The 56218-nt window shown below is 71.8% G+C and carries 52 protein-coding genes and 4 pseudogenes (1 of these 56 cut by a window edge); 30 read left to right on the top strand and 26 right to left on the bottom strand.

Features of this window, described 5'->3' with window-relative positions:
• The 6 genes in view from ACWC09_RS16695 to ACWC09_RS16670 are tightly spaced (at most 14 nt apart) and all read left to right on the top strand, a layout consistent with a single transcriptional unit that may run on beyond the window.
• Positions 1 to 585 carry the end of a condensation protein gene (locus ACWC09_RS16695; RefSeq protein WP_450851261.1) on the top strand. It extends 801 nt beyond the left edge of the window, so only the last 585 of its 1386 coding nucleotides appear in the window; the start codon falls outside the window, past its left edge; its stop codon occupies positions 583 to 585.
• Positions 582 to 1319 (top strand): class I SAM-dependent methyltransferase, encoded by a 738-nt coding sequence (locus ACWC09_RS16690; RefSeq protein WP_450851260.1) that lies wholly within the window; start codon positions 582 to 584, stop codon positions 1317 to 1319. Before ACWC09_RS16695 ends, ACWC09_RS16690 begins: the two co-directional genes overlap by 4 nt.
• 14 nt (positions 1320 to 1333) lie before the next feature.
• A complete protein-coding gene (locus ACWC09_RS16685) occupies positions 1334 to 2257 on the top strand; it encodes a hypothetical protein (RefSeq protein WP_450851276.1) in 924 nt (307 codons plus the stop codon).
• Positions 2254 to 2478 carry a Trm112 family protein gene (locus ACWC09_RS16680; protein WP_356342022.1) on the top strand — a complete coding sequence of 75 codons (225 nt, stop codon included), beginning with the start codon at positions 2254 to 2256 and terminating at the stop codon, positions 2476 to 2478. Before ACWC09_RS16685 ends, ACWC09_RS16680 begins: the two co-directional genes overlap by 4 nt.
• Entirely contained in the window at positions 2475 to 3323 is an 849-nt protein-coding gene (locus ACWC09_RS16675; RefSeq protein WP_450851259.1) for an FkbM family methyltransferase, read from the top strand. Before ACWC09_RS16680 ends, ACWC09_RS16675 begins: the two co-directional genes overlap by 4 nt.
• Positions 3289 to 3888, top strand: a complete 600-nt coding sequence (locus tag ACWC09_RS16670; protein WP_450851258.1) for a hypothetical protein — start codon at positions 3289 to 3291, stop codon at positions 3886 to 3888. The genes ACWC09_RS16675 and ACWC09_RS16670 overlap by 35 nt, the downstream gene beginning before the upstream one ends.
• 31 nt (positions 3889 to 3919) lie before the next feature.
• Here the strand turns inward: ACWC09_RS16670 and ACWC09_RS16665 are convergent, their stop codons facing one another.
• On the bottom strand, positions 3920 to 4792 hold the full coding sequence (locus ACWC09_RS16665; RefSeq protein WP_450851257.1) for an ATP-grasp domain-containing protein: 873 nt from the start codon (positions 4790 to 4792) through the stop codon (positions 3920 to 3922).
• Between the two features lie 179 nt (positions 4793 to 4971).
• Here ACWC09_RS16665 and ACWC09_RS16660 point away from each other — a divergent pair, with 179 nt between their 5' ends.
• Genes ACWC09_RS16660 through ACWC09_RS16645 form a run of 4 tightly spaced genes read left to right on the top strand, consistent with a single transcriptional unit; the run spans position 4972 to position 10231 of the window.
• Positions 4972 to 6033: a MerR family transcriptional regulator gene (locus tag ACWC09_RS16660; RefSeq protein ID WP_450851256.1), complete on the top strand. Its 1062-nt coding sequence runs from the start codon at positions 4972 to 4974 to the stop codon at positions 6031 to 6033.
• A gap of 33 nt (positions 6034 to 6066) precedes the next feature.
• On the top strand, positions 6067 to 7152 hold the full coding sequence (locus tag ACWC09_RS16655; protein WP_450851255.1) for a S1 RNA-binding domain-containing protein: 1086 nt from the start codon (positions 6067 to 6069) through the stop codon (positions 7150 to 7152).
• Between the two features lie 42 nt (positions 7153 to 7194).
• Positions 7195 to 8649, top strand: coding sequence for an acyl-CoA synthetase (locus tag ACWC09_RS16650; protein ID WP_450851254.1), 1455 nt, complete (start codon positions 7195 to 7197; stop codon positions 8647 to 8649).
• The gene (locus ACWC09_RS16645) at positions 8642 to 10231 is read left to right on the top strand and encodes a carboxyl transferase domain-containing protein (RefSeq protein WP_450851253.1); all 1590 of its coding nucleotides are present in this window, start codon (positions 8642 to 8644) and stop codon (positions 10229 to 10231) included. Before ACWC09_RS16650 ends, ACWC09_RS16645 begins: the two co-directional genes overlap by 8 nt.
• Positions 10232 to 10235: 4 nt before the next feature.
• On the opposite strand, the gene ACWC09_RS16640 is transcribed toward ACWC09_RS16645, so the two are convergent.
• Positions 10236 to 10394, bottom strand: a complete 159-nt coding sequence (locus ACWC09_RS16640) for a hypothetical protein (protein WP_450851252.1) — start codon at positions 10392 to 10394, stop codon at positions 10236 to 10238.
• Positions 10395 to 10651: 257 nt separating this feature from the next.
• Here ACWC09_RS16640 and ACWC09_RS16635 point away from each other — a divergent pair, with 257 nt between their 5' ends.
• The 3 genes from ACWC09_RS16635 (at position 10652) to ACWC09_RS16625 (ending at position 12606) form a co-directional block, all read left to right on the top strand.
• Positions 10652 to 11689: a rod shape-determining protein gene (locus ACWC09_RS16635; RefSeq protein WP_450851251.1), complete on the top strand. Its 1038-nt coding sequence runs from the start codon at positions 10652 to 10654 to the stop codon at positions 11687 to 11689.
• On the top strand, positions 11686 to 11991 hold the full coding sequence (locus ACWC09_RS16630; RefSeq protein ID WP_450851250.1) for a histidine kinase: 306 nt from the start codon (positions 11686 to 11688) through the stop codon (positions 11989 to 11991). Before ACWC09_RS16635 ends, ACWC09_RS16630 begins: the two co-directional genes overlap by 4 nt.
• 102 nt (positions 11992 to 12093) lie before the next feature.
• On the top strand, positions 12094 to 12606 hold the full coding sequence (locus tag ACWC09_RS16625) for a hypothetical protein (RefSeq protein WP_450851275.1): 513 nt from the start codon (positions 12094 to 12096) through the stop codon (positions 12604 to 12606).
• A 57-nt stretch (positions 12607 to 12663) separates the two neighbouring features.
• On the opposite strand, the gene ACWC09_RS16620 is transcribed toward ACWC09_RS16625, so the two are convergent.
• The 5 genes and pseudogenes from ACWC09_RS16620 to ACWC09_RS16600 all read right to left on the bottom strand — a co-directional run bounded on the left by ACWC09_RS16620 (position 12664) and on the right by ACWC09_RS16600 (position 17444).
• Entirely contained in the window at positions 12664 to 13578 is a 915-nt protein-coding gene (locus tag ACWC09_RS16620) for a DUF4231 domain-containing protein (protein ID WP_450851249.1), read from the bottom strand.
• Positions 13579 to 13615: 37 nt separating this feature from the next.
• The gene (locus tag ACWC09_RS16615; RefSeq protein WP_450851248.1) at positions 13616 to 14908 is read right to left on the bottom strand and encodes a hypothetical protein; all 1293 of its coding nucleotides are present in this window, start codon (positions 14906 to 14908) and stop codon (positions 13616 to 13618) included.
• 155 nt (positions 14909 to 15063) lie between these two features.
• Positions 15064 to 15282: pseudogene (locus tag ACWC09_RS16610) on the bottom strand (response regulator); the annotation flags it as partial.
• Between the two features lie 135 nt (positions 15283 to 15417).
• Positions 15418 to 16434, bottom strand: coding sequence for an anti-sigma factor RsbA family regulatory protein (locus ACWC09_RS16605; protein ID WP_450851247.1), 1017 nt, complete (start codon positions 16432 to 16434; stop codon positions 15418 to 15420).
• Positions 16431 to 17444: an STAS domain-containing protein gene (locus ACWC09_RS16600; RefSeq protein WP_450851246.1), complete on the bottom strand. Its 1014-nt coding sequence runs from the start codon at positions 17442 to 17444 to the stop codon at positions 16431 to 16433. The genes ACWC09_RS16605 and ACWC09_RS16600 overlap by 4 nt, the downstream gene beginning before the upstream one ends.
• Positions 17445 to 17600: 156 nt before the next feature.
• Here ACWC09_RS16600 and ACWC09_RS16595 point away from each other — a divergent pair, with 156 nt between their 5' ends.
• The 5 genes from ACWC09_RS16595 (at position 17601) to ACWC09_RS16575 (ending at position 22436) form a co-directional block, all read left to right on the top strand.
• Positions 17601 to 18275: an ANTAR domain-containing protein gene (locus ACWC09_RS16595; RefSeq protein ID WP_450851245.1), complete on the top strand. Its 675-nt coding sequence runs from the start codon at positions 17601 to 17603 to the stop codon at positions 18273 to 18275.
• 415 nt (positions 18276 to 18690) lie between these two features.
• Positions 18691 to 19296: a toxin gene (locus ACWC09_RS16590; RefSeq protein ID WP_450851244.1), complete on the top strand. Its 606-nt coding sequence runs from the start codon at positions 18691 to 18693 to the stop codon at positions 19294 to 19296.
• Complete coding sequence (locus ACWC09_RS16585; protein ID WP_450851243.1) at positions 19293 to 20483, top strand: MAB_1171c family putative transporter; 1191 nt, start codon at positions 19293 to 19295, stop codon at positions 20481 to 20483. The genes ACWC09_RS16590 and ACWC09_RS16585 overlap by 4 nt, the downstream gene beginning before the upstream one ends.
• Positions 20476 to 21879 carry an FAD-dependent monooxygenase gene (locus ACWC09_RS16580; protein WP_450851242.1) on the top strand — a complete coding sequence of 468 codons (1404 nt, stop codon included), beginning with the start codon at positions 20476 to 20478 and terminating at the stop codon, positions 21877 to 21879. The genes ACWC09_RS16585 and ACWC09_RS16580 overlap by 8 nt, the downstream gene beginning before the upstream one ends.
• A 101-nt stretch (positions 21880 to 21980) precedes the next feature.
• Positions 21981 to 22436, top strand: coding sequence for a hypothetical protein (locus tag ACWC09_RS16575; protein WP_450851241.1), 456 nt, complete (start codon positions 21981 to 21983; stop codon positions 22434 to 22436).
• Here ACWC09_RS16575 and ACWC09_RS16570 read toward each other — a convergent pair.
• The 3 genes from ACWC09_RS16570 to ACWC09_RS16560 all read right to left on the bottom strand — a co-directional run bounded on the left by ACWC09_RS16570 (position 22429) and on the right by ACWC09_RS16560 (position 25415).
• Positions 22429 to 22953: a hypothetical protein gene (locus ACWC09_RS16570; protein WP_450851240.1), complete on the bottom strand. Its 525-nt coding sequence runs from the start codon at positions 22951 to 22953 to the stop codon at positions 22429 to 22431. The genes ACWC09_RS16575 and ACWC09_RS16570 overlap by 8 nt on opposite strands.
• A 194-nt stretch (positions 22954 to 23147) precedes the next feature.
• Positions 23148 to 24044, bottom strand: a complete 897-nt coding sequence (locus tag ACWC09_RS16565; protein ID WP_450851239.1) for an expansin EXLX1 family cellulose-binding protein — start codon at positions 24042 to 24044, stop codon at positions 23148 to 23150.
• Between the two features lie 189 nt (positions 24045 to 24233).
• Positions 24234 to 25415 (bottom strand): L,D-transpeptidase, encoded by a 1182-nt coding sequence (locus tag ACWC09_RS16560; protein ID WP_450851238.1) that lies wholly within the window; start codon positions 25413 to 25415, stop codon positions 24234 to 24236.
• A gap of 129 nt (positions 25416 to 25544) precedes the next feature.
• Between ACWC09_RS16560 and ACWC09_RS16555 the strand changes: the two genes are divergently transcribed.
• From ACWC09_RS16555 to ACWC09_RS16540, 4 genes are all read left to right on the top strand, one after another.
• A complete protein-coding gene (locus tag ACWC09_RS16555; RefSeq protein WP_450851237.1) occupies positions 25545 to 25931 on the top strand; it encodes a hypothetical protein in 387 nt (128 codons plus the stop codon).
• 53 nt (positions 25932 to 25984) lie between these two features.
• Positions 25985 to 26641: a DUF3105 domain-containing protein gene (locus ACWC09_RS16550; protein ID WP_450851236.1), complete on the top strand. Its 657-nt coding sequence runs from the start codon at positions 25985 to 25987 to the stop codon at positions 26639 to 26641.
• Between the two features lie 53 nt (positions 26642 to 26694).
• Complete coding sequence (locus tag ACWC09_RS16545) at positions 26695 to 29592, top strand: AAA family ATPase (protein ID WP_450851235.1); 2898 nt, start codon at positions 26695 to 26697, stop codon at positions 29590 to 29592.
• 122 nt (positions 29593 to 29714) lie between these two features.
• The gene (locus ACWC09_RS16540) at positions 29715 to 31346 is read left to right on the top strand and encodes a S53 family peptidase (RefSeq protein WP_450851234.1); all 1632 of its coding nucleotides are present in this window, start codon (positions 29715 to 29717) and stop codon (positions 31344 to 31346) included.
• Between the two features lie 118 nt (positions 31347 to 31464).
• Here the strand turns inward: ACWC09_RS16540 and ACWC09_RS16535 are convergent, their stop codons facing one another.
• The 9 genes from ACWC09_RS16535 to ACWC09_RS16495 all read right to left on the bottom strand — a co-directional run bounded on the left by ACWC09_RS16535 (position 31465) and on the right by ACWC09_RS16495 (position 38841).
• A complete protein-coding gene (locus tag ACWC09_RS16535; protein WP_450851274.1) occupies positions 31465 to 33231 on the bottom strand; it encodes a WD40 repeat domain-containing protein in 1767 nt (588 codons plus the stop codon).
• A gap of 2 nt (positions 33232 to 33233) precedes the next feature.
• On the bottom strand, positions 33234 to 34037 hold the full coding sequence (locus ACWC09_RS16530; protein WP_450851233.1) for a nucleic acid/nucleotide deaminase domain-containing protein: 804 nt from the start codon (positions 34035 to 34037) through the stop codon (positions 33234 to 33236).
• 17 nt (positions 34038 to 34054) lie between these two features.
• Positions 34055 to 34564 carry an SUKH-4 family immunity protein gene (locus ACWC09_RS16525; protein ID WP_450851232.1) on the bottom strand — a complete coding sequence of 170 codons (510 nt, stop codon included), beginning with the start codon at positions 34562 to 34564 and terminating at the stop codon, positions 34055 to 34057.
• Between the two features lie 61 nt (positions 34565 to 34625).
• Positions 34626 to 35456: a nucleic acid/nucleotide deaminase domain-containing protein gene (locus tag ACWC09_RS16520; RefSeq protein ID WP_450851231.1), complete on the bottom strand. Its 831-nt coding sequence runs from the start codon at positions 35454 to 35456 to the stop codon at positions 34626 to 34628.
• Positions 35453 to 36181: a WXG100-like domain-containing protein gene (locus ACWC09_RS16515; protein ID WP_450851230.1), complete on the bottom strand. Its 729-nt coding sequence runs from the start codon at positions 36179 to 36181 to the stop codon at positions 35453 to 35455. Before ACWC09_RS16515 ends, ACWC09_RS16520 begins: the two co-directional genes overlap by 4 nt.
• 88 nt (positions 36182 to 36269) lie before the next feature.
• Positions 36270 to 36599, bottom strand: a complete 330-nt coding sequence (locus tag ACWC09_RS16510; protein ID WP_450851229.1) for a hypothetical protein — start codon at positions 36597 to 36599, stop codon at positions 36270 to 36272.
• Positions 36596 to 36928 carry a hypothetical protein gene (locus tag ACWC09_RS16505; RefSeq protein WP_450851228.1) on the bottom strand — a complete coding sequence of 111 codons (333 nt, stop codon included), beginning with the start codon at positions 36926 to 36928 and terminating at the stop codon, positions 36596 to 36598. Before ACWC09_RS16505 ends, ACWC09_RS16510 begins: the two co-directional genes overlap by 4 nt.
• Positions 36929 to 36951: 23 nt before the next feature.
• Positions 36952 to 37245, bottom strand: a complete 294-nt coding sequence (locus ACWC09_RS16500; protein WP_450851227.1) for a hypothetical protein — start codon at positions 37243 to 37245, stop codon at positions 36952 to 36954.
• A 132-nt stretch (positions 37246 to 37377) separates the two neighbouring features.
• Positions 37378 to 38841: a benzaldehyde dehydrogenase gene (locus tag ACWC09_RS16495; protein ID WP_450851226.1), complete on the bottom strand. Its 1464-nt coding sequence runs from the start codon at positions 38839 to 38841 to the stop codon at positions 37378 to 37380.
• Positions 38842 to 38974: 133 nt separating this feature from the next.
• Here ACWC09_RS16495 and ACWC09_RS16490 point away from each other — a divergent pair, with 133 nt between their 5' ends.
• Positions 38975 to 41443: a SpoIIE family protein phosphatase gene (locus ACWC09_RS16490; protein WP_450851225.1), complete on the top strand. Its 2469-nt coding sequence runs from the start codon at positions 38975 to 38977 to the stop codon at positions 41441 to 41443.
• A gap of 100 nt (positions 41444 to 41543) precedes the next feature.
• On the opposite strand, the gene ACWC09_RS16485 is transcribed toward ACWC09_RS16490, so the two are convergent.
• Entirely contained in the window at positions 41544 to 43478 is a 1935-nt protein-coding gene (locus ACWC09_RS16485; RefSeq protein ID WP_450851224.1) for a glycoside hydrolase family 97 catalytic domain-containing protein, read from the bottom strand.
• A 382-nt stretch (positions 43479 to 43860) separates the two neighbouring features.
• Here ACWC09_RS16485 and ACWC09_RS16480 point away from each other — a divergent pair, with 382 nt between their 5' ends.
• Positions 43861 to 45357 carry an RICIN domain-containing protein gene (locus ACWC09_RS16480; RefSeq protein ID WP_450851223.1) on the top strand — a complete coding sequence of 499 codons (1497 nt, stop codon included), beginning with the start codon at positions 43861 to 43863 and terminating at the stop codon, positions 45355 to 45357.
• Positions 45358 to 45396: 39 nt separating this feature from the next.
• On the opposite strand, the gene ACWC09_RS16475 is transcribed toward ACWC09_RS16480, so the two are convergent.
• Both ACWC09_RS16475 and ACWC09_RS16470 read right to left on the bottom strand, forming a co-directional pair.
• A complete protein-coding gene (locus tag ACWC09_RS16475; RefSeq protein WP_450851222.1) occupies positions 45397 to 45615 on the bottom strand; it encodes a hypothetical protein in 219 nt (72 codons plus the stop codon).
• Between the two features lie 81 nt (positions 45616 to 45696).
• Positions 45697 to 46107 (bottom strand): MmyB family transcriptional regulator, encoded by a 411-nt coding sequence (locus tag ACWC09_RS16470; RefSeq protein ID WP_450851221.1) that lies wholly within the window; start codon positions 46105 to 46107, stop codon positions 45697 to 45699.
• Here ACWC09_RS16470 and ACWC09_RS16465 point away from each other — a divergent pair.
• The 3 genes and pseudogenes from ACWC09_RS16465 to ACWC09_RS16455 all read left to right on the top strand — a co-directional run.
• Positions 46063 to 46455, top strand: a pseudogene (locus ACWC09_RS16465) (aldo/keto reductase); the annotation flags it as partial. The gene ACWC09_RS16470 and the pseudogene ACWC09_RS16465 overlap by 45 nt on opposite strands.
• 18 nt (positions 46456 to 46473) lie before the next feature.
• A pseudogene (locus ACWC09_RS16460) lies at positions 46474 to 46773 on the top strand (nuclear transport factor 2 family protein); the annotation flags it as partial.
• 22 nt (positions 46774 to 46795) lie between these two features.
• Positions 46796 to 47857 carry an NAD(+)/NADH kinase gene (locus ACWC09_RS16455; protein WP_450851220.1) on the top strand — a complete coding sequence of 354 codons (1062 nt, stop codon included), beginning with the start codon at positions 46796 to 46798 and terminating at the stop codon, positions 47855 to 47857.
• Positions 47858 to 48035: 178 nt separating this feature from the next.
• Here ACWC09_RS16455 and ACWC09_RS16450 read toward each other — a convergent pair whose 3' ends face one another.
• The 4 genes from ACWC09_RS16450 to ACWC09_RS16435 form a co-directional block, all read right to left on the bottom strand.
• Positions 48036 to 49289: an MFS transporter gene (locus ACWC09_RS16450; RefSeq protein WP_450851219.1), complete on the bottom strand. Its 1254-nt coding sequence runs from the start codon at positions 49287 to 49289 to the stop codon at positions 48036 to 48038.
• Entirely contained in the window at positions 49286 to 50443 is a 1158-nt protein-coding gene (locus tag ACWC09_RS16445; protein WP_450851218.1) for a PLP-dependent cysteine synthase family protein, read from the bottom strand. Before ACWC09_RS16445 ends, ACWC09_RS16450 begins: the two co-directional genes overlap by 4 nt.
• Positions 50444 to 51261: 818 nt before the next feature.
• Positions 51262 to 54072 carry a tetratricopeptide repeat protein gene (locus tag ACWC09_RS16440; protein WP_450851217.1) on the bottom strand — a complete coding sequence of 937 codons (2811 nt, stop codon included), beginning with the start codon at positions 54070 to 54072 and terminating at the stop codon, positions 51262 to 51264.
• Positions 54069 to 54521: a hypothetical protein gene (locus ACWC09_RS16435; protein WP_450851216.1), complete on the bottom strand. Its 453-nt coding sequence runs from the start codon at positions 54519 to 54521 to the stop codon at positions 54069 to 54071. Before ACWC09_RS16435 ends, ACWC09_RS16440 begins: the two co-directional genes overlap by 4 nt.
• Before the next feature lie 357 nt (positions 54522 to 54878).
• Between ACWC09_RS16435 and ACWC09_RS16430 the strand changes: the two are divergent.
• From ACWC09_RS16430 to ACWC09_RS16420, 3 genes and pseudogenes are all read left to right on the top strand, one after another.
• Positions 54879 to 55079 (top strand): annotated as a pseudogene (locus ACWC09_RS16430) (WD40/YVTN/BNR-like repeat-containing protein); the annotation flags it as partial.
• A gap of 53 nt (positions 55080 to 55132) precedes the next feature.
• Positions 55133 to 55333 (top strand): YCF48-related protein, encoded by a 201-nt coding sequence (locus ACWC09_RS16425; RefSeq protein WP_450851215.1) that lies wholly within the window; start codon positions 55133 to 55135, stop codon positions 55331 to 55333.
• A 14-nt stretch (positions 55334 to 55347) separates the two neighbouring features.
• Positions 55348 to 55986 (top strand): RraA family protein, encoded by a 639-nt coding sequence (locus ACWC09_RS16420; protein WP_450851214.1) that lies wholly within the window; start codon positions 55348 to 55350, stop codon positions 55984 to 55986.
• The last annotated feature ends 232 nt before the right edge of the window (positions 55987 to 56218 follow it).

Below are 56218 nucleotides of genomic sequence, written 5' to 3'. Positions count from 1 at the left end.
CTCATCCACTGGAACAGAGAACACGGCGCCCACCCCCGCCCCCTCCGCATCACCATGCCCGTGGACGACCGCCCCCGAGACGCCACCATGCCGATGGGCAACGGCACCCGGCTGGTCGAAGTTCCCTTCGCGCCAGAGGAGTTGGAGGCGCATGGACCCTCCGACATGCCCGCCCTCCTGCACCGCACGGCCACCCGCACCCGCGCCCTCAAGTCCCTCCCCCGCCCCCAACTCGGCCACGGCGCCGCTCTCCTGACCGCCCCGGTCACCCCGGTCGCCTGGCGGGCCGCCCTCACCCGAGGCCTGCGCAGAGCCGCCGCGCCCTGGACCTCCACCACCCTCCTCAGCAACATCGGCCGCATCCCCTACCCGCTGGACTTCGGCGAGGGGGCCGGCCGCGCCCACGCCGTCTGGTTCTCGGCGCCTGCCCGGATGCCCCGTGGCCTCACCGTCACCACCGCCTCCACCGCCGGCCGCCTCCACCTCGCCCTGCGCTGGTCCCGCGCCCTGCTCAGCCACGGCGACGGTGCCCACCTCAGGGACCTGTTCGAGCACTATCTGCACTCCACGGAGGTGACCCCGTGACGACGGCCCCCGTGAAACCTCCCGAACTGCGCGACTTCTACGAGGACCCGTCCGTCCCCGTCGCCTCCGGCACCCCCCGCAGCCTCCGCCAGGCCCGCATGCTGGCCGCCGCACTGGACGCCGACGACCAGAAGGCGCCCCAGGTCATCCTCGACATCGGCTGCGGCGACGGCTCGGCCGCCGCGACCGCCCGCCCCCTCCTCCCCGGCCATCGCGTCATCGGCGTCGACTGGTCCCAGGACGCCCTCAAACGCGCCCGCGCCCGTCTGACGTACACGATCCGCGGCGAACTCACCGGCGGCGGGCTCCCGTTCAGGTCCGGCTCCGCGGACGCCGTGCTGTTCAGCGAGGTCGTCGAGCACCTCGTCGACCCGGACGCCGCCCTCGACGAGATCCGCCGCGTGTTGCGCCCGGGAGGCCATCTGATGCTCTCCACACCGAACCTGGCCGCCTGGTACAACCGCGGGCTGCTGCTGGCCGGGGTACAGCCGGTGTTCTCGGAGGTGAGCCTGCGCGCCATCCACGGCCGCCCCGGCAAGGAGGTCGTAGGGCATCTGCGGCTCTACACCGCGCGTGCGCTGCGGGAGTTCGTCGCCGCGTCCGGATTCGAGGTCGTACGGCTGGCCGGGGCCCCCTTCCACGGCGTACCGCGCCCCCTCCGCCCACTCGACCGGCTGGCCTGTGCCAGACCGTCCCTCGCGTCGATCCTGCTGCTGCACGCGCGAAGGACCTAGCCATGGGGTGGGGAGTGGCCGCGGCCCTGTTGGCGAACACCCTGTACAGCCTCGGTTTCGTCCTGGAGAAACGGGCGCTCACCTCGCTGCCGGAGGTGACGATCCGCAAGCCCGCCCGTCTGCTGCGGCTGGTGCTCGGCAGCCCCCTGTGGATCGGTGGCTCCCTCGCCCTGGCCTCCGGGTTCGGCGCCCAGCTCGTCGTCTACCGCACCCTGCCGATCGCCGCCGCCCAGGGCATCTTCGTCTCCGGCCTGGTGCTGCTCGTGCTGCTCTCCGCCCGGCTGCTGGGCGAGGAGACGACCGGCCGGGAGCGGTACGCGCTGGGGGCGATCCTCGCCGCGCTGCTGATGGTCGTCCTGTCGCTGAAGGAGGCCGGCACGAACGCGGACACCGTCAGCCGCGGCGCCCCCTACCAGCTGATCCTCCTGGTGTGCGTGCCCTCGCTGGCGGCCGGTGTATGGCTCTACGGCGCCGCCGAACGCCGCTCCCGACACCGGCACCGGGCGCCGACCACCGGCGTGGAGTACGGCGTGGCGGTGGGCCTGCTGTACGGCGTCAGCTCGCTGGCGATCAAGGGGGTTTCGAGCTACCTGACCACAAGTGGGCTGGCCCACGCGGTGGTTGACGTACTGAAGTCGCCGTACCCCTATCTCCTGCTCTTCACCGGCGCGTTCGGCCTCGTCATGTCGCAGGCCGCGCTGCAGCGGTGCCGGGCCTCGCTGATCGTGCCGGTGTGCACGACGGTGACCTGTCTGTACACGGCGGTGATCGGCACGCTCTCGTTCGGCGAGGCGCTGCCGCACGACCCGCTGCGCCTCGCGCTGCGTCTCGCCGGCACCGCGCTCGCCGTCTCCGTGCTGCTGGCCATGCCCAAGCACGACCCCGCCCCCGCACCACCACAACCCCCCATCGGTGCCAAGGAGTTGACGCCGCCATGAACCCCGACGACCCACTGCTGCAGATCCTCGCGTGCCCCCTCGACAAGGGTCCGCTGCACCTCGTCAAGCCGGACGGACCCAAGGCACCGGAGGCCCTGTACAACCCGCGCCTGCACCGCCGTTACCCGATCGTCGACGGCATCCCGCAGCTGCTGCCGTCCTCCGGGGAGCAGGTGTCGGACGACGAACACGAGGCGCTGCTGAAGCGGATGGCCCAGTGAGGTCCACGACTCCGCCCCGCACCCTCGCCGCCCGCCTCGCGCCACTCCTCCCCACCCGTCTGGTCGCCGCCGTCGCCCGGGCCGTCTACCCGCGCTTCGAACCGGAGTTGGCGCGGCTGGCGGAGCTGTGTCCGGACGAGTGCGGGACGGCGGTGGACGTCGGCGGCTGGTACGGCCCGTGGACGCGGCGGCTGTCGAAGCGGGCGCGCCAAGTGGTGACCGTGGAACCGGTCCCGCACCTCGCCCGCCTCCTGACCGCCGCCGCCCCGCCGAACGTCCGTGTCGTCCAGGCCGCCGCCGCGGACCACCCGGGCATCGCCCGCCTCTGGCTGCCGCCGGACGACGCGGGCGACCGGGGCGTGTCCTCGCTGGTCCGCCGGGACATCCACGGACAGGCGCTGGACGTCCGATGCGTCACCCTCGACGAACTCGGGCTGCGGGACGTCGGTTTCCTCAAGATTGACGTGGACGGCAGCGAGCTGGCCGTGCTGCGCGGCGCGACCTGCCTGCTGGCGCGCGACCGCCCCGCGCTCTTCGTCGAACTGGAGTCCCGTATCCAGCCGATCGCGCCGGTCGTCACCTACCTCGCGCTCCTCGGCTACGACGGCTGGGTGCTGCCCGGCCGCTCCTGGGTGCCGCTGGCGAAGTTCCCGCTGGAGGAGCACCAGGCCGCCGCCGAGCACGTGGTCTCCCAGGGCCTGCTGGGCCGGATCCTGCCCTTCCGCGACCACCCGCGCTACGTCAACTCGGTCCTCTTCCTGCCCGACGGCCGCCGACCCGGCAATGCCGGCCGGCGGAGCCGGAGGGACCATGGGAGCCATGTCCTCCGTCAAGCGCCCCGGTAGCCCGTTCACCCCGCTCGACTTCCAGCTCGTCCTGCTGCGCCGTATGGCCGACCACAACCCGGACCTGGTGGAGGACGCCCGGCACGCACTGGGCGTCTCCATCGCCGACATGAGAGAGGCCAACAAGCGGTGGCAGGGGATGCTGCACTCACCGCGCGCGCGTGCGGCCGCCTCCCGCTACCGCTCGATCCTCGGCGAGCCCGAGTCGGTCGTCACCCGCAGGGTCGGCGACCTGGACTGCGAGGCCCGGCTCTGGCCCGTCCCCCTCTGGCCGGACCTGCGCTTCGAGGTACTGCTCGCGCCGAACGGCGCCGTCTGGAACGAGTGGCTGGTCCGCGCCCCGGGCGTCGCGGGCCCCGACCTCAAGACCCTCGACGACCTCACCCCTTGGTCCTGCACGGTCGACGAGGCGGCCCACGCCTTCGCCCCCGCCCGCCCCCTGGAGGGCACCGCTCCGACCCGCTGGGGTCTGGCGTTCACGGCGCCGGACGGGGAGGGCGTGCGCAGGGATGTGGCGGCGGAGTTCACGTGGGGGCTGCTGCAGCGGGTCGCGGTGGGCGGCTGAAGGAGGTCGGCGGAGCGGGCGAGGTGGTCCGTCAGCGCCCCGCCGCCGCCAGGATCGCGTCCCGCACCCCCGCCACCGACTCCGCGTGCAGGAACAGGAACAGATTCGGCTCGACCAGCTCCAGCTCCATGACCACCGGCCGACCGTCCTCCCCGTCGACGAGGTCCACGCGTGCGTACAGCAGCTCGGGTGCGTCCGGTACGGCGGCCAGGGCGCGCTCGGCGACGGCGAGCTCGGCCGGGGTCGGGGTCCAGGGCTCCAGGTCCGGGTGGGCGACCTTGTCCGCGTCGAAGGCCGTACCGGGGGCGAGGACGGCCCGCTTGCGGCTGGCGTGCAGCAGGCGCCCGCCGAAGAACTGCAGCGCCCGCTCGCCGGCCGCGTCGATGCCGCGCATGTACGGCTGCACCATCGCGGTCAGCCCCTCGTCATGCATGCGCGCGAGATGCCGTACGGCCGCTTCCCGCTCGTCCGCCCGATAGCGCGCGGCGTACCGCGCTCCGGCTCCGGAGGTCGGCTTGACGACGTACTCGCCTTCGTCCGGAAGGTCGGGCGCGTCGCCGGGCACGAGATACCGGGTGGGCACGACGGGCACACCGGCCGCCGCCAGCTCCCCCAGATACCGCTTGTCGGTGTTCCACCGCACGACCTCCACCGGGTTCGCCAGCCGCGTCCGCGTGGCGCACTTGTGCGCCCAGGCCAGGAACTCGGCCGTCCGCCAGCTGTAGTCCCAGGTCGACCGGATGACGGCGAGGTCGTACGCACCCCAGTCGGCCTCGGCGTCGTCCCAGCACACGGCGTCCGCCTCGGCCCCGGCCGCGCGCAGGGCGTCCAGCAGGACGGGCAGGTCGCGGTCCTTGCTGGGCCGGGGCCGGGGGTCGTAGGTGACGAGGGCGACGCGGGGCACGGCGGGGCTCCGTTCTGCTGATCGGCGATCTGCCGGGTGAGGTCTGCCGAGGGTGAACCGACCGCAGGCTAACCAGCCGACCCGCAACCGTCGCAACTCGATTGACCTTCCCCTTCGGTGAAGCCCCAGCATCGACGGCAGGAACCGGAAGAGGTGCACACGCCCATGGAGGCACGGACATGCGCATGCTGACGATCGGCGCCTTCGCCAAGGCCTCCCGGCTGTCCCCGAAGGCCCTGCGGCTCTACGACGAGCTGGACCTGCTGCGTCCCGCCCGCGTCGACCCGGACACCGGCTACCGCTACTACGCGCTCGCCCAGCTGGAGCGGGCGCGGCTGGTGGCGTGGCTGCGGCGGCTGGGGATGCCGCTGGCCCGTATCCGCGAGGTGTGCGCTCTGGACTCGGCGGCCGCGGCCGCGGAGATCCGCGCGTACTGGGCGGGGGTCGAGGCGGAGACGGCGGTACGGCGGGACCTCGCCGGGTTCCTGATCGAGCACCTGTCGAGCGAGTCCCGCCCCACCCGGAAGGACACCACGATGCTGGAACTGCGTTACTTCGCCCACTCGGACCGCGGCCTGGTCCGCCCCGCCAATCAGGACACGGCGTACGCGGGCACCCGGCTGCTCGCGGTCGCCGACGGCTTCGGACCGGCGGGCGCGCCGGCGAGCAGCGCGGCGGTGGAGGCCCTGCGCTTCCTGGACAGCGACGAGCTGCCGGCCGGAGACGTCCTCAACCTCCTCCAGGACGCGGTGCAGGGCGCCACGGACGCGGTCCGCGACGCGACGGACGGCACCGACGAGAACGGCACGACGCTGACGGCCCTGCTGTGGACGGGCTCCCGTCTGGCCCTGGTCCATGTGGGCGACTCCCGTGCCTACCTGCTCCGGAACGGCGGCCTCTTCCGTATCACCCACGACCACACCGTGGTCCAGTCGATGATCGACGAGGGTCGGCTGACCCCGGAGGAGGCGACGTCCCACCCCCAGCGCACCCTGCTCCTGAAGTGCCTCGGCACCACCGCCCCCGACCTGCGCCTGCATGACGCGTCCCCCGGCGACCGCTACCTCGTCTGCTCCGACGGCCTGTCCTCCGTGGTCCCTGAGGCCCGCATCCGGGACCTCCTGGGCACGCCGGGCAGCCCCGACGAGACGGTCCTCGCCCTGGTCGCGGAGGCGAACACGGCGGGCGGGCCGGACAACGTGAGCTGTGTGGTGGCGGACGTGGTGGAGGCCGCGGCCTGACCAACTCCCTTGTCCGTACGGCAGGATCGCCCCATGTCGATCTCCGGAACGGACGCGTACGCCGACGAACCCGACCTCCCCCCGCTGGTCGAGCAAGCCCTCACCGCCGCCCGCACCCACGGATTCCCCTACTCGTGCCGCCCGGAACAGGGCCGCCTGCTGCGGGCCCTGGCGGGCGGCGCGCGGGAGACGATCGGGGAGACGGGGACGGGCTGCGGGGTGGGCCTGGCGTGGCTGGCTTCCGGGGCCCGGGAGGGGGTACGCCTGCTCAGCGTCGAGCGGGATCCGGAGCGCGCCCGGATCGCCGCCGAGGTCTTCGCCGACCGTCCCGAGGTGCGGGTCCTCACCGGCGACTGGCACCGGATCGCAGCCCACGCCCCGTACGACCTCCTCGTCCTGGACGGCGGCGGCACGGGCAAGACCCCGGACGACACCCCCGCCGACCCGGCCCGCCTCCTCACCCCGGGCGGCAGAATCGTCATCGACGACTTCACCCCGTCCACCGACGATCCGCCCCTGCACGAGGGCGCAGTGGACCGGCCCCGCCTGCACTGGCTCCGCCACCCCGCCCTGAACACCGTCGAGATCCCCATCGCCGCCGACCTCGCCACCCTCGTCGGCACGCGGCGCCGGACGGCGGGGACCGGGACCACCTGGCGAGGGTTCACGTACGGCCAGGTCGTACGGGGCGTCGTCACCGCCATCGAGTCCTTCGGCGTGTTCGTGGACATCGACGGCACCGAGGGCTTCATCACCGCTCCCGAGCTCGCCCGGCGCCCGTACGGCTCCTTCCACGACGTGGTGGCGGTCGGCCAGGAGATCACCGCCGAGGTGCTCGCCTTCGAACTGCCCCGGCAGCAGGTCCGACTGTCCATGGCGGCCCTGGCACCCGACCCGTTGGTGGAGTTCGCCCGGCAGGGCCCGGGCCGCGTGGTGCGGGGGACCGTCACCAAGGTGGTCCCCTTCGGCGTGTTCGTCCGCGTCTCCGACGACGTCGAGGGCCTCGTCCACCGGGACCTGCTCAGCGGCGAGGTCCTGCCGGAGGTCGGCACACCGCTGGCTGTCAGGGTGACGGAGATCAATCTGCAGCAGCGGCGTGTTTGGCTCGTTCCGGTGTAGGAACGATGGTGTCGTCGTCCCCGGCCGCAAGGAGTGCGTCGCGTGTCCTCTCTGTTTCCCGCCCTGTCGGACGAGCCGAACGAGCGAGTCGCCCTGCGCTTCGGTGCGCGATCGTTGACGTACGGGCAGCTCGCGGCGGTGGCCGGTGCGCTCGGGGAGCGCGTCCGGGGGGCCGGCCGGGTCGCCGTATGGGCCACTCCCGCGCTGGAGACCGCCGTCGCCGTGGTCGCGGCACTGGAGGCGGGCGTGCCCGCGGTGCCGCTGAACCCGAAGTCGGGCGAGAAGGAGCTCGGGCACATCCTGTCCGACAGTGCGCCCACGGTGGTGCTGGCCGCACCGGGGGATGAACTTCCCCTGTCCGTGGGGGACTTGGAGCGCGTCGATGTGGAGGTGAGCGGCACCGGAAGTCCCGCACCCGCCCCTGCCCCCTCCGTCACCGACGAGGACCCCGCCCTCGTCGTCTACACCTCCGGCACCACCGGCCCGCCCAAGGGCGCCGTCATCCCCCGCCGGGCCATCGCCGCCACCCTCGACGCCCTCGCCGACGCCTGGCAGTGGACCGGCGACGACGTGCTCGTGCACGGGCTGCCGCTGTTCCATGTGCACGGACTGGTGCTGGGCATGCTCGGCCCGCTCCGGCGCGGCGGCTCCGTCCGGCACCTGGGCAGGTTCAGCACCGAGGGCGTGGCGCGCGAGCTGAGCAGCGGCGCGACCATGCTGTTCGGCGTGCCGACGATGTACCACCGCATCGCCCAATCGCTCCCCGAGGACCCGGAGTTGGCGAAGGCGCTGGGCCGGGCGCGGCTGCTGGTCTCCGGTTCCGCCGCCCTCCCCGTCCACGACCACGAGCGCATCACGGCCGCGACCGGACAGCGCGTCATCGAGCGGTACGGCATGACGGAGACGCTGATGAACACCAGTGTGCGGGCCGACGGCGAGCCACGGGCCGGGACGGTGGGCGTGCCGCTGCCCGGGGTGGAGCTGCGGCTGGTAGAGGAGGACGGGTCGCCCCTCGCCTCGTACGACTCCGAGACCGTCGGCGAGATCCAGGTGCGCGGACCGAATCTCTTCACCGGTTACCTGAACCGCCCCGACGCGACCGAGGCCGCCTTCACGGCCGACGGCTGGTTCCGCACCGGTGACATGGCGGTGCGGGAGGCCGACGGGTATGTGCGGATCGTCGGCCGCAAGGCCACCGACCTGATCAAGAGCGGGGGTTACAAGATCGGAGCCGGTGAGATCGAGAACGCCCTGCTGGAGCATCCGGGGGTACGGGAGGCGGCGGTCACCGGCGAGCCGGACCCGGACCTCGGCGAGCGGATCGTGGCGTGGGTGGTGCCGGCCGACCCCCAATCCCCGCCGTCCGCACAGGAGTTGGCGGACCATGTGGCGGCCCGTCTCGCCCCGCACAAGCGCCCCCGCGTCGTCCACCACCTGGACGCCCTGCCCCGCAACGACATGGGGAAGATCATGAAGCGGGCCCTGAACCGTGACTGAACGCCTCTCCGCGCGCGAGTTCCTGAGCCTGGTCACGGACACCGACTCCTTCGCCGAACTCCCGTGCCCCTCGCGGGACTCCGAGCCCGACGGCCCCCTCGCCTGGCAGGGTTACGACGCCTCGCGCGCCCGCGCCGCCGAACGCACCGGCGAGCGGGAGTCCGTGATCTGCGGCACCGCGACCGTGACGGGCACGCAAGCCGTCCTGCTCGCCTTCGAGTTCGGCTTCCTGGGCGGTTCCCTCGGCGAACGCACCGGCGACCGCCTGGAGTCGGCGTACTCATACGCCCGTGAACACCGGCTCCCGATCGTCCCGTTGGTCGCGACGGGCGGCAGCCGTATGCAGGAGGGCATGCTCGCCCTGACCCAACTCCAGCGCGTGGCCCACCAGTCGACGCTCACGAGGGAGGCGGGCCTCCCCCAGATCGCGGTCCTGCGGGACCCGACGACGGGCGGCGGCTGGGCCACGCTGGGCGCGGGCGCCGACGTGATCCTCGCGCTGCCGGGTGCCCAGGTGGGCTTCGCGGGGTCGCGGGTGCGGCCGGCGGACGCCGACCCGACGGCGTACACGGCGGAAGCGCAGGTGGCGGCGGGGGCGGCGGACGCGGTGGTGCCGGAGGGGGAGCTGCGGGATGTGCTGGGGCTGTGGCTGCGTCTGCTGGCGGGCGGGGCGGGGACGGCCCAGCCCGCGGACAGCCGCGCGGACGCGGCCGCGGATCGTCGACCCGACGCGACCGCGGGCAGTCGACCCGACACGACCGCGGGCAGTCGACCCGACACGACCGCGGGCAGTCGTCCCAACGTGGCTGCGAGCAGCCATGCCAACGTAGCCGCGGGCAGTCGTGCCACTGGGGCGGCTGACGACCCAACGAGAGCGGCACCCCGTCGGCGTGGGCAAGCGACGCCTCCCCCGGGCCCCGACGCCGTTCAGCCCGCTCCCGTCCCGCCTGCCTTGGGCACCCCCGACCTCCCCTCCACCGGCTGGCAAGCCGTCCGTCAGGCCCGCTCCCCCGAACGCCCCCGCGCCCACGCCTACCTGGACGCCTACTTCACCCACCGCGTCCCCCTCAGCGGCGACCGCTGCGGCGGCACCGACCCCGGCATGCTGTGCGGGTTCGGCGACCATCACGGCCGTACCGTCGCGTACGCCGCCCAGACCGGCACCGCCACCCGCCCCGCCGGCTACCGCACCGCCGCCCGGTTGATCCGGCTCGCGGAGCGGCTCGGCATCCCCGTGCTGACCTTGGTGGACACCCCGGGCGCCGCCAATGACGCGGAGGCCGAGCGGCAGGGCGCGGGGGCCGCGATCGCGGAGCTGTTCGGCGCGGTGGCCGGCGCTCGTACACCGGTCACGACTCTGGTGATCGGCGAGGGCGGCTCCGGCGGCGCGCTCGCGCTGGCCGCACCCGGCCGCACCTGGGCGACCCCGGACAGCTACTTCTCGGTGATCGCCCCGGAACTCGCGGCCGCGATCCTCAAACGCCCGCCCGACCAGGTGGAGACGACCGCCGACCACCTGCGCATCCGTCCCCAGGACTTGGTGGAGCTGGGGGTGATCCGGGGAGTCGTCGGCCGCGGGTGAGACGTCACGGAGGTGGCCGCACACCGACCGCCCGGATGATCTCCTGCTCCACCGAGCCACCCCGGTCGTCGCTCGCCGAGGCCCGCGGGGAGAGGTACGAGGCGTCACGTGGCGCCTTCAGCGCACCGATGCCGTCACCGAGCCGTACGTCCTGCCAGGACACCCCGTCGTGAGCCTCTCCTCGAAGCCGCCCGCTCACTCTGACGCTCTTACAAGTTACCTACATGGGGGAATAAGTCGCAAAAACCCCCATTCAGCGGCACCCCGCCCGGCCCCCCACAAGCGGCGGCTCCTCCCCCACCCCCGCACGATGCCAGTGAGGCCCGCCACCCGGCGAGCCGCCACGCACCAAGGAACAGAGCACGAGGCCCGCCACTCCACCGGCGGCCCCCACGGTCTGCGCTCTCGGGAGGACCTGCCATGACCGCCAGTCTGGAGCAGTTGCGCCGCTGCCATTTCGCCGTCGACCTGGGGGCGGCCCGGACCCGCGTCTATGTGAAGGGCGCCGGACTCGTCGTCGACCAGCCCTCCGTCGCCGCCGTGAACACCCGCACCGGCGCGCTCATCGCCGTAGGAGAGTTCGCGGAGAAGATGACGGGCCGCACCCCGCACTACATCCGCGTCATGCGGCCCGTCTCCGGCGGTACCGTCGTCGACATCGAGATGGCGCAGCGCATGCTCCGGCACCTGCTCGGCGACAAGATCCGCCGCACCCTGCGGCGGAAGCCACGGCTCAGGGCGGCCGCCTGCACCCCCCACGACGCCGATCCGCTCGCCCAGCGCGCCGCCATCGAGACGCTCGTCGGGCTGGGCGCCCGGCGCGTCGAACTCGTCGACACCCTCATCGCCGCCGGCGTGGGGTGCGGGCTGCCCGTGGAGCGGCCCGAGGCGACCATGATCATGGTGTGCGGGGCCGCGGCCACCCAGGTCGCGGTGCTGTCGCTGGGCTCGATCGTGACCGCCGAGCGGATTCCCGTCGGCGGCGAGGCGGTCGACCACGCGATCGTCCAACACCTGCGGCACGAGCACGAGTTGATGCTGCCGAGTCAGTCCGTACGACCCCTGCAGCTCGCCCTCTCCGGCAACGGACTCACCCTTGAGGGCCCCGCCTCCACCGAGATCCACGGACGCGACGTCGCCACCGGCCTCGCCCGCAGCGTCCAGGTCGACACGGCCGCCGTACGGGACGCCATCGAGACACCGCTGACCGCCGTGCTCGACGGCATCGGACGGGTGCTGCGCGACTGCCCGCCCGACCTGGTGGCCGACCTCGCCGACCGCGGCATCATGATGGTCGGCGGCTCCGCCCTGCTCCCCGGGCTCGACCAGATGCTGCGCGCGGCCACCGGCATGCCCGTGCACATCGCGGAACGGCCGGACGTCTGCGCCGTACAGGGGCTGGGCTACATGCTGGAAGGCAAGATCGAGCCGCTCGTCCTCGACCCGCTGGCTTCGTGACAGACCGCCGTCCGCCCCTCCTGGAAGCCGTCGACCTGCACGACCTCGTCGTCCAACGGCTGTTCGCCACCGTGATGATGCTTGAGTCCACCCAGCACAGAAGCCCCGCCGAGGACGTCCAGGAGATCCTCGGGAAGGCCGTCGACGAACTCCGGTCGACCATCCAGGAGGTCCGTACGACCATCTTCGCCCTGCAACAGCTGCCGGACGGGTGGGACGGCGTGCGGCTGACGGTCCATGACGACGGCCGAGGGGAAGGCGGGGGCGCGGGGACGACGGTGTCGCGGAAGTCACCGATGTGAACCGATGCGCCCCCCTGCGCTCCCTCGCCGCACGGCGTTAGGGTGTACTCGCCGATGGTGACGGGGAGAGGACGTTCCGTGACGACCGATTCCGCCGAATTCCTGTACGAGGCTGCAGCGGTCCCCCATCTCGCGGTCCTCCGCGTCGGCGTGACCGGGCATCGCTCGATCCCCTCGACCGTCCTCCCCTACGTCCGCTCCGCCCTGCGGGGCCAGTTCAGCCGCACAGACGTCGAGTTGGAGGCCTTCAGCAGCCTCGCGGCCGGCGCCGACCAGTTGTTCGCCGACATCGCCCTGGAGCACGGCGTCCCGGTGACGGCCGTGATCCCCGGCATGGACTACGAGGCCCATCTGGGCGACGACGACGCCCGGACCACGTACCGAAGAATTCTCGACTCCTGTACGGCCCGCGTCGACCTGCCCCTCCAACCGACGCACGAGAAGGCCTACTTCGCGGCCGGCCGCTGGATCGTGGACCACGCCGACCATCTGATCGCCGTCTGGGACGGCCGACCTGCCCGCGGCCCGGGCGGCACCGGTGACGTGGTGGCGTACGCGCGACGCACCGGGGTCCCGGTGACGGTGCTGTGGCAGCCAGGGGTACTCCGGGACTGACCGGAATCCCGCACCCGGCGGTCAACTCACCGACAACACACAACAAATGACATTGAATCAGGCTCCGAACCGCACCAACCACTCCGTGTGCGCCGGTGACATCAGACGCTCCGCCTCCCCCACCGCCTCGGCCCAGCCCGCCTCGGTCACCGTGGTGGACATGGCGATCCGGGCCGTTTCCAGATCCTGCTCGATGAGGGAGTGGGCGTGCGTCAGCGGCCCGTGCCGCCGGACCTCCTGCCAGGCGACGCCCGCCGCCGCGGCCGCGCTCAACAGCCCCGCCAGGTCCGCGCCGCCGAGGAGATCCATGGTGCGCAGCATGGCGGCCGCCAGGGCGAGCAGGGTGAGGGCGGCGGTGAGGGCCGACCACCGCGCGGCGGCACGGTGCGCGCGCGAGGCCCGGTTCTTGTACCAGACCGCCTGCTCCAGGAGCCGGTCCCGCAGATAGATGTCGCGGCGAGCGGCGTAGGACTTGGCCCGCACCGCCCGCATCCGCGGGGTGATCTGTCCCTTCCCCCGCTCGATCCCGCCCCGGGTGTCCTCCCAGCCGCACTTCCGTAACTCCCGCAGCCTCTCCTCGAGCCGCTCCGCGAACACCGCGTCCGCGTCCGCCACCCGCGAGTGGAACGGACCGCCATGCACCATGTACTGCCAGGCCAACGTCTTCACCACTTCCGCGGCCGCCCGGTGCGCCTGCCAGTGGGCCCGGGAACGACGCCGCGAGGTCCGCAGCCCGAGGAGGATCGTCAGCCCGTACAGCACGGCGGCACACACCCCCATGAGCCGCCCGGACGCCTGCTCGATCAGCATCGCGGTGGTGGTGGCCAGGAGCAGCACGAGCAGGTGAGTACGGACCGCGCGGAACGAATCACCCTGATGGCGTAACGCCCATTGGTCACTCGACCGGAACAGCGGTGGCAGGTCCTCATGGTTCAGTGTGGTGCTCGGTGCAGGAGTGGAAACGGTTCCCATGAACCCTCCCGAAGTGACCGGGCGCCCCCGAAATACTTCACACGCCCCCGAAGACCAGCGTACGCGCCAACCGCCCCGCCTCCCCCATGTCCTTGCGGTCCGCCGCATCCCTCGCCCTCTTCAACTCGGCATCGAAAGCGGCCGACTTGGGGGTGTCTCCCCGCTGTCGGATCAGTTCCATGACCGTCACGTCTCCGGCCACGGTCCCCGTGTCCCCCGCCCGCGCGTCGATCCCCAACTGCCGTGCCCACATGTCCGGTCGAGCCCGGTCGACGGTGCCCACCGCCTCGTAGCGAAGGCACAGGTCCGTCGTGTTCTGCTCGACTCGGAGCGCCGCCGCGCGGTCCTGCGGCGTCCGAGTCCAGGCGGCCAGGTCTCGTGTCATCTGGCGTCGCAGCAGCGGCGGTACGGGGTCGGAGGCACGGTAGGTGTCCCAAGTGGCCTGTGCCGTGTGGACCGTTGTGGGGATCGGGCTCTCGTGGGCCGTTCGCACCGCCTTGTCGAGGGCCGCGAGCCTCGCCGGCAGCGGGGCCCGTCGGGTGTCCGTCGGTGCGGCGAGGGAGACCGCTTCCAGGTCGCCGGTCGCGGAACCGGTGGAGAACTCGCCGTAGCCGGGGGCGTAGACCTTGTCCTCGGTCGTGCCGTCCATGTGCAGTTCATGGACCGTCAGCGCGCCGCTGATGTGGCCGTACGGTCCGGCGACGGTCCGGCCGGCCGCCCTGACCGTGACCTGTTCGAAGACGACGCCGGGGAGGTTCTCGGTGCGGTAGACGTCGCCCCGGTGCGGATGCGCGGGCATGATCATGGCGCCGGGGGCGTGGGCGCGGCCCGCCTGCCAGGTGCCCTCCATGTCGGCGACGACCCCGTTGTCGTAGTTGAAGACGTCCTCGCCCAGGTACCAGACGGAGCCGTCGTCGGCCTGGGCGTACCAGTCGTCGGCGACCTCCTCGACGCGGCCGGCCGAGAAGGCGACGTACTGCGAGGTCAGGGCGTGGATGGTGCGGTCGCCCCAGGTGATGGTCTTCGTGCCGGGGAGGAGGGTGACCTCGGTGCGGAAGGGTTTGCCGGACTCCTGGCCGCCGTAGACGGTCTGGGTGACCGTGGAGGTGGGGTGCAGGGGGTTGGTGATGCGGTCCGGGTGGGTGAAGTGCGGCTTCGCGAGGTCGACTCGGGCGCTCCTCGGTGCCAGCGGCAGACAGGACGCGGCGGTCCGGCCGGTGTTCTCGTCGACGACGTGCACACAGTCGCCGTGGTGTGTTCCGTTCCCGGAGCAGGCGCCGGCCAGCAGCACGACGGCTCCGAGAACGGGCCAGATCTTCTTGTTCCTCATGCCGGGCAGCGTCCCGCCGCACCGCTGAACAGAGGCTGAACGGACCTGACGGAGCGTTCAGTTCCGCCTTTTCCGCTCGCCCGGGGGGCAATGGCTCTCCCGAAGGCAACGTCACCACGAACCGCGCCCCGTCCTCCACCCGCACCTCCCCGCCGTGTGCAGTCGCCCGCGCCGCGCAGGGCCCGGCAGACCCGGTAGCCGTTGAGGCGGGGCAGCATGATGTCGAGGACGATGGCGTCGTACGCGTTCTCGCGGGCCAGCCACAGCCCGTCGACCCCGTCGAGCGCCACGTCGACGGCGAAGCCCTCGGCCTCCAGCCCGTCCCTCAGCCCGGCCGCGAACCGCTCCTCGTCCTCGACGACCAGCACGCGCATGCCTTCACGCTAGGGCCTTTCCGGCGGATCGGGCCGACATCGGAAGACGGCGCAGGTCAACACACGTGCCAGGCACCGCGACGCCGGTCTGGTCCGCCGGACGGGCCCCGGGCCCGGGGCGTGTGCGCCGCGGCTTCAGCGGGAGAACCAGCAGCGGACCGTCGTCCCGCCCGGCTCCGTGTACAGGCGTACGAGGTCGGCGACCAGGTTGACCAGGAGGAGGCCGCGGCCGCCGCGCTGGGCGCGGGGGGCGGGGCGGCGGCCGGCGAGGGGGTCGGTGAGGTGGCCCTTGTCGCGGACCTCGACCACCACGTGCCCGCCCCGCACGTCATCGGCTCTCCCCTGCCCGTCCTCCGCGGACGTCCGCCCGTCCCCCGTCGGCGTCCGTCCGGCCTCGGCCCACACCCGCACGCTGCCCCAACCTCCGCCGTGCACCACGCTGTTGGTGGCCAGCTCGGCGGTGACGAGGGCCAGGTCCTCGACGCGGGCGGGAGCGAGGCCGAGGCGGACGCCCTCGGCGGTGGCGAGGTGGCGGGCCTCGGGGAGGGTGTCGGCCTCGAAACGGAACGCGGGGACGTCGGGGGCGGGTGGGAGGGGTTCGTTGTAGCGGGCGACCACGGCCTCGGGGGCGTAGGCGCCGCTGTGCCGCAGCCGTGCGGAGCCGGCCAGCAGCAGCGTGGGGTGGGTGGCCTGCGCGTCGGCGATGACCTGCGCGGGCAGGTGCCGGGTGTCGTACGGGCACAGGATGGTCACCGTACGGCCCCGGAAGGCGGCGTTGATCAGCGCCTCGTGCTGGACGCAGGCGGGGTACTCGGCAGGGCTGCGGCCGGCCCAGATCGGTTCGCCGATGATGCGCACCGGGACGCCGGCCGGCTGGGCGTCGGCGAAGGCCCGCAGCACGCCGGGGATGATCCGACCGGGGTTGCGCCCGGCCTGCCGCATGTCGAGGAACCGTACGGCGTCGGCCTCGGCACCCAGCCCGTCCTGGATGAGCCGGAGATTCTCCGCGGGCACGGCGACGGCGACCGGCTCCCCGGCCGCGAGCGCGGCACGGACGAAGGGCACGGTCCCGGCGAGATAGTCCTGCTCGTCACCGTAGAAGAGGGCGGGATGGACGAAGGGGTCCTGGGGGACAGCGTCCGCGGCGATCATGACCACGAACCCCCGATCCCCGACGCCCCTCCGACAGACGGCGGCTCTCCGGCCCGCGGCGTCCCACCGGAAGCCGACGCCCCTCCGCCCGACGACGACTCGCCGGTCGACGACGGTCCCCCGGCAGGCCGCGATCCACCGATGCACGGTGACCAGCCACTCGACGCCCCCAGTGCCATAGACGGCGACACCCCGCTCACCGACCCGCCACCGGCAGCCAGTGATCCACCATCCCCCGACACCCCTCCGACAGACGGCGGCTCTCCGGCCCGCGGCGTCCCACCGGAAGCCGACGCCCCTCCGCCCGACGACGACTCGCCGGTCGACGACGGTCCCCCGGCAGGCCGCGATCCGCCGATGGACGGTGACCAGCCACTCGACGCCCCCGGTGCCGTAGACGGCGGCACCCCGGTCGCCGACGGGCCACCGGCAGCCAGTGATCCACCATCCCCCGACACCCCTCCGGCACACGGCGTCCCACCGGAAGCCGACGCCCCTCCGGCAGACGGTGGCCCACCAGTCGACGGCGGTCCTCCGCTCGGTGGCTTTCCCCCGCCCGACGGTGACATCTCGATCGTCGGGATGCCGGGCCAGAACAGGTCCAGTAGACGGCGCAGGGTCTGGGGCGGTTGTTGCAGCACGATCCTCCTGCCTTCGTCCAGCGACCGGGCGGCGGCCACGAGCGCGTCGGCGCCCGCGACGTCGACGAAGGTCACGGCGGACAGCTCCAGCCGGTACGCGGCCAGCTGCAGCCGGTACACCCGGTCAGCCTCGTGCACGGCCCGTGCCAGCGCCCGCTCCCACACCGCGAGCGTCGCGAATCCGACCTCACCGCCCACCCGCAGGCCCCTCTCGCCCGGCAGCGGGAACACTGTCAGGCGCGGTGCTCCGGCCGGTCCGGACGGTGTCCGGTACGGGATGCCCACACCGGCTCCCTTCTGGTCGGCGGATTCGATCAGCGTGTGTGTTCGGTGGACGAAAACCCGTCTACCCCCGTGCGAGTCGGTCATTCCGCACCACGGACGGTGTGTACTCCGCGGTACCGCGGGCAGGCGAAGTCCAGCACCGCCAGGCCCCCGCGGAGCCGTTCGGCGCCCCCCGGACGCGGCCCGGCGGCGACCGGTCACTCAACGTCGTGACGACAGTCGGGAGCAGCGAGGCGGAACATGACCGCAGCGGCACACACCCCTTTCGCAGGGCACCTCGACACGCTGGTCATCGAGAACCGTGTGGAGGAGGGCCGAGCCGTGCTCACTCCGCGCGGGGAGCTCGTCCACGGGTGCACGGAGACCCTGGCCAGGACGCTGGACGGCCTCCCGGACCACACCTGCCGCGTCGAACTGGACATGGCCGGCGTGGAGTTCATGGACACGGCGGGCCTGCAGTTCCTGGACGTGCTGAACGCCTACGGCCGACGCCACCACGTCCCCGTACGGGCCACGCACTGGAGCGGCCAGCCGCGCCGCATCCTGGAGCTGGCCGGACTGGACACCGACGACCCCCTGCACCACACGGCCCACCCGCCGGCTGCCCCCGCCGCCTCCGCGGTCGCCCTGGAGCGCGCCGAGCAGCTGCACGAGCTGCGGGCCGAGGTCGAGCAGCTGCGGCGGGCGATCGTCTCCCGCCCGGCCATCGACCAGGCACGCGGTGTCCTGATGGCCACCCACGCCTGCACCTCGGACCAGGCCTGGGACATCCTGCGGGAGGCCTCCCAGCGCTCCAACACCAAGCTGCGCGAGGTCGCCGCGGCGGTCACGGCCGGTGTGAGGACGGACGGCCCGGCGCCTCCGGAGGAGCTGCGCAGGGCCCTGCGTACGGCGATCTCGCACCGTCTGCGCTGATGCCGCTCATGGCGTCAGTACGGCAGGATCCGCCCGGACGGTGTCCTGCGGTCGATGGTGGTGTCCCGGGGCGTGCTGGGCCGGCGGTTGACGCGGACGCGTATCTGGCGGTTCATGACGCCCTCCTCGGGTCTCTCAAATCCCTCTGGCTGACGTGAACCAGCCTGGTCCGCACACCGCCCCGGCACATCGTGCCGACGGAGGCACCTGCCCTGCCTCCCCAGCAGGACCCGGCCGGGTGCCCGCTACTCCCCAGGGAGGAGCGTGACCCCAAGATCCCCCTGCCCTCGCACCGATAAACGATCGTTTTTGGCCGATAACCGCTCGCGGAGGGCCACGGGTGCCGACATAGGCTGCGAGGCACAACACCACAGCTGTCCGCCATCGCGGCCCACCAGGGGAGGGACACCGCCCGATGACCACCAAGGCGATGAGGTCCCTGCTCGCCGACCTGGGCGCGAGGGCCTCGCAGTCGCTGGGTCGGCCCGCGGAGCCGAGGGCCGTGATGGAGGGGTTCTGCCGGGCGATGAGCCTGCGCACCGGCCGGCCGATCGATCTGGTGTTCCGTGCCTTCCCGCCCGACGTCCCGGTGTCCGGTCTGCGTCTGGACTTTGGCGACCGGTCGGTGATCGTGGTGGAGGAGGGGACCGTACCGGAGGCCCAACTGGTCATCCTGGGTCATGAGTTGTGGCACGAGGAGCAGGGCTCCTGCGGTCACTCCCCCGGCCCGGCGGCCGCCCGTGCCCTCACCCCCGGTCAGACGCCGGAGCTGCTGCGGCGGGCGGCGGAGCAGATCCTCACCGCGGCGGAGGTCTCCCGCGAGGCGTATCTGACGGTGGCGGCCCGCTCCGGCTCGGCCGACGACCACGAGATGGACGCGGAGACGTTCGGCCTGCTCTTCGGCCGCGAGGTGCGGACGTGGATGACGGGGCGGTACGCGCAGGGCCCGGTCACCCCGGCCACCGTGGAGGGCCGGATCAACCTGTCGATGGGCAACCGCGGCGGGCGCTTCCTGCGATGAGCCCGCACATACCGTACGCGGTCCCCACCGCCCTGCTGGCGACCGCGCTCGTCGCCAAGCTCCCGACGTTCGTCCGCGCCTGGCGCGACCCCGACGTCCGCGCCACGACCGTGCTGCTGGCCTCGGCGACAGCCGTCCTGGTCGTCATCACCCCGGCCAACATCGAGCGCCTCAACAAGCTGACCGGCGTGCCCAACATCGCCTCCCCGTGGGCCTATTCGTTCCTCACCGCGTTCTGCGCCACCGGCCTGACGATGATCATCCGCTGGCGGGAGGAGCCCTCCGAGCGCCGCGCGCGCCGGATGCGCCGCATCTACTGGGCGTACGCGGGCGTGGTGGCCGCCCTGTGGGGCACCTTCCTCCTCGCCGACGCGCCCGAGCCGCGCATCTACGACCTCGACACCTACTACGCGAACACCCCGTGGATGCGCGAGCACATCCTTCTCTACCTGACCGCGCACATGGTGTCGTGCCTGGTCGCCGCCTGGATGCTGTGGAAGTGGTTCCCGCAGATCGCCGACCGCTGGCTGAAGGCGGGCGTCGTCTTCCTCCAACTCGGCTACGTCACCGGCCTGTTGTTCGACGCGGCGAAGTACACGGCGATCGGCGCCCGCTGGTCGGGCACCGACTGGGACGGCCTGAGCACCCACGCCGCCCCGCCCTTCGCGCTGCTGGAAGCCGCCCTGGTGGCGCTCGGGTTCCTGGTGCCGCAACTGGGCCCGTTCCTGCAGCGCTGGATACGCGACCGACGCGAACACCACCGGCTACGGCCGCTCGCGCGGACGGTACGCGTTCTCGGAGCCTCGGCCGCACCGGCCCGCCTCGGCTTCTGGTCGCCGCTGGACCTGCGTCTGATGCAGCGCCGGCAGCACATCCACGACGGGCTGCGCATGCTGGGCCCGTACGTCGACCAGGGCCTGTACGACAGGGCGTACGAGGCCGCGCTGACCGCGCACGGCGAGGCGGGCGCCCATGGAGCGGCCGGGGCCGTCGCGGTCCGTGCCGCCCTGGACGCACACCGCGCGGGCACTCCCTACGCTCCTCCGGCGGGCCGTGTCACGCCCGGTACGGGCAGCCCGGTCGCCCATGACATCGAGGCCGTCTCCCGGGCACTCGCCCACCCCCGCACCGTCGACACCCTCCACCGACGGGTGACCAGCACAGAAAGCCGGAGCGCACATGTCTGACCGACGCCCCACCCGCAGACCCGCCGCCGTCGTCGTCGGCGGCAGCGTCACCGGCCTGCTCGCCGCGGCGGCCCTCACCGAGTTCGCCGACGTCACGGTCGTGGAGCGGGACACGCTCCCCGAGGGCCCCGAGCCACGCCGGGGCGTCCCGCAGTCCCGGCACGCGCACATGGTGTGGAGCGGCGGCGTGCGGGCCTTCGACGAACTGCTGCCGGGTCTGGTGCCGGAGCTCGTCGCGGAGGGCGCCCGACTGATGCGCATCATGGGCGACCTGGTGTCCCGGGCTCCCAACGAGATCTGGTTCCGCCGCTTCACGTCCACCCCGCACCGCAACCTGATCTGCACACGCGACCTGCTGGACGCGGTGATACGACGCCGGGTGCTGGCCCACACCTGTATAACGCTCCGTCAGAATGCCACGGTCCACGGCCTGTTGGGCGACCCCGACCGGGTGACCGGTGTCCGGATCCGTACCGGCGACGACGAGCTCACCCTCCCCGCCGACCTGGTGGTCGACGCCTCCGGCCGCGGCTCCCACGCCCCGCGCTGGCTGACGGAGCTCGGCCTGCCCGAGGTCACCGAGCGTGAGGTGAACGCGGGCATCGCCTACGCCACCCGCCTCTACCGGGCCCCGGACACGGCGACGGGCGGCACCTTCCCCATCGTCAACGTCCAGGCGACCCCGGGGAACACCCCCGGCCGGGGCGGCATCATCGTGCCGGTCGAGAACGACCGCTGGGTCGTCACCCTCTCCGGCACCCGGGGCGCCGAACCGACCGCCGACGCCGACGAGTTCACCGCCTTCGCGCTCTCCCTCGGCGACCCGGTGATCGGCGACCTGATCAGGAACGCGGAACCCCTGACGGACGTGGTGACCACCCGCTCGACGGCCAACCGCCGCCGCTACTACGAGAAACTCCCGCACTGGCCCGAAGGCTTCACGGTCCTCGGCGACGCGGTCGCGGGCTACAACCCGGTCTACGGCCACGGCATCACGGTGGCCGCGCAGTCGGCCGTCGCCCTTCGCACGCTCCTGCGCACGACCCCCCTCACCACCCCCGGCACGGCCCGCCGCCTGCAGCGCGCCGCGGCCGGCCCGGTATCCGCGGCCTGGGACCTGGCGGTCGGCCAGGACGCCTACTACCCCGGCGCCACCGACACCCCGCCCCCGGCCGTGGAACGCCTCCTGCGCCGCTTCGTGGACCAGGCGGTCGCCACAGCCGCCCGCAACCCCCGCGCCCTCAACGCCCTCCTGGACGTCATGAGCCTGGAGAAGCCGGCCACCCGCCTCTTCAGCCCGGACATCCTGCTCCCGATGCTGTTCGGCCCGAGGAGAACCCACCTCGACGGTCCTCCGCTGACGGAATCCGAGCGCAAGGCGCTCGGCTCGGACTGAGGTCCGCCCTGCGGCCCGCCAGGGCAGGGGCAGGCCGGGGAGGACGCCGGGCACCTTTCGCGGCCGGTGAGGCGCACACTGGGGGAGGACCAGGAGGAGTCATGCGCATTCCCCTACGCCGCCGGCGCCGCCCCGCGCCCGCCCGCCCGACGCGCTCCGACCAGCTGCCGGCCCTCGTCGCGGTCCTGGACGAGGTGGTGGCCGCGCAGACACCGGCCGACGAGGCGGTGGCCGCCTGCGGCGAGCCGGGACCCCTGTCCCGGCAGACGGCTCGCGCATGCGGGCAACAGAGCATCGCCCTGCACCGTCTGTGCGCCCGGCTGCAGGACCTCGACCTCACGGACCCGGACCTGGTGTCGGCCCGGGCCCGTGCGGCCCGGCTGCTCGCCTACGACCTGTGGATGCTGCGCGAGTCACTGGACCTGGCCTTCACGGTCCACCGCGACTCCCGCACCGAGGCCGCCCGGCTGCGCCTCAACGGCCTGGGCCGGCCCGCCGACGACCTGCGCCGCCTGCGTGACGGCCTGCGCGGCCGCAGTCAGGTCGAGATCAGCTGAGCCCGAGCGAGTCCAGGGCGGTGGTCCAGTCGGACGCGATGGCGCTCCGCGCGTCATCGAGGCTGACCGTGCCGTTGCAGACGTACTTCTTGAGCTTGTTCTCCACGGTGTCCTTGTTGGAGGCGGTCGTGTCGCCGTAACGGGGCTCCGGCCACAGGTTCAGCGCGCTCTTGGGCGCACCACCCAGCTCCAGCGGCACGAGGTGGTCCTCCTCGTAGTCGGCCGTGCTGGTGTCGTCGTAGCCGTACTCGGCGATCTGCTTGATCTTGAGCGCGGTGGTGTACGAGCTCGACGGCCGGACGGTGGACGTCCACCCGGACACGCATATCGTCGAGTCGATCGTGGACTGGGTGACGTCGGGGTTGTACGCACCCGGCTGGCAGGTCGGGTCCGGCAGCGGCAGGTAGTCCTGCGAGCAGCTGGCGGCGTGTGCGGCCGAGCCGGTGCCGATGATCAGACCGGCGACGGCGAGGGCCAGGGACGTGGTGGTGGCGGTGAGACGGCGCGAGACACGCATGGGGGGACTCCCACGGTCGGCCCGGGAATTCCGGGCAGTCGTGGGCATGACAGCACCGCGAGGGTCTATGCGGGTAGAAGCATTGGCCTAAGAATCGGTGAACTCACCGAAGCCTTACCGCCCCATGACGGGCGGTTTCCCAACCCCTGGTCCGCCCTTGGGAGTTGGGAAACCCGCCGGAAACAGGGCCAAGGTCAGTGAGCGGCGAACTGCACCCGGGTCCCCTGTACGACATTCGGCCGCACCGCGATCCCGTCGACGGTCAGCCGCTCCCCGTAGATGTCGGTGATCCTGATCGCCCCACCGCACCCGCTCCCCTTCTCGGAGAGGAAGTAGTTGTACCCGGTACGCGGCAGATCCAGCCAGCCGCTCCCGGCCCGCACCTCCAGCCGCGCCACCGGATTCCGGTGGCCGAGCACCTGGACGCCGCACCAGTACTGGGAAGACCCGGTCTTGTACCGCACCGACAACGTGCCGACGTCGCTCGGACTCACCAGACTCCAGCTGATCGAGATCCGCCCGGCCGACAACGCGGCCAGCTTGGCGAAGGCCTGCTCGCTGAGGTCGATCTGCCCGACGGCACAGTCCCCGGGGCACTCGTTGACGATCCGCACGGTCACGGAGGCCCCGCCCGCCGCCCGCACCCGCACAGAGGCCCCACACGCCTTCGACGTCTCGTAGTCGGCGGTGTTCATCGCGGCGACCATCATGTCGGCACTCGGCCCGAACGAGCAGGCACCGTCGCCGTTCCCGGCGTCGTAGTGGGTGGCGACGCCCTGGTAGGTGACGCCGGGCTTGATCCGTCCCGCGAGCGATGCCGTGCCGGAGGCGGCCCGTGGGGTGCTCCTGGCCGACGGACGGACCGAGGCCTTGGTCGCGGTGGCCGACGGGGTGGCCGCGCGTGCCGTCCGGCTCGGGGACGCGGCGGGCGACGTCCGGGCGGACGGCGTGGAGGACGGGCTCGGCGACCGGGTGGCGGCAACGGCGTCGGCCGCCGTACGCCGCTCACCGCCGCCCTCATGGTCGGGCCGGAAGGCCACGGCCAGCGAGACGACGAGCACTACGGCGGCCACGGCGGCGGAGACGAGCATCGCACGCCGACTGCCGGGCCGACCACCGAGAACAGGGCGCCGCCGATCGCGGGGCCGGCGGTGCGGAGAATGGGACGCCACGAATGGTCCTTACGGGGATCGGGGAACGCGCGTTCAGGTACGAGGCTCCGAGAGCGGAGTCTCCCGTCCCTCAGTGGCCGCCGGCGGCGAAAAGGTTGCCGCCCGTTCTCAGGAAAGCGCGCTCCCGGCCCGCCACGTCGCCCACCCCACGTTCCAGTCCCCGAACCCGTTGTTCTCGGCGACCGTGTCCTTGGAGTGGACGACGGTGACCGGATCGCCGAGTCGGACATGCCCGAAGAACCACCGCGCATCACCGGTACTCATGCCGATGCATCCGTGACTGGCGTTGATCCGCCCGAACTTGCCCTCGTTCCACGGCGCGGCGTGCACGAAGGTGCCCGAAGGGGTCAGCCGGACCGCCCACTTCACCGAGCCCAGGTTGTAGGCCTCGGGCCCGAAGATGCCGACCGTGCGGGAGTTCATCCGGATACTGGGGACCTTTTCGAGGACGACCATGGTGCCGTTCCAGGTCTCGTAGCCGGGCTTGCCGCTGGAGACCGGCAGGGTGCGCAGCACCTTCCCGTCCTCCTTCAGCGTCATCGTCCTACGGCTCGCGTCGACCGTGCCGACGACCGCCCTGCCGATCCGGAACCGGACGATCCGCTGCTGGGTGCCGTACACCCCGCCTCCCGCGTCGACACCGCTCAGCGACATCCGCAGCGTCACCTCGGTGCCGGGCGTCCAGAACTTCCGCGGCCGGTAGTCGATCCGGTCCTTGCCGTTGCGGTCCTTAAGCCAGCTCCAGGCGCCGTCGACATGCGGGCTGGTGGTGACCGCGAGCCTGCGCTCGACGGCCGCCCTGTCCTGGATCGGCTTGTTGAAGGTGATCGACAGCGGCATGCCGACCCCGACGGTCGAGCCCTTCTCCGGCGTGTACTCGCCGACGAAGGTCCCCTTGGCCTGCGCCGTGCGCAGGGCGGTCCGCTTGGTCACCGTCCTGCCGCCCGAGTCCTTGGCGTGCGCGACCACGCTGTACCTGGTCCCGGGTGCCAGCAGCGCGGACGAGGTCCAGGTGTGCCCGTCCGCCGACAGCGCTCCGGCGAAGTCGTCCGTGTCCGGGGCGCTCACCCGTACGTCCAGCAGCCGCCCATCGGTGGAGTGCACCGTCACCTTCTCCCCGGCCGAGGCGGCCGCACTGCCTGAGCCCGGTTTCACCGTGATGGCGTCGGCCGGGCTCCTGCCCGCCTCCTTGCCGTCGCTCTTCCCGCCCCCTCCGCCGTCGCAGGCGGTCAGCAACAGGGCGGCGCACGCCGCGACCACCGTCCATCGTCGTGCCCCGCACACCGGCATGGGTCCCTCCTCCTCGGCTCTCGTTCCACGCCACGAGGACCGAGTGCCACGCCGGAGCCGAGAAATGTGTCGTAGCGCGGTCCGCCCCGGCCGAAAGCGCTCCCACAGCCACCGCCTAGCATCACCGGCATGAGCAGCCGGCCGCGGAACAGCCCCCGGAGCGCGTGGTGGACCACGCGTGTCGCGGTGCTCCTCCCTGCCCTGGCCGCGCTGCTCGCCACGCTGGTGGTCTGTTTCGGGTCCCCCGCGGGGGCGACCGAGGGCGCGTCCCCGGTCACGGTCACCCGGGCCGCGGACACGGTGACAGCGCCCGCCGGCTGCCCCCACGACCACCCGTGTTGCACCCATGCCGAGCACGGCGTACGGGCCGTACCGCGCACGGCGCCCCATCCGCTCCCGGCACCACTCCCCCGTACACCGCCCGTCCCCGCCCCGGACGTCCGCACCGGCCCCCGCGCCGTGCCGCCCGCCCGCGCCGCCCCCGATCTCCACGTCCTCCAGGTGCTACGGACCTGAGCCGCTGCCCGCGCACCGGCAGCAGCCCACCCCTCCACCGACAGGACGTACCCATGAGCAAGTCCAGCAAGAAGGCCGCCTCCGCCGCCCGCAAGGCCCGTATCGAGGAGATGCGCGCCGCCGAAAGACGGCGCGAGCGCCGTCACCGCGTCATCACCGTCACCCTCAGCGCGGCCATCGTGCTCGGGCTCGTCGGCTGGGGCGCGTACGCGATCCACGACGCGAACGAGAAGGAGGAGCGGCAGGCCGCCGAGGCGAGGCAGCCCGTGAGCGGCGAGAAGACCTGGAACGCCAAGAAGCTCGGTCGCGACCACGTCCAGACCGCCGTCGACTACCCGGTGACCCCGCCCGTCGGCGGCGACCACCACCAGGCCTGGATGACCTGCGACGGCACGGTCTACACCAAGCCCATAAAGAACGAGAACGCCGTCCACTCCCTCGAACACGGCGCGGTCTGGGTGACGTACAACGACAACGCCGCCGACACCGACGTCAAGAAGCTCGCCGACAAGGTGCGCAGGACCCCGTACACGCTGATGAGCCCGAACGACGACCAGTCCGGCACGATCACGCTGTCGGCCTGGGGCCACCAGCTCACCGTGGACGCGGCCTCCGACGCCCGGGTGGAGCAGTTCCTGGCCAAGTACGTGCAGGGTGCACAGACGCCCGAGCCGGGTGCGGCCTGCACGAACGGGCTGACGGGCGCGTGACCGCCGTCATTGACAACCGGAATCCCTGAGGGTTGTCATGCACAGATGATCCGATGGCTGGAGGGCGGGCAACCGACATGGGCGTACGGCGGTTGACCGGCCGCCGCGAGCTGCTCGCCACCGCCCGGGCCGAGTTGACGGCCCGCCCCGGGGTGCTCCTCCACGGACCCGCGGGCATCGGCAAGTCCACGCTCGTCTCCGCCCTCCTCACCTCGCCCGGCACGGTGCTGCACTGCGCGCCGGCCGAGGAGGACGCCCGGCTCCCGTTCGTCGGTCTGATCGACCTGTTCGCACGGGTGCCGGAGAGCTGCCTCCGGTCCCTGTCGCCCGAGCCCCGGGCGGCGCTGCGGGCGGCCCTGCTGCGCGGCAGCGAACCGGCCGACGACCAGTGGCGGCTCGCGGTCCGCCTCGCCGTCCTCGACGTGCTGCGAACTCTGGCCGCCACGGGCCCCGTTCTGCTGGTCGTCGACGGACTGCAGTGGCTCGACGAGCCGACCGCCGAGGTGCTCGCCTTCGCCGTACGACGGGTCGGCGGCCTCGGCGTCCGGATGGTGGCCGCCGAGCGGGTGGCCGAGGGCGAGCAGCCGGAGCGTCTGCTCTGCTGCCCGCCGGACACCGTCGAACTCCCCGTGCCGCCGCTGACGGACGGCGAGATGGCGGAGCTGGTGCGTACCGCCACCGGCACCGAGCTGCCTCCCGCCGTGCTGCGGGCGATCCAGGACACCGCCGCCGGAAACCCTTGGTACGCCCTGGAGTTGGGCCGAGCGTCGGCCCTGCGCGCCCCGGCACCGGTCGCGCTCGGCCGGCCCCGACTCCCTGTCCCCCGCAGACTGCGCGCCCAACTGCTCGATGAAGTAAGGGAGTTGTCGGACTCGGGCCGCCATACCCTCCTTCTCTCCAGCGCCGCCGCCCACCCCACCCTCACCCTCCTGCGCGCCGCCGGCCTTCCCGACCCCGCCATCGACCTCGCCCAGGCCGAACGGCTCGGCCTCGCGACCGCCGACGCCACCGGAGCCGTACGCTTCCGACACCCGCTCCTCCGGGCCGCCGTCTATGCCGACGCCCCCGAGTACGGCCGCCGGGCCGCGCACGCCCTGCTGGCCCGTGCGGTCACCGAGCCCGTGGAGCAGGCCCGCCATCTCGCCCTCGCCCATCCGCACGAGGACGAGACCACCGCCCGTACGCTGCTCACCGCGGCCGAGTCGGCCCGCCGCGACGGCACCCCCGACACCGCCTTCGAACTCGCCGCCCTCGCCGCCCTGCGCACCCCCGCCGACCGACCGGCGGACCGTGCCGACCGGCTGTTGGCGGCGGCCGAATACGCCTGTGACGCCGGGCAGTTGGAGGAGGCGGGGCGGGCGGCCGAGACCGTGCTCGCCGGTTCGGGCTCCGCACGGCAGCGGGTGCGGGCCCGGCTGATCCTGCTGCGCAACGCCGGACAGGCGCTGGAGGGCGCCCGTGACCTGATCGAGGAAGGCCTGCGGGACGCCGTCGGCGATCCGGAGGCGGAGGCCTGGCTGCACTACTGGGCCGCCGTACGGGGCCTGCTGTGCGGGGAGTTGGAGGACGCGGCCCGGCACGCGCGGCAGGCGGCGTGGGCCGGGGACACGGACACCAGGATCGGAGCGCTCGCCACCCTCGCCCGGGTGCGCTCGCTGGCGGGTGAACCGGTCGCCGCCGACGCCGCGTTGGAGGAGGCACTGAAGCTGGTGGGCGGCGCGGACGCCGGTCCGGAGAGCTGGGGGCTGATCCGGATGCGGGCGATCCTCGCGCTGGACTCCGACCGGGTACCGGAGGCCGGTGAGCGGGTCGCTCAACTCCTCGCGGAGATAGGCGAGTTCGCCGGGGTCGAGGAGGTCATGGCGACCCTGGTGGCGCTGACCCGTATCCAGGTGCGCGCCGGGCACTGCCGGGAGGCGCTGCGTACCGCGGACCGCTGCTCAACCGCGCTGACCGAGACGGGAGTTCAGGCGGCTCCGGCCCTGTACGCGGCGGCACTCGCGGCGACCGCGGGCGGCACCGCCGACGAGGCCCGGCGCCTCGCCGAGCAGGCGGTGCGGGCCTCGGAGGCGGACGGCGACCGGCTGTTCCTGCTGCGTGCGCTGGCCGTGCTGGGACAAGCCGAGCTGCTGGCCGCAGACCCGCGCGGGGCCGCGGCCGCGGTCGAAGCACTGCACCGCGCGAAGGAGTTGGGCGAGGCCATGTGCGCCGCCGATCCGCCCCTGCTGCACTGGTACGCCGACCTGGCCGAGGCCCTGGTCGTGCTCGGTGAGACCGACGCCGCCGGGACGGTGCTCCGCGAGGCCCGCGAGCGGGCGACCGGCGATGCGCCCGGGAGCGTGCTGGCGGCCCTGGAGCGGGCGGAGGGGCTGCGCGAGGCGGGCCTCGGACGGGCGAAGGAGGGGGCCGTACGACTGCGTACCGCCATCGACCGACTGCGCCGACTCCCCTTGCCCGTCGACCTCGTCCGCACCCTGATCGCCCTCGGCACGGTCGAGCGCCGGGCCCGCCGCAGAAGCGCGGCGCGCACCGCGCTCGCCGAGGCGCTGGACATCGCGACCCGGATCGGTGCGGCCCCGCTGGCGGCCCGGGCCAGGGACGAGCTGACCCGGCTGGAGGCCCCGGAGGCGGGCGCGGGCGGGCCCGAACTCACCCCCACGGAGGCGAGGATCGCCGAGCTGGTCGGCGGTGGGGCCACCAACAGGGAAGTCGCCGCGGAGCTGTTCATCAGCGTCAAGACGGTGGAGGGCGCCCTGTCGCGGGTCTACCGCAAGCTCGGCGTCCGCTCGCGCACCGCGCTCGCCCACGCCATGGCGGTCGCCGTCATCGCCTCCGGAGCGGCGGCCGTCAGCTCCGGCGACGACGACCAGGACCGGCCCGTCGTACAGGCGGTGACGGTCACTCAGCCCGGCCGGGTCCGCACACCGCGCATGTTCGACACACGCCGTTGACGTGACATCCGCAGTTAACACGTGAAGCAAGGGTTCCCCCGCTTATGGGGGTGGGGCCGCTGTTCCTACGGTGAAGCCGTTCCCTTTCGGGACACCCCCCACTCTCCCTCCGGAGGACCTCAGTGAAGTCACGTCTGAAACTGCTCGGTCTCGTCGCCGCGCCGGCGCTGCTCGCCGCCGCCGTCCCCGCCGCCTACGCCGCGAACGCGGCCACGCCGCACACGACTCGCGCCGCGGTCACCGGAGATGTCCTGCAGGGTCTGGGCAAGAACGCGACCCGCACCGGCAAGGTCGCCGCGAGCAAGCGGATATCGGTGGCGATCAGCCTGGCGCCCAGAGGCGGCAAGGCGCTCGACACGTTCATCGCCAAGGTCAGTGACCCGAAGTCGAGTTCCTACGGGCACTATCTGACGAAGAAGCAGTTCGCGGCCCGCTTCGGCCGCACCGACGCCGAGGTCAAGCAGCTCAGGGAGTACCTGCACGCCCAGGGCCTCACCGTCACCGCGGTCCACTCGGGCAACCTGCTGGTCGACGCCAAGGGCACCGCCGCCCAGCTGGAGCAGGCCTTCGGCACCAAGCTGTCGACCTGGAAGGACGCCAAGTCCGGCCGCGCGTTCTACGCCAACGACAGCGCGCCGACCCTGCCGGCCTCCATCGCCTCCCTGGTCACCGACGTGGCCGGCCTCAACAACCGCGCCCAGCTGCACCACACGGCGACGCCCCGCACCGTCAACCCGCACAACGGCCCGGGCGGCGGCTACACGCCGGCCCAGCTCAAGGGCGGCTACAACGTCTCCGGCACCTACACCGGCAGCGGCCAGAAGATCGCGCTCCTGGAGTTCGACGGCTTCCAGCAGTCCAACATCACGAAGTACGACACCAACTACAGCCTCGGTTCGCCCACCCCGACCGTGTCCAAGGTGGACGGCGGCTCCGGCGCGCTCGGTGACGGCCAGGTCGAGGTCGAGCTCGACATCGAGGTCCTGCACGCGATCGCCCCGAAGGCGAACGTGACCGTCTTCGAGGGCCCCAACTCCGACGCCGGCGAGGTCGACACCTACCAGGCCATCGTCGACTCGGGCATCCCGACCACCTCGATCAGCTGGGGCGCCGCCGAGAGCGCCCGCACCACCTCCAACATCAACGCGGTGGACGCCGTCTTCAAGGCGGGCGCCGCCGAGGGCCTCGGCTTCTACGCGGCCTCCGGTGACGACGGCTCCGACGACGCGGGCGACGGCGGCACCTCCGTCGACTACCCGGCCAGCGACCCGTACGTCACCGGCGTCGGCGGCACCAAGCTGACCGTCACCTCGGCCAACGCCTGGAGCAAGGAGGTGGCCTGGTCCGGCGGCGGTGGCGGCAAGTCCTCCGTCTTCAAGATCCCGAGCTGGCAGACGGCCGTCCAGAAGAGCGCGGGCGGCGGCTACCGCCAGGTCCCGGACGTCTCGGCGCACGCCAACCCGAGCCCCGGCGTCTCGATCTACTCGCAGGGCTCCTGGTCCTCGGTCGGCGGCACCAGCGCCGCGGCCCCCGAGTGGGCGGCGTTCGCGGCCCTCTACAACCAGCAGGCCGCGGCGGCCGGCAAGGCCAACCTCGGCTTCGCCAACCCCGCCCTCTACGCGGCGAGCGGCACCGGCTTCCACGACATCACCAGCGGCAGCAACGGCGCCTACTCCGCGGCCGGCGGCTGGGACTTCACCACCGGCTGGGGCTCGTACAACGCGGCCACGCTGGCGAGCAAGCTCCTCGGCTGACGCCTGACGCCTGACGACCGACGAACCGACGATGCGTGAAGTGCGGGCCGGGGGACGATCCCGGCCCGCTCTTCGGCGTAGGACGGTCCACGACCAGGTGTGTTCGCGTCCCCTCCGGTCAGTCCCAGAGCCGCCGAGCGTCGAGGCGGAGGGCGTATGTGCCGTCGGGCCCGGCGATCGTGAGACGCAGGTCGGGCGAGAGGGCGAGGGCCCGGCACCGCATGAGAAGGGGGATCGCGCGCACGCGGCCGGTGGGCACATGCCACAGGTGCGCTCTCGCGTCGTTCCACGCCACGGCGAGAACCGGGCCGTCGGCGCTGTCCACCGCGGTCATGGCGGTGACGAGGGCCGGCCGCCGTTCGACGGGTTCCGGCATGGGACCGGCGGAGGTCGCCCACAGCCGGACGGTGCCGTCCATGGCCGCGCTCATGACGAGGGTGTGCCGATCGTCGGAAAGAGTCAGACACGTCACCGCCGTCACAGGGGCGTTGTGCAGGTCCTGTGAGTGCGGGGTGGGATGGTAGGTCTCCAGGGCCCAGACGTGCACGCTGCCCTGTTCGTCGCCGACCACCGTCGTTCCGGTGCGGGGGCACTGCCCGAGGGCCGTCGGTCGCCTGCGGGGCTGCCGGAGCGTGAGGTGCCCGTGGTGGGCGGCTATGTGGCCGAGGACACCGGCGGCCGTTCCTTCGGTGTCCGTGATGACGGGGCGCAGCGCACCCGTGTCGGTGAGCAGCAGCAGCGACCGGTCACGGCGTACGGCGATGCCGTCGGGGCGGGCGGTGCTCGGTGAGACGACGGCGGTGGTGCTGCGGCCGGTCGTCGGGTCGAGGAGGGTGAGACCGCCCAGCGGATCCGCCGCGAGCAGCTCTCCTCCGTCGCCGGGCGTCGACGCCAGGGCGGTCACGGCCGCGTCGGGACGGGCCCATACGGCCGTGAACAGGTGCTGTTCGGCGAGGGGGAGAAGGTATGCGGCGAGGTCCGGGCTCGCCCCCAGGGCTGCGGTGTGGAGGAGGGCGGCGCGTTGACCGGTGCCGTGTTCGATGTCCGACAGCTGCGGGGCCGCCTCCTGCCAGACCTGCCGCAGGCCCCGAGGCGCCGGGATGCGTTCGTCCGCCAGGCAGGCCGCGAGGGACACGGGGGAACCATGGACGAGGAACCCCGGGTCGGCGAGCAGCGCGCGGACGATGTGGCCCGTGTCCGGGGAGAGCAGCGCCTGGTCCAAGGCGTGTTCGCGGGCGGCCTCGGTGGCCAGGTCCCAGCGCGGGCGGCCGTCGTCGGTGCGGGGGACCCGCGCGATGAGGTCTTCGCCCCCGAGGACCAGCTCGGGTGGGACGAAACTCCCGTGGGGTGTGTCGCCGACGTCGATGGACTCGGCGCCCGCCCAGGCATCGAGGAGGTCCGTGTCACCGACCTCCACGACGGCGCGGGTCTGCGGCAGCCGGAGGAGCGGCAGGAGCAACTCCTCGGTGAGGGCCGCCGGATCGGCCGTGGGCCGGTCGGCGGGGCCGCGCCCGGCCAGGTGAAGGTCCGGTACGAGGAGCAGCAGGGGGCGTGGATCGGCGGTGAGGCGCTCCAGCAGACGATCCGGGGACAGGGGGCCGTAGCCGAGCTGTCGGCCCAGTTCCCAGGCGAAGGCGTCGGTGAACAGCCCGGCGGAAGGGATCGTCGCGTGCGCGGTGGTGCGGGGGTGTCCGGCCGAGCCGACCAGGAACCAGGTCAGCAGATGGCTCTTGCCGCTGCCCCGGGTCCCGCGGATCAGGCAGACCCTGGCGCGGCCCTCGGTGCTGTCGGCCGCCCAGTCCAGCAGCGCGGGCCCATGGGCCGCGGTGACCCCTTCCAGCGGCGGCCAGGCGGTGATGTCGGGTCCGCCGAGCACGGGCGCCATGCTCACTGGCCGGCCTCTTCACTCTCGGCGGCCTCTTCACTCTCGGCGCTCTCGCGCAGCAGCCGGATGCCTTCCGCGCGCGAGTCGGCCGACTCGCCGTAGGGGAAGTGGTGCGTCAACTGGGCCTCCGGGAACACCCGCGCCAGCCACAGGGAGCAGTAGTGGCCGGGCATGAAGCAGGGGGCCAGGTCGGTGTGGACGCGCAGGACCTGTTCCGGCTCGATGCCGGCCGCGCTCAGCCTGTTCCACAGCCGCTCTTCGGGGTGCAGCGCGATGGCGCCCGACTGGGTGACGATCTGCTTGGCGCCCATGGCGTCGACGTACTCGAAGGCCGCGTACGACTCCACGGCGGCGGTGTCGCGGATGTCGTCGAGCACCAGCGGCCACCAGTTCTCCCGCTCGGCGAACGCCCGCGGATCCTGTGTGCCCAACCGCTCCCGCAGCCGGTCGAAGGCGGCCGAGGCGACCTGTGGCCGGTCCGTACCCAGGATGACGCGCAGGGCCTCGCGCGCCTCCGCGAGGCCGGAAGCGAACGCCTGGAGCGAGGAGTTGACGAAGCGGTTCGGTTCGTCGAACTCCAGCAGCACCGCCCACACCGCCCCGTCCGCGTCGGCACAGAGCTGGAAGCCGCCGTCGCCGCCCAGCCGCGCCCAGCCCGCGTACTCCTCGTCGGACACGCGGACCCCGGCCGAGGCGGCGTATTCGACCAGCGGTACCGGGTCACGGTGGTCGGTCACGAAGTAGGGCCCGACCTGCACCGGCACGGAAATCCCGGCGATCGATCGCTCTGGTCCGTCGTCAGGCACCGCGTCTGCGCTCCTCACTAGAAGTGGTGTTCGGGATCCACAATGTACGTGAGGACATCGAACCAGCAGGATTCCGGGTTCTCCAGAGCGGCCGGGTCCACGGAACTCATCGCTTCCCGGACACGCAGCCGCACCGTCTCGAGTTCTTCCTTCCCATGGGATTCCCAGTCATAGTTCGGACTCTCGACCTGGAGCAGGTACAGAAAATGAACGAACGACCGCAGTCCGCTGTTCAGCAGGTAGATTTCTCCGTCCTGCGGCAGACAGTAGACCTTCCCGGTGTCCGGATCGAACGCGATGTCGTCATAGGGGATCATTCCCAGCAGGATCCAGCCGTCCGCCTCCGGCGGTGTCTCCACCCGCTCGAGCCGCTCGCCGATCCCGTCGTCCAGATCGAACCAGGGGTTCTCCCAGACCGGAATGCCCAGCGTTCCCAGGACATCCCTGGCGTCCGCGTCCGACACGGGCCCGAGAACGCTCTCCGGTGACGTGATCAGCTCGTCCGACTCGAACACGGCCTCGAGCATGGCTCGATCGATAGTGCTGCTCATTTACCCTAATCCCACCCAGTAGATAACCCACGAGATCTTATCTACTCAGTTTCAGCTGGTCAAGATAGCTTTCCATCATGGAATTACCGCGTTCTCTCGACGCCTTGTCGACGCCGTATTCGACACTATGGCTCACTTCCGTTCCCGGGAATCTCTCCGCCATCCATGAACTGCAATTCGCTCCCGTACTGCAGGGTTCTCGCTCCGTATAGAGATGACGTATTCGGGACGGTTCCCCCTCCCTCAGGAACGGCGTCCCGATCATCCGCTCCGAGTGCCGGCGCCCGTTGCTGCGGGCCACGAGAACGAAGTCTCCGCTGCCGTCCTTGCTCCGCACCCGCGCGGCCGCGTAGTTGTTGCTCGTGAAGTCCCCGTCCTTGTTGTGGGTGCCGTAACTGCGGTCCGCGTGGCGGGCGAGCCGGGTGGCCTGCGAAAGGTCGGTGCTGCCGAGCGGGACCTGCTGGGACGACGCCTTCGGACGCGGATCGGTGCGCCCCTCGCTCTTGTTCTTCAGCTTGGCGTTCTGTTCGCCCCTGACCGGACGTCCGATCGAGGTGCTGTCGAGCCCGAGCTTCGCCCGGTCCGCGTCCGTCAGGTCGGAATGGGAGCGGTCGGGGTTCAGCCGACGGATGCTTCCGTCGTCGGCCATGTGGTAGACCGGCGTCTCCTCGGTCCTGGGGCGCTTGGCGAGCCGCTCCAGCTCCCCCGCGTGCTTGGCGTCGTTCTCGAGGTGGTTGTCCGCGACCCGCTTCAGCCGTTTCCCGGTGTCGTGGTAGAGATCCTTGACGGCCTTGCCGGCGTCCTCCCCGACGGCTTTGCCGGTCTTCTGCGCGGCGTGCTCCAGCGCCTTGACGATCTGGTTGGTCACTCGAAGCTCACCCCGGCCAGCTTCGACGTGAACTCCTCGGCGTGCGCGGCCACCTTCTCCGCGTGACCGTGCATCAGCTCCGCGTGGGCGTGCACCTGCTCGGGGTCCATGGAGAAGCCGGTCCCCGCGTCGCCCCCGCCGGCGGAGACGCCCGCCGCGGACTCCGCCGCCTTGAACACCAGTCCGCTCACCGCCCGGCCGACCACCTCCACCAGCGGTTCCACGGCCGCCTCGATGACCTGCCCGATGATGTACTGCTCCAACTGCTGTTCCAGGTAGTCCATCAGCTTCTCGGCGGCCTCCACGATCAGCACCTCGGCCGCCTCCGCGATCCCGAGGGTGACCACCGCGGCCGCCTGGTCCGCCACGAACGACACGGCCAGCGCCGCCAGTTCGGCGATCGCCTCGACCTTCATGCCCACGATGACGTCCGCCGCCACGTCCAGCGCGGTCGCCACCGTGTGACAGGCCGACACCAGCTCGTCCATGTGACCGGACGACATCTGCGACCACTTCGCCAGCAACGCCTCGTAGGAGGGGCCCTGGTACACCTCGGCCATCCGCTTGATCGTCGCCGAGGAGTCCTGGTGCGTCTCGTCCAGCTTGTCCGCGAAGTCCCGCACATGGGACGCGAACTCACGAACCTTGTCCTCGTTCACGTTCGGCCAGTTCACCCCGATGAACTGCAGGAAGGAAACGACCTCTTCAGGCAGCTCAATGGCCACAACGCCCCCGTTCGGCAACAGCAGACACCAGTTCGGCACGCTAGTGCGGGCACGGCAACGGTGGGGCAAACAGCGGCCGTTGATACCTTCAACTGCCGGCCGGCGGCGGCACCACTCGGAGGTTCGCGTCGGGCTGCACCCAGGACAGGTCCGCGCCCTCGGGGCCTTCGAGTTCGATGACGGCGTGCCAGACGGGGGGTAGTTCGGAGAACTCCCCGAACGGCGGCCGGTACATGCGGACCACCCGGGCCCGGGGAGTAACGGCAGCCACTGGGCTGTCCTCCGGAAGCACCGCATCGCCGGGGAAGACGCTCCGCCCCACACTGATGCAGCGGGCATGGCAGACCACCGTGTTCGCCGAGGGCCGCTCGTACACGATCTCCACCCCCAACAGCCCCTCGGGCTCGGTGCCGGTCACGCTGTGGGTGCCTCCATCTGGACCACTCGGAGGTTCGCCATGGGCTGCGCCCAGGACAGGTCCGTGCCCTCGGGGGCCTCGAGCTCGATCACGGCGCTCCAGCCAGGGGTCAGTTCGGTGAACTCCCCGTACGGCTGTCGGTGTATCCGGAGCACCCGGGCCGGGGAGACCCCGGCATCCGGTGGGCTGTCCTCCGGAAGCACTGAATCGCCGGGGAAGATGCTCCGCCCCAGACTGACGCAGCGGGCGTGACAGGACACCCTGTTCGCCGAGGGCCGCTCGTACACGATCACGACGTTCAGCAGTCCGACAGGCTCGGTACCAGTCACGCTGGGGATGCCTCCCTCCGGGGTCAGAACCAATTCATGACCTTGTCGGCCACATCGGACGCCACACCGCTGCCGATGATGCCTCCGACGACACCGCCGACGACACCGCCGCCGACGGTACCCGCACCGGGTATGGCCGAGCCGATCGAGGCACCCACCTCCGCGCCGTAGGCCGCGCCCGCCAGACCGCCCGCGAGGCCCGCGGCGTCCCGGGTGGCGGTGTGGAGCCGCTGGGCCGGCGGCGCCTTGGCGACGTCGTAGGCGGAGAGCGCCACCGCGCCGACGAACGCCGCCGACCGTGATGAAGCCCGCGTCACCGCCCGCCGAGCCCGCCAGTTTGCTCGCGGTCGAGGCGGCACCGCTGCCCGAACCACCGGTGGCACCGCCTCGGGCAGCCGGAGACACCCGGGCTGCCGGCACTCGCTGGTCGCGTCGTCGTCACCCCGCGATTACGCGGAACCCTGGACCGTCATCCAGCGCCACTGGGTGAACTGCTCCAGGTTGGCGGTGCCGCCGATGCGGGAACCGTTGCCCGATGCTCCCATCCCGCCGAACGGGGCGTTCGCGGCGTCCTTGGCGGAGACGTCGTTGAGGTGCACCATGCCGGTGCGCAACTGCTCGGCGATGACCGCGGCCCGCGACACAGAACCGGAGTGCACAGCCGCCGTCAGGCCGTATTCCGTGTCGTTGGCGATCTCGACGGCCTCCTCGTCGGTGCGGAACGCGACGACGGGGGCCACAGGCCCGAAGATCTCCTCGGTGAAGGCGGGCATGGTCCGCTCGACGTGGTCCAGAACGGTGGGCGGGTAGAACAGCCCGTCGCGGCGTCCGCCCGTCAGCACCCGCGCCCCGGCGGCCACGCTCTCGTCCACGATGCGTTCGATCCTCGCGACCTGGCGCTCGCTGATCACGGGACCGAGAGCCACACCCTTCTCGCGGGGGTCGCCGACCCGCAGCGCCTTGGCCTGCCTGATCAGTGCCTCGGTGTACGGCTCCACGAGGTCGGTGTGCACCAGATGACGTCCGGCGGCGACGCAGGCCTGTCCCTGATAGCCGAAGGAACTCATCGCTCCGGCCGCCGCGGCGGAGTCGATGTCCGCGTCGTCGAGCACGACGATCGAGTTCTTGCCACCCAGCTCCAGGGCCACCCGCTTGAGCCCGTCGCCCGCGGCGCGGGCGACCGCCCGTCCCGCCCTGGTGGAGCCCGTGAACGCGACCATGGCGACGTGGGGATCGGCCACGACCGCCTCACCGGTGCCGAGGCCTCCGGGAAGGACGTGGAGCAACCCCTCGGGCAGTCCGGCCTCCTCGAACAGCCGGGCCACGACGACACCGCCGGACACCGGTGTGTGGGGATCGGGCTTGAGCAGGACGGCGTTGCCCAGCACGAGCGCGGGCGCCAGGGCCCGCATGGCGAACAGCAGGGGGGCGTTCCAGGGGTTGATGACGCCGACCACCCCCAGCGGTACCCGCCATGCGTGACTGGTCTGGCCGGGTGCCGACGGGCTCAGGATCTCGCCGCGGGGCAGCGACGCGAGGCCGGCGGCCTGCGCCAGCTGGCTGAGTCCGGCCGCGATCTCGTAGTCGCCCTTCGCCGGGACGCCTCCGGACTCCCTGACGATCCACTCGCGAATCGCCTCGCGGTTGTCGCGCAGGGCCCGGGCGGCGCGGAGCAGGATCTCGGCGCGCTCCTGAGGTGCCGTCTCGGCCCAGGCCCGCTGGGCTCGGGCGGCCAGGACCCCGGCCCGGGCGACATCCGCGGGCGCTGCCACACCCACCTCCGCCAGCCGCTCTCCCGTGGCGGGTTCGTTCACCGGCTGAATCCCGCCCTCGGACTGCCGCCAACCGCCGCTGTAGATCTTCCCGGTCCATTCGGCCGCATCCGGCCACGTCTCCTCGCCGGCGACAGTCATGGCACGACCCTCCAGCCCCGATGCATTGACCTTTTGCATTTATGTCCTTATTGAGGATATATGTCCGACCATCTCCCCTCGGTTGCTCGTCGCCGGGCCGGGACGCACGGTGGAAAGACCGAAATGAGGGCGGATGAACGCGATGACGGGTTCTGACACCGCCGGCGACGACCGGGCGGCGTGGCGGCCGGACGACCCGATCGACGAGTCGGCCACGGCCACAGCCCGCGTGGACCCGAACGGCGTCGTGACCGGGTGGAGCGAGGGAGCACGACGGCTGCTCGGATACCGGTCCACCGAGGTCATCGGCCGGCCCGCGGCATCGTTCCTCGCAGGGGAGCCGCCCGCCGAGACGCTTCGCTCCCTGAAAACGCTGCCGCGGTGGAACGGGACGGCGACTCTCCTGCACCGGGACGGCCACCACCTCGCGGTGAACCTGCTGGCCCACCACCGCGAGCCCGACGGCGAGGACAGAGGGGGCGGCGAGTGGCTCCTGGTCTGCCCCCTGGCCCGGCAGGCGTCGCCGCTCCACGACGACGCGCTGGTGATGTGGGCGTTCACCCGGTCCCCGGTCACGACGGCGCTCTACGACACCGGCCTGCGGCTGCGGCGGGCGAACGCGGACATGGAGCGGGTGATCGGTCTGCCCGAAGCGGCGATGCAGGGGCTGCGCGTATCGGAGATCGTGGTCGACCCGGAGTCCGACCGGACGGAACAGTGCATGCGCCGGGCGCTGGAGACCGGCGAACAGCAGCATCTGCAGCAGTCCCTGCACCTGGCGGGCCACGAGAGCGAGAGCGTCTGGACGACTTTGCTCACCCCCGTGCGGGACGCCGAGGGAACGATACGGGGAGTGCTCCTTTCCGCACATGACGTGACCGAGGAGCATCTGGCCCGAGGGCGCCTGGCCCTGCTCAACGAGGCCAGCATCCGCATCGGCAGCACCCTGGACCTCGCCCGGACCGCGCAGGAACTCGCCGATGTGGCCATCCCGCAGCTCGCGGACTTCGTCACCGTCGACCTGCTTCCCGCCATCGAAGGCGGCGACGACCCACGCGCCGGCTCGCCGCCCAGCCCCGTCATGCTGCGCCGGGTCGCCTACCAGTCCGTCCTGGAGGGCTGCCCCGAGATCGTGGTGAGGCGAGGAACGGTGGCCGCCTACCCGGACGATTCGACCGCGGCCAGGTGCCTGACCAGCGGCCGCCCGCTGATCGAGAACGTGACCGCTTCCGCGATGGCCCGGGTGGCGAGCCAGACCCCGGACCGGGCCGAGCGGATGCGACGCTTCGGCTTCCACTCGGTGCTGGCCGTGCCGATGCGCGCCCGCGGCATCACCCTCGGCGTGGCCACCTTCTCCCGCCACCGGCGCCCGGAACCCTTCGAGCAGGACGACCTGCTCCTGGGCGAGGAGATCACCGCCAGGGCCGCCGTCTGCATCGACAACGCCCGCCGCTACACCCGCGAGCGCCGCACCTCCCTCACCCTGCAGAGCAGTCTCCTGCCGCAGCGGCTGCCCCCGCAGGCCGCCGTCGACGTCGCCTCCCGTTACCTGCCCGCCAGCACGCAGGCCGGCGTCGGCGGCGACTGGTTCGACGTGATCCCGTTGTCCGGCGCCCGGGTCGCGCTCGTCGTCGGCGACGTCGTCGGCCACGGCATCCAGGCCTCGGCCGCCATGGGACGACTGCGTATCGCCGTGCGCACCCTTGCCGATGTCGACCTCCCGCCCGACGAGTTGCTGACCCACCTGGACGACATGGTCATCCGCCTGTCCGCCGAGGCCGAAGGCGCGGCCGGCAGCGTCGGCGACATCGGCGCGACCTGCCTGTACGCCGTCTACGACCCGGTCTCCCGGCGCTGCGCCATGGCTCGCGCGGGCCACCCCGTTCCCGCGCTGGCGACCCCGGACGGCGTCGTGGTGTTCCCCGACGTCCCTGCGGGCCCGCCGCTGGGGCTGGGTGGCCTGCCCTTCGAGGTCACCGAGATCGAGCTGCCGGAAGGAAGCATCCTCGCGCTGTACACCGACGGCCTCATCGAGGCCCGCGGCCGCGACATCGACGAAGGCCTCGACGCACTGCGCAGGGTCCTGGCCCGGCCGGCTCCGTCCTTGGAGAGCACCTGCGACACCGTGCTCCAGACGCTTCTCCCGGACCACCCCGCCGATGACGTGGCGCTGCTGATAGCCCGCACCCGGGCCCTGGACGCGGCCCATGTCGCCACCTGGGACGTGCCGCCCGACCCGTCAGCGGTCGCCGAGACCCGTAAGAACACCACCCGGCAGCTGGCCGTCTGGGGCCTGGACGAGGCCGCCTTCGTCACCGAACTGGTCGTCAGCGAACTCGTCACCAACGCCATCCGTTACGGCGGCGCCCCCATCCAGCTCCGGCTCATCCGCGACCGCAACCTCATCTGCGAAGTCTCCGACGCCAGCAACACCAGCCCCCATCTGCGCCGCGCGCGCACCTTCGACGAAGGCGGCCGCGGCCTGCTCCTCGTCGCCCAGCTCACCCAGGGCTGGGGCACCCGCCAGACGTACACCGGCAAGACGATCTGGGCCGAACAGACCCTCTCCCCGTACTCCTCACCGTCGACGGAGACGGACTGATCGGTGCGGCAGTCCTGCTGCGGCCCGGATCGCTGCCGCGACCTGGCCGTCGAAGCAGGCCGCCATGATGGGCCGATCGACCGGCGGGTCGGGACCGGCGTCAGTTCGGCTTCAGCACCACCACCTGACCGCCGGCGGGGGCCATGGCCACGCTGAGCACGGTGGCCGAGGTGACGGTCCGGGTGCTCTTCACGACGGGAGTCTGGTAGGCGTAGGTGCCGGGCGTGCCGTCGGCGTAGACCGTCGCCGTCCAGTTGCCGCCGGCGAGGAAGGACAGCGGGAGCGACAGCGTCCGGGCCGACTCGTCGGTCATCGCACCCAGGTACCAGGTGGTGCCGTTCCGGCGCGCGACCGCGACGTACTGGCCGATCGATCCGTCGAGGGTTCGGCTCTCGTCCCAGGTGGTGGGGATGGCGTCGAACCATGGCAGGCCGGGCCAGTTGGCGGTGTTGGCGTACTTGGACGGCGAGTCGTACCAGTAGAGGAAGTTCAGCGGCTGGTAGTAGACCGCCGCCATCGCCATCTGGTGGACGTTGGTGGTCTGGTCGCGCGACTGCCCGTAGCAGATCGTGTAGTCCATCGGCCCGCCGATGTTCCGGGCGAACGGCAGGGTGACGTTGTGGGAGGCGGTCGGGAAGTGCTCGTTCCCCCGCACACCCTCCAGGCTGATCCAGTTGGGGTAGGTCCGCTCGTAGCCGAACGGCCGCACGTCGTCGTGCATGTCGATCAGCAGGCTGTGCGCGGCCGCGGTCTTCGCCCAACCGGTGATCTGGTTGGTCATGGCCTGGGTGCCGTCGTTGATGAAACCGAGTTTCACGCCCGCGACGCCCCAGCTCCGGTAGAGGGCGAAGAGACTGTCGGGGCTGGTCAGCGCGATGCGGTTGACGTAGAGGATGACCCCGATGCCCTTGCCCGTGGCGTAGGAGATCACCGACGGCAGGTCGATGGCGTCGATCGGCTTGGTGGCGTCGGTCGTACTGCCTTCCGGCCCGTACCAGCCGGCGTCGTACTCGATGTACTGCAGCCCGCGAGCGACGGCGAAGTCGACGCCCGCCGTGCCGTCGGCGGTGGTCAGGTTGCAGCGGAAGACCTTGCCGGGCTTTATCCATGAGGTGTCGGCCAGCGCGCCGGCGGGGGCCAGGTTGAGCACCAGTTCGGCGTTGTCGACCAGTTCGGCGTGGGTGGAGCCGGTCACCACCGCGCGCCAGGGGGTGGCGAACGGGGTGGTCACCGTGGAGGCCGTCTGGACCGTCCCGCTCCCGCGGGCGGTGTGCTCCATCAAGTGGGCGGCCAGCGTGTTGGGCTCCCCCGACACCGAACTCAGCATCAGCCGGGGGTAGTTGACGCGGGACGACTCGCAGACGCAGGCGATCGGCCCGCCGCTCGCGTACGTGGCGGTCAGCGGAAGGTCGGTCAGCGGGCCGGTGTCGGTGCCGGAGGTCCCGGTGGACGGGATCGAACCCGGAGCGACAGGGTTGTACACGTTCTCGTCCCGGGCGCTGTAGACGAGTGTGCCGTCGGGGAAGACGAATGTCGTCAGCTCGTCGGCGATGGTGGCGGTGCCCTTGTCGAGCAGCACGTACCGGAAGGCGACACCACTGGGGTAGGCGCGGATCTGGACGCTGAAGTTGATCAGGGTGGCGGTGTCCTGGAGGGTCCAGCGCATCTCCTGGTACCAGTCGTGGACGGTCGCGTTGCGGCCGTAGACCGGAGTCCAGGTGTTGTTGACAGTCCAGTGCTGGTAGTTGGTGATGACCGTGCCGCTACGGCCGAGCATCGTCCCGTCGCCCAGCTCCAGGCCCAAGGCCGAGGTGTCGACGACGGTCGCACCCCTGCGCTTGGCCGACCAGGTCAGAACGCCGCCGGTCAGCGACATCGTGATCGTGGTACTGCCGTCGGGGGCCGTCGCGGTGACCGAGGCGTCCGCCGCCGCAGCCGTGCCCGTCGTACCGATCCCGACCGCGGCGGCGCCGGCGGCGACGACCGCGCCCTTGAGCAGTCCCCGCCGGGACACCGCGCGTGCTGGAACCTCCATGGCGGTGCACCTCTCCATTGAGTGGACCTGAGTCGGCGGCCGGTCCGAGGCGCCCTCACACAAACGAACAGTAATGAACGCTTTCCATCGGCACCCGGGCAGTTGTACGCCCAGGACCCTTGAGAGGTCAACAGTTCCGACCCGGGAAGGGCCAACTGGTCGCGCTAGCACCCTCGGTTCCGTCATGAGCAAACAAAATCGATCGCGCCTCTTGACGGCGGAACGAACAGGAAGCTCTCATTTCCCACTGAACGTCGCAGCCGCTGCCGCGTGTTCGCCGCGTCTGCCATCGTTCGCGGCCTCAACTCCCCCTCCTACACGCCGTCAGGCACCGGCGGCATGCGGACGACGTCACGTCAGAACCTCGAAGGAGAGGCAGAGCATGCTGAATCGAGCACTCCACCACCGGCCCTCGCGCGGCCGGTTGCGGGCAGCCGCCGCCGCGTTCCTCACCCTGCTCGGAGGCCTCGCGGCAGTGCTGCTGCCCGCCACGCCCGCCAGTGCCGCCACCGTCTCCTTCACGCTCGGCGCCACCAGGACCGACCAGAACGGCAACACGCTCCAGTTGCACGGCCTGGGCATCATCAAGGCCGGCAACACCTGGTACGGCTTCGGCGAGGACAAGACCGGGGAGACCTCGTCCGACACGTCCTTCCAGGACATCCCCTGCTACACCTCCACCGACCTCTCCAGCTGGACGTACCAGGGCGTGGCCCTGGCCAAGCAGGCAAGCGGCGACCTGGGTCCGAGCCGGATCGTGGAGCGGCCGAAGGTCATCTACAACGCGTCGACCAGCACGTACGTGATGTACATGCACATCGACAGCACCAACTACGGCGACGCGCGGGTCGGGGTGGCCACCAGCAGCACCCCCTGCGGGCCCTACAGCTACCGGGGCAGCTTCCGCCCGATGGGCAACCTGAGCCGTGACATGAACCTCTTCCAGGACACCGACGGCACCGGCTACCTGCTGAGCGAGGACCGCAACAACGGCCTGCACATCTACAAGCTCTCCGCCGACTACCTCTCCGTGGACAGCAGCGTGGCCCTGCTGGGCAGCAGCGGCTCGGCCAGCTACGAGGCGCCCGCCATGGTGAAGAGCAACGGCACCTACTACCTGCTCGCCTCCCACCTGACCGGCTGGAGCACGAACGACAACGTCTACACCACCGCCACGTCGCTGAGCGGGACATGGGCTCCGATGCGGAACTTCGCCGCGCCGGGCACCCACACGTACAACAGCCAGACGGCGAACATCATCACCGTGCAGGGCAGTTCCGGCACCACGTACATCTACGCCGGCGACCGGTGGAACACCAGCGACCTCGGCAACTCCCAACTGATCTGGCTGCCCATGACCATCCGCGGCACCGTAGTCAACGTCGGCCAGTACCCGAGCTGGTCACTCGACACCACCGCCGGCACCTGGACGCCCGGCTCCGGTGTGCCCACCAACGCGGTGCACACGCTGACCGACGCCGGCAGCTCGATGCTGATGGACGTCTCGGGCGGCTCGACGAGCAACGGCGGCAAGGTCATCCAGTGGCAGTCCACCGGCGGCGACAACCAGAAGTGGACGCTGAACCGGGTCGCGGACAACGTCTACACGCTCGTCAGCGTCAAGAGCGGCCTGTGCCTGGACGTCCCGAACAAGTCCACCGCAGAGAACGTCCAGTTGCAGCAGTGGACCTGCAACGGCGGCACCAATCAGCAGTTCGCCGCCGACCTCGTGGGCAGCCTCACCGGCACCAAGTTCATGCTCGTCAACGTCAACAGCGGGCTGAACATCGGGGTGGACTCCTCCTCCACCACCGCGGGCGCCGGCGTCGTCCAGCTGACCGGCACCGGAGCCACCAGCCAGCAGTGGACGCTGTCCTGACGAACCCTCGCCGAGAGGGCCGCCACACCTCTTCGCCGGTCATACCTGGCATACCCGGCCGGGCAGCGAGGAGGGCAAGCCGGAGCCGAGCACGAAGACTTCGCTGTCCCAGTGGCGCAACCTGGCGGAGGTGGAGCTCATGATGGCGAACCACCGGATCGCCGCCTGACCAAACACCGCGAACCGTTCCTGCTTCGGCAGGGACGGGTGGCCCACTTCCAAGAGGCCGGCAGACAACTCCTCGGTCCTGTCGAGCACGACGAGGGCGTCGCCTCCAGCAGCGGTTCGACGCCGGGCAGGACCGTCTCCGCGTCGGAGGAGTGTGGCAGGACGTCTGGATCAAGGGCATGACCTGCGGGAAGGCCCGGGTGTGGAGGTGGTGCGGGCCGGTGACGGCTCGGCGCCGAGCATGTCCAGCAGGACCAGGGTGTCGTACTCGGGCGTGTTCGGTTCGGCGAAGTAGGCGATGAGACGGTGGCCGGGTGTGCCTTCGAGCCCCATGGACTGGTGGCCGAGGGTGAGGTCCCCGACCTCCGGGTGATGGAACGTCTTGCGGCCGTGCGCATGGGCCTTGACGTCGTAGCGTTCCCACAGGCGGGCGAAGTCCGGGCTTTTCGTGAGGAGTTCGTCGGCGAGGCCGGTGAGGTCGGGGGCGTCCGGTTCGACGCCCGAGAGGGCACGCAGGCGGGCGACGCAGCCACGGATCGGGAACTCGGCATCGGCTTCGTGCCCTACTCGCCGCTGGGCCACGGCTTCCTCACCGGGCAGATCCGCTCGACCGACGACGCCGACTGGCGCAAGAACAACCCCCGCTTCACCGGTGAGAACTTCCGGCGCAACCTGCGCCTGGCCGACGAGGTCAGGGCCGTCGCCGACGAAGTCGGCGCAGCACCCGCGCAGGTCGCCCTGGCCTGGCTGCTCGCCCAGGGCGACGGCATCGCCCCCATCCCCGGCACCAAGCGGGTCGACCGGGCCGAGGAGAACACCGCCGCCGACGGCATCGTCCTGACCGCCGAGCAGCTCGAGAAGCTCGACAACGTGCCCTCGGCCGCCGGTGACCACCACGACGAGGCGGGTATGCGTCTGCTCGGCCGGTGACAGGCCCGCCAGGGCGACGTCTTGGCTCTGGACGGCCTACTCGACGACGGCTTCACCCTCACCCACATGACCGGATACGTGCAGCCGAAAGCCGAATGGCTGGCAGAGATGAGACAAGGCCGGTTCATCTACCACACCATCGACGAGAAGAGCACGACCCTCGACGTCGCCGGCGACGCGGCCCGCCTGGTCGTCCGGACCGTCACGGACGCCACCGTGTACGGCACCCGGTGGGACGGGCGGCTGCAACTGGCCACCGACCATGCCCGCAAGGGCGAGCCCTGGGTCGTGTTGCGTACCGAGGCCACCACCTGGTGACCGAGATCGTCCGGAGGCGGAAGTGACAGTGAACCGGCTGGGCCTGGTCGTACACGGCGGACGCCCGGAGGCCGTGGCAGCGGCCGGGCTGGTCCGCGCCTGGTGCGAGGACCACGCCGTGCGCTGCACGGACATCGACGTGTGGCACGACGGCGGGCGGCGCGGCGCGCGTGAGGAGGTCGAGGCCGCGGGTCACCCCGATCTGGTGGTGACCCTGGGCGGTGATGGCACCTTCCTGCGCGGCGCCCGGCTGGCCGCCGCGAACGACGCCCTGGTCCTGGGCGTCGACCTGGGCCGGGTGGGCTTTCTGACGGAGGTGTCCGCCTCCGCGGTGCGCTCGGCGCTGGACGCGGTGCGGGAGGACCGGTTCGCGATCGACAGCCGGATGCTGCTCGCCCTGCGTGCCTCGCGCCGGCTGGAGGTGCCGGCCGGCATGGAGTCCCTCATCGAGTACGGCCGGGGGCCGCTCCTGCCGCCGCCGCAGGTGCGGCCCGACTGCGAGGTCGACCGGGACTGGGGCATCCCGCTGGACGTCACCGCGCTCAACGACATCGTGGTGGAGAAGCTGGTGAGGGACCGGCAGGTGTCCGTCGGGGTCTACGTCTCCGGCCGGCTCCTGGCCTCCTACTCGGCCGACGCGCTCCTGGTGGCCACGCCGACCGGCTCGACGGCCTACAGCTTCGCGGCCGGCGGGCCCGTCGTCTCGCCTCGCGCGGAGGCCCTCGTCTTCACGCCGGTCGCCCCGCACATGGCTTTCGACCGCTCGGTCGTCACCGCCCCCGACGAGCCGGTCGGGCTGCGCCTCCTGGAGCGTTCGGGGCCGGCCGCGGTCAGCATCGACGGCCAGCTGCGGGGCGTCCTCGATCCGGGCGACTGGATCGGCGTGTACGCCGCCCCGCGCCGCCTGCGGGCCGTCCGGCTGGGCCCGATGGACTTCTACGGCCGCCTGCGCGAGCGCATGAACCTGACCGACGCCCCGGCCGCGATCGCCGACGGCTCCCCCGCCCCGCTGTGGTCGGTCACCACGCCACCACCGGGGGACCTCGCCCATCTGACCCTGCTGACCGCCCCGGACAGTTCCTGATCGGCCGATCGCGATGACGACGAACAGCTGATGCCGCTCGGTGAAGTACCCGGCGTCATGGATGCGCCGGCTGCCGCGCCGCGAGGTGAGGTGAGGATGCTCGGCAGGATTCTGACGCATCGCCGGAGCAGGGGTGGCCGACGCCGTACGTCGTCGGCCACCCCGCATTCGTGCGGCGTCAGAGGGGAGCGAGCCGCTCCTTCTCCCCCGCGACCAGCCGTCCGCTGCGTGCAAGCTCAGCGACAGAGGCCGCGCCGGCGAACCCTGTGGCGGCCAGGGCCCACCAGGGCAGCCAGAGGGCGTCGTGTCGTCGGGCGAAGTCCCACAGGGCGCCGATGGAGAGGTTGCCGAGGGTGATGCCGAGGCCGGAGACGGTGTTGTACAGGCCGTAGTGGGTGGCGACGAGACGGTTGCCGGAGAGCGTGACGACCATGTCCATCTCGAAGGGGTAGACGATCGCGCTGCCGGCCGCGAGCAGGGTCACCGCCACGACCAGGGCGGTGAGTACGGCGACGGGGGTCCCCGGTGGGGTGAGGGCAAGGGGCAGGAAGGCCAGGCCCATCGCAGCCAGTCCGCGCACCAGGGCCTGGGCGGGGCTCCAGCGTTGCTTCGCCCAGCCGATGAGCCGGAGTTGTCCGACAACGGCAACCACGGCAGAGACGACGAACAGTCCGCTCGTCGCCCACGTCCCCTTGGAGCCCAGGGCCTTCGCGGCGGCGAGGGGCAGGGCGAGATAGACCTGGAACGTCAGGACGTACGAGCCGATCATCGCCGTGGCGAAGAGCAGGAAGGGCCGATTGGCCGCGACCGTCCGCCACTGAGCCAGCACCTTGTCGGATGTCGCCGCACGTGTCTCACCCCGCCGGGCGGGCAACACGCGCCCTTGCAGCACGGTCAGGACGGCGAAGATCGCGGCGGCGACGGTGCATACGAGACGGAAGTCGGCGGCCAGCAGGGCGAGTCCGACCAGCGGGCCCAGCAACATGCCCGCCTGGTAGTGGACGTTGAAGGTGGCGAAGGCGTCCACGCGCCGTTCTCCGGCCTCGGCTGCCAGGTAGGCGCGGACGGCCGGGTTGAACAGGGCGCCCGCGAAGCCGGTGGCCGCCGAGGCGGCGATCAGGGCAGGCAGGCTGTCGACCCAGCCCAGCAGGCCGAAGCCGACCGTGCGCAGCAGGCAGCCGGCCATGATCGGGGCCTTGTAGCCGAGGCGGTCGGCGAGGGTGCCGCCGATGAGGAACATGCCCTGCTGGGAGAAGTTGCGCACGCCCAGGACGAGTCCGACCGCCCAGGCGGCAAGACCGAGCCCTCCGGCCAGATGGGCGGCGAGGTAGGGCATGAGCATGTAGAAGGCGAGGTTGATGGCGAACTGATTGGCCATCAACAGCCGTGCGGCGGGCGGGAAGGAGCGGGTCTGCCGCCACAGGGTCTTCATCGGGCGGCTCCGGCGAGGGTGTGATGCGCGCCGGTGTCGGACCGGCCGATGGCATCGAGAGGGTCGGCGACGTGCGTGCAGCGTGTCCAGGAGGTCACGACCCGGTCGCCGGGGTGGGCGATCTCGTCCGGCTCGTCGGCGGGCAGGCGGCCCAGGAGGCCGTGTTCGCGGCAGTAGGCGTCGTCGAAGACCGTGCCGACGTAGCGTTGCGGCCCGTCGGGGAAGACGGCGACGATCCGTTCCTCGGCGGGCAGGGTGCGGGCGAGCCAGCGGGCGACGAGCGCGACGGCGCCGACGCTCCAGCCGCCGGTGGCGTAGTGGTCGCGGGCCAGGCGGCGGGCGGCCCAGACCGCTTCGGGGGCGGCGACCCAGTGGACCTCGTCGAAGAGGTCGTAGGCGACGTTGCGGGGGTAGATGCTGCTGCCCAGGCCGCGCATCAGACGTGCGGTGGCCGGCTGGCCGAAGATGGTCGATCCGGTGGCGTCCACGCCGACCACGCGCACGGGAGGGAAGAAGCCGCGCAGCACGGCGGCAATTCCGGCCGAGTGGCCGCCGGTGCCGACCGAGACGACCAGGGTGTCGATGCGGCCGAGCTGGGCGACCAGTTCGTGGGCGAGCGGGGCGTAAGCGGCCACATTGTCGGGGTTGTTGTACTGGTCGGGGCACCAGGCGTCCTGGTGGGCGGCGAGGAGTTCTTCGACCCGCCGGCGGCGGGCTTCCTGCCAACCACCGGTGGGATGCGGGGTGTCGACGATGTCGACCTCGGCACCGTACGCGGCCAGCAGCCCGGTCATCAGGGGTTCCATGCCGGGGTCGGTGACGACGTTGACCGGGTGGCCGTAGGTCCCGCCTGCCAGTGCCAGACCGAGACCGAGGGTGCCAGAGGTCGACTCGACGATGCGGGCGCCGGGAAGCAGCTGCCCGCGTTCGCGTGCGGCGCGCACCATGTGCAGCGCCGCGCGGTCCTTGATCCCGCCGGGATTGTGGCCTTCGAGCTTGGCCCAGAAGCCGCGGCCGACGGCGGCGAAAGGGGCGCCGATCCACAGGACGGGGGTGTCGCCGGCAAGGCCGGCCGGAGTGAGCATGGGGCGTTTGGTGCCGGCGAGGAGCTGGGCCGGGGACGTGGGGGTGGTGTTGCGGGTGGGGTGGTTCATGGCGTGCTTCTCCTGCGGTCGGCGCCACGAACGGCGGCCGGCCGTGCATAGGGGGAAGAGGCGGGGGAGATCGGCTGCCGCGCCGTGGTCGAGGCCGAGGGCACGACGCGGGGTCGATCAGGTCCGCCACACGCCGAGGTGGGCCCGCGAGTTTCCGGCTGAAGACGCGTCAGGCGCAGGAGGCGTGTGCCTGAGGGCTGGTGGCGCGGGCGACGGCTGGGCGCCGAGGTGGTGGGGAGGCAGCGCGTCGTGAACTGTGTGTACGGCCCGAGCGGCGTGGCGCGGGGGCTGAACCGTCGGCTCGTCCGTGCCACAGCAGTGCGCGTCGTCGTCTCGCGTCGGCCCGCGCTGCTGCACGGACGGCTCGTGGTCGGTGAGTCCGGACACCTGCCCTTGGGCCATGCTCGCCGTATGAATGACGGCGTCCGCGTGCCCCATTCCCGTGGAGGTCGGCCCATGGGCGCATGCCAGCACATGCATCAGCGCGGCGAGCAGCACCACGAGCGCCACCCCGGTCCGTGACACGGGGCGGCTGCTGCCGGGGAATGCTGAGCAAGCGGACATCAACACAGAATGTAATCGCTCACCTACGTAAAGTTCTCGTGGTGATCGGCCGTTTGACTCTTCGCCGGACACCTCTTCGCGTCCGCGGAGGGCCGGGACACCGCCGACCGCACAGGCGTCGCGGACGTTCCTGGGCGGGCCACATTTCGCACTCCAGCTCTGATCCAGGTCAGGGGCGGCGCAGCCTAATGGATCACCGGCCTGGGACCTTGCGGACAGAGAGGTGTGCAGCCTGGGTTGATCAATCTCCTGCGTCAGGTCTGCTCTTCGCGCGGAGTCCGATGGCCGGACAGCATCATGCCGCGGACCTCCGTCGGATCTCCTGTGCGCATGAGCCGGCGCAGGGCGCCCGCCTCGGCCGTACGGCCGAGGGCATGAAGTACGTCGGCGTGCAGGGCGAAGGTGGTCTGGAAGTAGGGCGCGTACGCGGCCGGGTTCTGCCGGCCCAGCGTGTGGTAGATCTCCGTGGCCTCGGCAGTGGCCGATATGGCAGCGTCGAGATCGTGGCCGCCCTCGAGGCTCACCTTGGCGAACGAGGCCAGGGCCCGTGCGAGGCGTTCCCGATGGGCAGCCGGATCGGCGTCGGCCAGGCGGCGCAGACGACGTACCGCATCCATGGCCTGGACCAGTGCCTCGTCGTGGCGCCCCGTCGCGGCGAGGATGACACCCAACGTGGCGTAAGTCTCGGCCAATTCCAGCTCGTGGGCTTCCGGGTCGGCCTCCGCGAGGCGGCGCCGGATCGCCAGGGCCTGCTCGGCGCGGGCCAGTGCCTGCGCGGGCTGTCCGTTGTGCAGCAGATGGGTGGCGAGGTTGGCCAGGGAACGGGCGAGCGCAAGCTCGTAGGCGGCCGGGTTGGCCTCGGCGAGGTGCTCGAAGATGCCGACCGCCTCCTGCTCGGCCCGCAGCCCCTCCTCCCAGCGTCCGAGATCCCGGAGCCGCTGGCCCAGGTTGGACAGAGAACGGGCGAGTCCGGGAGTCTCCCTGCCCGGGTCGGCTTTCGCCAGGCGGCGGCGGATCATCACGGCCCTGTCGGCGGCGCTCAGCGCTTCCTCCCAACGACCTGCCTCGGACAGGCGGTTGCCGAAATTGGACAACGAGGAGGCCAGATCCGGCTCACACTTCCGAGGATTGGCTGAGGCGAGCCGTTCGACGATCTCCACTGCTTCCTGCTCGGCTTCGAGAGCCTCCTCGATCTTGCCGAGGTGCGACAGACTGACGCCGAGATGGGACAGATCCGCCGCCAACCCGGACTCGGCGACGGCGGGCCTGACCTCGGCCGGCCTCCGGTGCAGGTCGGCGGCCCGCCGCTGGTCGGCCGCCGCCTCCCTCCACCGCCGCATCTCCATGAGCGTGACCCCGCGATCGCCGAGCACGACCGCCAGCACCGGCTCGTACCGGGCCGGGTCGTCCGCGGCCAGGCCCTCCAGGAGCACCACGGCTTCGTCGTCGGCGGCGAGGGCCTCTTCGTAGAGGCCGGCGTGCACCAGCCGGGTGGCGAGCTTCATCAAGAGGTCAACACGGCGGAACGGGTCGGTGGCGTCGGCCAGGCGGTGCCGGGTCAGGCGCACGGTGACGGCCGCGATCCCCGGGTCCAGGTCGGCATGCCGACCTGGCGGGAAGTGCGCCTCGACGGCTTCCAGGACGGCCAGATCAAGGTCGGCGACATCGGCGAGAGCGGTCAGCGCCGCGCTGCCCGCCGCGAGGGCGAGCGGGGGATCGGACCGAAGCAGGCCCCCCAGGTGCGGCGCCAGATGGGGCCAGCGCCCGGGAGCGGCCGCAGAGGCGAGGAACGTGATCAGGCGGCCGATGTGGTCGGGCGGCCCGGTCTGGGCGGCGCGGGCGGCCAGTGCCTTCGCGGTGGAAGCGGCCCAGGGCGCTGGGGGATGTTCGTCACCGGCAGTGTGGCCTGGGAAAGTGAGGGCGAGGTAGTCCTCGGCGAGTCGGTCAGGGTACAGCGGTTCCAGGACGGCGCCGGGCTCGGTTGGCGGGTAGCAGACGGCATGGTCGGCGAGCAGCCGAGCGGGGTCGGATCTCAGGTCGAGGCCCCGGAGCAGAGTGGCGCCGCGTTCGTATGCCATTGCGCCGGTCAGCGCAGCGGTGAAGACCGTGTGCGTCATGGCGGACGGGGGCGTGCTGTAGTCCTTGCCATCGTCGCGGCCGGCGTAGAGACATTGCCAATGCTCGCGCTCCCGATCCAGCAGGTACGACGACAGACCCGCCATGTCCTCAGGAGGCCGTAGGCCGTGGACGTGAGCATCGACCGCGACCAGCGCGGCCATGTGCAGGGCGAGGACAAGACCGTAGTCAGGCCGGGTGAGCACGCTGGGCGGCGTGACCGCGGCGGGATCGGCGAGGCCGTAACGAGCTGCGAAGGAGTCGCGAGCGGCTGTGAACATTCGCTCGCGCTCTCCGATCTCGTCAGACAGCGGCATCAGCGACTGGGCCTTGGCATCGGCCTGCAGCTTGGTCAGGGCGGCGCGGATCACCGGCCAGGGCTGCGGGGAGCGGGCAAGCAGCAGGACACGGGTGGGCACCGAGCGGTGCAGCAGAGCGTTGCTGAACAGCCAGTTCAGATGTGTGACGGGCCAGCGGTCGGCATAGTCGACGACGAGAACAAGTCCGCGTTCGTGCCGTAATCGCAGATCGTGGCTGCCGGGTGGTGGCTGGATCTCCTTCTGCGGCCCCTGCACGGCGCTGACGACTTTCCAGCCCGCGGCCCGGCTTTGGGCGGCGAACTCGGCGGCGAGCCGTGTCTTGCCCTGCCCGCCCGGGGCGTGCAGCCACCGGACCGAGAGCCGGGGCCTTGCCGCGTCCCGCCAGTCGGCCAGCGCGTCGTACTCGGCTTGTCTGCCCGTGAAGTCGACGACGTGGTACCGGGCGCTGAGCATCCGGCTCGGCTGCTGAAGCAGCCACTGGGTATCGGCCTCGGGCGGGGGCCGGTGCTCGACCAGCAGGTAGACCGGACCGCGGTCCGGGAAGACGTGCAGGTCGGCGCCGACGACCCCGTACCCGTAGCCGCTCTCCACATGTACGGTCTGGCGTGCGCCCGCCGACTCGGCGGTCACCGGTCGTCCTCCGGCCGCGGCGCTGCCGTTCGATCGGGCGAGGCGTGGTGGATGATGACGTTCCCGCCCTGCGCGGCGAAGATATGGCCACCGTCACGAGCGACGTTGGTCTGCACCCAGGCCCGCTCGACCTGCGGCAGCACGGAGCCGATCTGATCCACCAACGCGCTCATCTCCTCGCCCGCATCGGGATGCCGGCGCAGCACATCCTCAAGGCGCAGCTGCCATGCAGCGATCAGCGCCTGTCGAGCTCGCCCGGCGTCCTCGGACCGTGCCACCAGCACAGCGTCGTCGTCCAACCGGGCAGCGGCGGCGCCCTGCTCTTCCTCGCCGCCCCGTCGGAAGAGGCGCGAGGCCCCGGCGCGCGCCGTCTGCCAGGCACTCGTGGCCATGGCCGCCACGATCGTCGTTGCGGCCGTCATGGCAAGCGTGGTCTCCGGATCGGGCATGGCAGTCCCCCTCGTTGCACCTCACACCCGGCAAGCGGCACCTTGGAACCCGGCGACGCCCTGAACCACGTGAACCACACCGTGCGTGTCAGTGACAAGACCTCAAACCGCCTTCATTACCGGCTAGTTGAGATCGGCGGCGGTCGTGAGTGCGCAGGGGGCACGTATTCGGGACGTGCCACGGTCAGTGAGGACTTCCCGCAGAACGGTCGCGTCGTCGGCGGCCCGCAATTCGCCCGTCCGACGGCCTCGACGGAGCCCCCGCCGTAGAAGCGTCGAGGAACAGGTCGGTGAGGGCGGTGGGCACGCGTACGGCGAGGACCCCTTCACAAGACCGGTGCGCCGGGCCAACTCGCCCTGTGGGCGGTCGCGTTCGCGGACGACCGGACCGGCTGGGCCGTGGGCTCCGGCGGCACCGTTCTGGCCACGCACGACGCGGGCGCCACCTGGCGGCCCCAGCCCGTCGGCATCACGGACGACCTGGTCGGCCTGCATGTCGTCGACACCCGTACCTGTTGGGCCGTGGGCGACGACGGCACCGTCCTCGGCACGGAGGACGGGGGCGCCCGCGAGCGCCGCTACGACAGCGGACCGTCCAGAACCTCAAGGCCGTGCGGGCCAACTGGCAGGCCGGCGCGACCCGTTCGGGCATGTCTCTGTGGGCCGTGCACGTCGCCTCGGACCGGCACTGGTGGATCGTGGGCGACGAGGGCACCGTACTGTCGACGCAAGACGGCGGCGCGACCTGGGAGCAGCATTTCTACAGTCCGGAGAAGGACGCGTCCGCGCGTCCGCAGCCACAGCGACAATGAAGGACACAGCAGCGATGACAGACGCCACCGAAGCCGCCGCCTCCTCGTTCGCGGACGTTCCGACCACCACCCTCGCCGACATCCTGGGCCACGAGCAGGTCATGGACATCGGCATCCGACCGTTGTGGTCGCCGGTACCGCGCGTGGCCGGATCGGCGTTCACCGTGAGGTGCCCTCCCGGCGACAACCTCATGCTGCACGCGGCCATCCACCGCGCCGCACCGGGCGCCGTCATCGTCGTCGAGTCGGGCGACCTGGACTACGCGCTGGCCGGCGGCAACGTGTGCGCCGTCGCGCAGCGCCGGGGCGTCGCGGCCTTTGTCGCCGACGGGCTGATCCGCGACCTCGCCGAGGTCCGGGACCTGGGCTTCCCGGTGTTCGCCCGGGGGGTGATCCCCATTCCCGGAGACAAGAAGGTCGTCGAGCCGCTCAATGCCCAAGTGCGCTGCGCCGGAGTCGCGGTGAACGCCGGCGACATCGTCGTCGCCGACGAGGAGGGCGTCGTGGTCGTCCCCTCCGCCGGCGCCCAGGAGACCCTGACCGCCGCCCGGGCCAAGCTGGCCAAGGAGGCCGACGAGACCCTCGACGCGTGGGAGGAGGCCCACCGCACCCGCATCGACAAGATCCTGCGCGACCAGGGCTTCGAGGGCTGACACGGACGGTTTCGCCCCGGCGGCACTCCACGCTGACGGGACCAGCCGAAGCGAGAGAGCGATGCCCCAGCCTGAAGCACCCCGGCTGCTTCTCGCGAGCCCGCAGCACCGGAGGATCGGGTATCCCCGAGCCCGGGCCGGCTTGCCGGCCCGGGCTCGGGGAGCACGATGTACGTGATCATGCGTATGCGTTGAACTCGGCGATCGACCACCAGTTGCCGGCGCTGCCGGT

The sequence above is a fragment of the Streptomyces sp. NPDC001617 genome (assembly GCF_053596855.1).
The sequence above is the reverse complement of the archived record's forward strand: the minus strand, read 5'-3'. Positions and strand labels throughout refer to the sequence as shown.

What these genes read in the sequence shown, in the direction of transcription:
- ACWC09_RS16680 (WP_356342022.1), top strand. Translation starts at nt 2,254, where the DNA reads ATGAACCCCGACGACCCACTGCTGCAGATCCTCGCGTGCCCCCTCGAC.
- ACWC09_RS16670 (WP_450851258.1), top strand. Translation starts at nt 3,289, where the DNA reads ATGGGAGCCATGTCCTCCGTCAAGCGCCCCGGTAGCCCGTTCACCCCG.
- ACWC09_RS16660 (WP_450851256.1), top strand. Translation starts at nt 4,972, where the DNA reads ATGCGCATGCTGACGATCGGCGCCTTCGCCAAGGCCTCCCGGCTGTCC.
- ACWC09_RS16655 (WP_450851255.1), top strand. Translation starts at nt 6,067, where the DNA reads ATGTCGATCTCCGGAACGGACGCGTACGCCGACGAACCCGACCTCCCC.
- ACWC09_RS16635 (WP_450851251.1), top strand. Translation starts at nt 10,652, where the DNA reads ATGACCGCCAGTCTGGAGCAGTTGCGCCGCTGCCATTTCGCCGTCGAC.
- ACWC09_RS16620 (WP_450851249.1), bottom strand. Translation starts at nt 13,578, where the DNA reads ATGGGAACCGTTTCCACTCCTGCACCGAGCACCACACTGAACCATGAG.
- ACWC09_RS16615 (WP_450851248.1), bottom strand. Translation starts at nt 14,908, where the DNA reads ATGAGGAACAAGAAGATCTGGCCCGTTCTCGGAGCCGTCGTGCTGCTG.
- ACWC09_RS16605 (WP_450851247.1), bottom strand. Translation starts at nt 16,434, where the DNA reads ATGATCGCCGCGGACGCTGTCCCCCAGGACCCCTTCGTCCATCCCGCC.
- ACWC09_RS16600 (WP_450851246.1), bottom strand. Translation starts at nt 17,444, where the DNA reads ATGACCGACTCGCACGGGGGTAGACGGGTTTTCGTCCACCGAACACAC.
- ACWC09_RS16595 (WP_450851245.1), top strand. Translation starts at nt 17,601, where the DNA reads ATGACCGCAGCGGCACACACCCCTTTCGCAGGGCACCTCGACACGCTG.
- ACWC09_RS16590 (WP_450851244.1), top strand. Translation starts at nt 18,691, where the DNA reads ATGACCACCAAGGCGATGAGGTCCCTGCTCGCCGACCTGGGCGCGAGG.
- ACWC09_RS16585 (WP_450851243.1), top strand. Translation starts at nt 19,293, where the DNA reads ATGAGCCCGCACATACCGTACGCGGTCCCCACCGCCCTGCTGGCGACC.
- ACWC09_RS16580 (WP_450851242.1), top strand. Translation starts at nt 20,476, where the DNA reads ATGTCTGACCGACGCCCCACCCGCAGACCCGCCGCCGTCGTCGTCGGC.
- ACWC09_RS16575 (WP_450851241.1), top strand. Translation starts at nt 21,981, where the DNA reads ATGCGCATTCCCCTACGCCGCCGGCGCCGCCCCGCGCCCGCCCGCCCG.
- ACWC09_RS16570 (WP_450851240.1), bottom strand. Translation starts at nt 22,953, where the DNA reads ATGCGTGTCTCGCGCCGTCTCACCGCCACCACCACGTCCCTGGCCCTC.
- ACWC09_RS16565 (WP_450851239.1), bottom strand. Translation starts at nt 24,044, where the DNA reads ATGCTCGTCTCCGCCGCCGTGGCCGCCGTAGTGCTCGTCGTCTCGCTG.
- ACWC09_RS16560 (WP_450851238.1), bottom strand. Translation starts at nt 25,415, where the DNA reads ATGCCGGTGTGCGGGGCACGACGATGGACGGTGGTCGCGGCGTGCGCC.
- ACWC09_RS16555 (WP_450851237.1), top strand. Translation starts at nt 25,545, where the DNA reads ATGAGCAGCCGGCCGCGGAACAGCCCCCGGAGCGCGTGGTGGACCACG.
- ACWC09_RS16550 (WP_450851236.1), top strand. Translation starts at nt 25,985, where the DNA reads ATGAGCAAGTCCAGCAAGAAGGCCGCCTCCGCCGCCCGCAAGGCCCGT.
- ACWC09_RS16545 (WP_450851235.1), top strand. Translation starts at nt 26,695, where the DNA reads ATGGCTGGAGGGCGGGCAACCGACATGGGCGTACGGCGGTTGACCGGC.
- ACWC09_RS16535 (WP_450851274.1), bottom strand. Translation starts at nt 33,231, where the DNA reads ATGGCGCCCGTGCTCGGCGGACCCGACATCACCGCCTGGCCGCCGCTG.
- ACWC09_RS16525 (WP_450851232.1), bottom strand. Translation starts at nt 34,564, where the DNA reads ATGCTCGAGGCCGTGTTCGAGTCGGACGAGCTGATCACGTCACCGGAG.
- ACWC09_RS16495 (WP_450851226.1), bottom strand. Translation starts at nt 38,841, where the DNA reads ATGACTGTCGCCGGCGAGGAGACGTGGCCGGATGCGGCCGAATGGACC.
- ACWC09_RS16490 (WP_450851225.1), top strand. Translation starts at nt 38,975, where the DNA reads ATGAACGCGATGACGGGTTCTGACACCGCCGGCGACGACCGGGCGGCG.
- ACWC09_RS16485 (WP_450851224.1), bottom strand. Translation starts at nt 43,478, where the DNA reads ATGGAGGTTCCAGCACGCGCGGTGTCCCGGCGGGGACTGCTCAAGGGC.
- ACWC09_RS16480 (WP_450851223.1), top strand. Translation starts at nt 43,861, where the DNA reads ATGCTGAATCGAGCACTCCACCACCGGCCCTCGCGCGGCCGGTTGCGG.
- ACWC09_RS16450 (WP_450851219.1), bottom strand. Translation starts at nt 49,289, where the DNA reads ATGAAGACCCTGTGGCGGCAGACCCGCTCCTTCCCGCCCGCCGCACGG.
- ACWC09_RS16445 (WP_450851218.1), bottom strand. Translation starts at nt 50,443, where the DNA reads ATGAACCACCCCACCCGCAACACCACCCCCACGTCCCCGGCCCAGCTC.
- ACWC09_RS16435 (WP_450851216.1), bottom strand. Translation starts at nt 54,521, where the DNA reads ATGCCCGATCCGGAGACCACGCTTGCCATGACGGCCGCAACGACGATC.
- ACWC09_RS16420 (WP_450851214.1), top strand. Translation starts at nt 55,348, where the DNA reads ATGACAGACGCCACCGAAGCCGCCGCCTCCTCGTTCGCGGACGTTCCG.